At 53.7% G+C, this 51,559-nt stretch carries 43 protein-coding genes (1 of these 43 running past the window's edge); 26 read left to right on the top strand and 17 right to left on the bottom strand.

The window, feature by feature from the left end; genetic code table 11:
- On the bottom strand, positions 1-232 hold a 232-nt coding region (locus VV869_RS13865; RefSeq protein WP_337735499.1), incomplete at its 3' end, for a hypothetical protein.
- Positions 233-568: 336 nt separating this feature from the next.
- On the opposite strand from VV869_RS13865, the gene VV869_RS13860 reads away from it, so the two are divergent.
- The 4 genes from VV869_RS13860 to VV869_RS13845 all read left to right on the top strand — a co-directional run bounded on the left by VV869_RS13860 (position 569) and on the right by VV869_RS13845 (position 7,076).
- Positions 569-2,728: a thioredoxin domain-containing protein gene (locus VV869_RS13860; RefSeq protein ID WP_337735498.1), complete on the top strand. Its 2,160-nt coding sequence runs from the start codon at positions 569-571 to the stop codon at positions 2,726-2,728.
- Between the two features lie 69 nt (positions 2,729-2,797).
- Entirely contained in the window at positions 2,798-4,600 is a 1,803-nt protein-coding gene (locus tag VV869_RS13855) for a SagB/ThcOx family dehydrogenase (protein ID WP_337735497.1), read from the top strand.
- Positions 4,601-4,673: 73 nt separating this feature from the next.
- Entirely contained in the window at positions 4,674-5,528 is an 855-nt protein-coding gene (locus tag VV869_RS13850) for a GNAT family N-acetyltransferase (RefSeq protein ID WP_337735496.1), read from the top strand.
- Between the two features lie 408 nt (positions 5,529-5,936).
- Entirely contained in the window at positions 5,937-7,076 is a 1,140-nt protein-coding gene (locus VV869_RS13845) for an MFS transporter (RefSeq protein WP_443147317.1), read from the top strand.
- Positions 7,077-7,181: 105 nt separating this feature from the next.
- Here VV869_RS13845 and VV869_RS13840 read toward each other — a convergent pair whose 3' ends face one another.
- Positions 7,182-8,117, bottom strand: coding sequence for a DMT family transporter (locus VV869_RS13840; RefSeq protein WP_337735494.1), 936 nt, complete (start codon positions 8,115-8,117; stop codon positions 7,182-7,184).
- Between the two features lie 90 nt (positions 8,118-8,207).
- Here VV869_RS13840 and VV869_RS13835 point away from each other — a divergent pair, with 90 nt between their 5' ends.
- Positions 8,208-9,122, top strand: coding sequence for a LysR family transcriptional regulator (locus VV869_RS13835; RefSeq protein ID WP_337735493.1), 915 nt, complete (start codon positions 8,208-8,210; stop codon positions 9,120-9,122).
- On the opposite strand, the gene VV869_RS13830 is transcribed toward VV869_RS13835, so the two are convergent.
- On the bottom strand, positions 9,119-10,027 hold the full coding sequence (locus VV869_RS13830) for a LysR substrate-binding domain-containing protein (protein ID WP_337735492.1): 909 nt from the start codon (positions 10,025-10,027) through the stop codon (positions 9,119-9,121). The two genes, VV869_RS13835 and VV869_RS13830, sit on opposite strands and share 4 nt — an antisense overlap.
- A 162-nt stretch (positions 10,028-10,189) precedes the next feature.
- Between VV869_RS13830 and VV869_RS13825 the strand changes: the two genes are divergently transcribed.
- The 5 genes from VV869_RS13825 to VV869_RS13805 all read left to right on the top strand — a co-directional run bounded on the left by VV869_RS13825 (position 10,190) and on the right by VV869_RS13805 (position 14,811).
- The gene (locus VV869_RS13825) at positions 10,190-10,855 is read left to right on the top strand and encodes an FMN-dependent NADH-azoreductase (RefSeq protein ID WP_337735491.1); all 666 of its coding nucleotides are present in this window, start codon (positions 10,190-10,192) and stop codon (positions 10,853-10,855) included.
- A gap of 158 nt (positions 10,856-11,013) precedes the next feature.
- Positions 11,014-11,784, top strand: a complete 771-nt coding sequence (modA, locus tag VV869_RS13820; RefSeq protein WP_337735507.1) for a molybdate ABC transporter substrate-binding protein — start codon at positions 11,014-11,016, stop codon at positions 11,782-11,784.
- Positions 11,774-12,466, top strand: a complete 693-nt coding sequence (gene modB / locus VV869_RS13815) for a molybdate ABC transporter permease subunit (protein ID WP_337735490.1) — start codon at positions 11,774-11,776, stop codon at positions 12,464-12,466. Before modA ends, modB begins: the two co-directional genes overlap by 11 nt.
- Positions 12,460-13,539: a molybdenum ABC transporter ATP-binding protein ModC gene (gene modC, locus VV869_RS13810; RefSeq protein WP_337735489.1), complete on the top strand. Its 1,080-nt coding sequence runs from the start codon at positions 12,460-12,462 to the stop codon at positions 13,537-13,539. Before modB ends, modC begins: the two co-directional genes overlap by 7 nt.
- Before the next feature lie 615 nt (positions 13,540-14,154).
- A complete protein-coding gene (locus VV869_RS13805; protein WP_337735488.1) occupies positions 14,155-14,811 on the top strand; it encodes a CAP domain-containing protein in 657 nt (218 codons plus the stop codon).
- Positions 14,812-14,905: 94 nt separating this feature from the next.
- Here the strand turns inward: VV869_RS13805 and VV869_RS13800 are convergent, their stop codons facing one another.
- From VV869_RS13800 to malT, 5 genes are all read right to left on the bottom strand, one after another.
- Positions 14,906-15,757, bottom strand: a complete 852-nt coding sequence (locus VV869_RS13800; RefSeq protein WP_337735487.1) for an alpha/beta fold hydrolase — start codon at positions 15,755-15,757, stop codon at positions 14,906-14,908.
- Positions 15,758-15,818: 61 nt separating this feature from the next.
- Complete coding sequence (locus tag VV869_RS13795; protein ID WP_337735486.1) at positions 15,819-16,883, bottom strand: M14 family zinc carboxypeptidase; 1,065 nt, start codon at positions 16,881-16,883, stop codon at positions 15,819-15,821.
- A 189-nt stretch (positions 16,884-17,072) separates the two neighbouring features.
- Positions 17,073-17,357 carry a D-fructose-6-phosphate amidotransferase gene (locus tag VV869_RS13790; protein WP_337735485.1) on the bottom strand — a complete coding sequence of 95 codons (285 nt, stop codon included), beginning with the start codon at positions 17,355-17,357 and terminating at the stop codon, positions 17,073-17,075.
- A 151-nt stretch (positions 17,358-17,508) separates the two neighbouring features.
- A complete protein-coding gene (locus VV869_RS13785; RefSeq protein ID WP_337735484.1) occupies positions 17,509-18,186 on the bottom strand; it encodes a DUF4336 domain-containing protein in 678 nt (225 codons plus the stop codon).
- A 53-nt stretch (positions 18,187-18,239) separates the two neighbouring features.
- Positions 18,240-20,948, bottom strand: coding sequence for an HTH-type transcriptional regulator MalT (gene malT / locus VV869_RS13780; protein WP_337735483.1), 2,709 nt, complete (start codon positions 20,946-20,948; stop codon positions 18,240-18,242).
- A gap of 442 nt (positions 20,949-21,390) precedes the next feature.
- Here malT and VV869_RS13775 point away from each other — a divergent pair, with 442 nt between their 5' ends.
- The 4 genes from VV869_RS13775 (at position 21,391) to VV869_RS13760 (ending at position 30,169) form a co-directional block, all read left to right on the top strand.
- On the top strand, positions 21,391-23,850 hold the full coding sequence (locus tag VV869_RS13775) for a glycogen/starch/alpha-glucan phosphorylase (RefSeq protein ID WP_337735482.1): 2,460 nt from the start codon (positions 21,391-21,393) through the stop codon (positions 23,848-23,850).
- An 85-nt stretch (positions 23,851-23,935) separates the two neighbouring features.
- On the top strand, positions 23,936-26,116 hold the full coding sequence (gene malQ, locus VV869_RS13770) for a 4-alpha-glucanotransferase (RefSeq protein ID WP_337735481.1): 2,181 nt from the start codon (positions 23,936-23,938) through the stop codon (positions 26,114-26,116).
- A gap of 57 nt (positions 26,117-26,173) precedes the next feature.
- Positions 26,174-28,321 carry a 1,4-alpha-glucan branching protein GlgB gene (glgB, locus tag VV869_RS13765; protein ID WP_337735506.1) on the top strand — a complete coding sequence of 716 codons (2,148 nt, stop codon included), beginning with the start codon at positions 26,174-26,176 and terminating at the stop codon, positions 28,319-28,321.
- A 273-nt stretch (positions 28,322-28,594) separates the two neighbouring features.
- Positions 28,595-30,169, top strand: a complete 1,575-nt coding sequence (locus VV869_RS13760; RefSeq protein ID WP_337735480.1) for a methyl-accepting chemotaxis protein — start codon at positions 28,595-28,597, stop codon at positions 30,167-30,169.
- Positions 30,170-30,251: 82 nt separating this feature from the next.
- On the opposite strand, the gene VV869_RS13755 is transcribed toward VV869_RS13760, so the two are convergent.
- The 3 genes from VV869_RS13755 to VV869_RS13745 all read right to left on the bottom strand — a co-directional run bounded on the left by VV869_RS13755 (position 30,252) and on the right by VV869_RS13745 (position 33,893).
- On the bottom strand, positions 30,252-31,115 hold the full coding sequence (locus tag VV869_RS13755) for a lipase secretion chaperone (protein WP_337735479.1): 864 nt from the start codon (positions 31,113-31,115) through the stop codon (positions 30,252-30,254).
- Positions 31,115-32,056 carry an esterase/lipase family protein gene (locus tag VV869_RS13750; protein WP_337735478.1) on the bottom strand — a complete coding sequence of 314 codons (942 nt, stop codon included), beginning with the start codon at positions 32,054-32,056 and terminating at the stop codon, positions 31,115-31,117. Before VV869_RS13750 ends, VV869_RS13755 begins: the two co-directional genes overlap by 1 nt.
- A gap of 190 nt (positions 32,057-32,246) precedes the next feature.
- The gene (locus VV869_RS13745) at positions 32,247-33,893 is read right to left on the bottom strand and encodes an ABC-ATPase domain-containing protein (protein WP_337735477.1); all 1,647 of its coding nucleotides are present in this window, start codon (positions 33,891-33,893) and stop codon (positions 32,247-32,249) included.
- Between the two features lie 257 nt (positions 33,894-34,150).
- Between VV869_RS13745 and VV869_RS13740 the strand changes: the two genes are divergently transcribed.
- A complete protein-coding gene (locus tag VV869_RS13740; RefSeq protein ID WP_337735476.1) occupies positions 34,151-34,390 on the top strand; it encodes a hypothetical protein in 240 nt (79 codons plus the stop codon).
- A 188-nt stretch (positions 34,391-34,578) separates the two neighbouring features.
- On the opposite strand, the gene VV869_RS13735 is transcribed toward VV869_RS13740, so the two are convergent.
- The 3 genes from VV869_RS13735 to VV869_RS13725 are packed head-to-tail and all read right to left on the bottom strand — an operon-like array spanning position 34,579 to position 36,870.
- A complete protein-coding gene (locus VV869_RS13735; protein WP_337735475.1) occupies positions 34,579-35,922 on the bottom strand; it encodes an ATP-binding protein in 1,344 nt (447 codons plus the stop codon).
- The gene (locus VV869_RS13730) at positions 35,912-36,571 is read right to left on the bottom strand and encodes a response regulator transcription factor (protein WP_337735474.1); all 660 of its coding nucleotides are present in this window, start codon (positions 36,569-36,571) and stop codon (positions 35,912-35,914) included. Before VV869_RS13730 ends, VV869_RS13735 begins: the two co-directional genes overlap by 11 nt.
- Entirely contained in the window at positions 36,568-36,870 is a 303-nt protein-coding gene (locus VV869_RS13725; RefSeq protein ID WP_337735473.1) for a PepSY domain-containing protein, read from the bottom strand. Before VV869_RS13725 ends, VV869_RS13730 begins: the two co-directional genes overlap by 4 nt.
- Before the next feature lie 287 nt (positions 36,871-37,157).
- Here VV869_RS13725 and VV869_RS13720 point away from each other — a divergent pair, with 287 nt between their 5' ends.
- Positions 37,158-39,050, top strand: coding sequence for a methyl-accepting chemotaxis protein (locus tag VV869_RS13720; RefSeq protein WP_337735472.1), 1,893 nt, complete (start codon positions 37,158-37,160; stop codon positions 39,048-39,050).
- A 312-nt stretch (positions 39,051-39,362) separates the two neighbouring features.
- Here VV869_RS13720 and VV869_RS13715 read toward each other — a convergent pair whose 3' ends face one another.
- Positions 39,363-40,268 carry a DNA ligase gene (locus tag VV869_RS13715; RefSeq protein ID WP_337735471.1) on the bottom strand — a complete coding sequence of 302 codons (906 nt, stop codon included), beginning with the start codon at positions 40,266-40,268 and terminating at the stop codon, positions 39,363-39,365.
- 307 nt (positions 40,269-40,575) lie between these two features.
- Here VV869_RS13715 and VV869_RS13710 point away from each other — a divergent pair, with 307 nt between their 5' ends.
- The 3 genes from VV869_RS13710 (at position 40,576) to VV869_RS13700 (ending at position 42,891) form a co-directional block, all read left to right on the top strand.
- Positions 40,576-41,628, top strand: a complete 1,053-nt coding sequence (locus VV869_RS13710) for a PTS transporter subunit IIC (protein ID WP_337735470.1) — start codon at positions 40,576-40,578, stop codon at positions 41,626-41,628.
- 207 nt (positions 41,629-41,835) lie between these two features.
- Positions 41,836-42,498 (top strand): chromosome segregation ATPase, encoded by a 663-nt coding sequence (locus VV869_RS13705; protein ID WP_337735469.1) that lies wholly within the window; start codon positions 41,836-41,838, stop codon positions 42,496-42,498.
- Positions 42,499-42,576: 78 nt separating this feature from the next.
- A complete protein-coding gene (locus VV869_RS13700; RefSeq protein ID WP_337735468.1) occupies positions 42,577-42,891 on the top strand; it encodes a cupin domain-containing protein in 315 nt (104 codons plus the stop codon).
- A gap of 119 nt (positions 42,892-43,010) precedes the next feature.
- On the opposite strand, the gene VV869_RS13695 is transcribed toward VV869_RS13700, so the two are convergent.
- A complete protein-coding gene (locus tag VV869_RS13695; protein WP_337735467.1) occupies positions 43,011-44,507 on the bottom strand; it encodes an FAD-dependent oxidoreductase in 1,497 nt (498 codons plus the stop codon).
- Positions 44,508-44,729: 222 nt separating this feature from the next.
- Here VV869_RS13695 and VV869_RS13690 point away from each other — a divergent pair, with 222 nt between their 5' ends.
- From VV869_RS13690 to VV869_RS13675, 4 genes are all read left to right on the top strand, one after another.
- Positions 44,730-45,734 (top strand): response regulator, encoded by a 1,005-nt coding sequence (locus VV869_RS13690; protein ID WP_337735466.1) that lies wholly within the window; start codon positions 44,730-44,732, stop codon positions 45,732-45,734.
- A gap of 3 nt (positions 45,735-45,737) precedes the next feature.
- Entirely contained in the window at positions 45,738-46,181 is a 444-nt protein-coding gene (locus VV869_RS13685) for a PAS domain-containing protein (protein WP_337735465.1), read from the top strand.
- A gap of 231 nt (positions 46,182-46,412) precedes the next feature.
- Entirely contained in the window at positions 46,413-47,402 is a 990-nt protein-coding gene (locus tag VV869_RS13680; RefSeq protein WP_337735464.1) for an OmpA family protein, read from the top strand.
- Positions 47,403-47,828: 426 nt separating this feature from the next.
- Positions 47,829-49,070, top strand: coding sequence for an NRAMP family divalent metal transporter (locus VV869_RS13675; RefSeq protein ID WP_337735463.1), 1,242 nt, complete (start codon positions 47,829-47,831; stop codon positions 49,068-49,070).
- Positions 49,071-49,189: 119 nt separating this feature from the next.
- Here VV869_RS13675 and VV869_RS13670 read toward each other — a convergent pair whose 3' ends face one another.
- On the bottom strand, positions 49,190-49,987 hold the full coding sequence (locus tag VV869_RS13670) for a M48 family metallopeptidase (RefSeq protein WP_337735462.1): 798 nt from the start codon (positions 49,985-49,987) through the stop codon (positions 49,190-49,192).
- A gap of 140 nt (positions 49,988-50,127) precedes the next feature.
- Here VV869_RS13670 and VV869_RS13665 point away from each other — a divergent pair, with 140 nt between their 5' ends.
- From VV869_RS13665 to VV869_RS13655, 3 genes are all read left to right on the top strand, one after another.
- On the top strand, positions 50,128-50,577 hold the full coding sequence (locus VV869_RS13665; protein WP_337735461.1) for a hotdog fold thioesterase: 450 nt from the start codon (positions 50,128-50,130) through the stop codon (positions 50,575-50,577).
- A complete protein-coding gene (locus VV869_RS13660) occupies positions 50,574-50,810 on the top strand; it encodes a DUF3389 domain-containing protein (RefSeq protein WP_337735460.1) in 237 nt (78 codons plus the stop codon). The genes VV869_RS13665 and VV869_RS13660 overlap by 4 nt, the downstream gene beginning before the upstream one ends.
- Positions 50,811-51,012: 202 nt before the next feature.
- Positions 51,013-51,559, top strand: partial view of a phosphotransferase gene (locus VV869_RS13655; protein WP_337735459.1) — the 5' portion only. The gene runs 347 nt beyond the window's last position; 547 of the gene's 894 nt are visible here — the first part of the coding sequence; its start codon is at positions 51,013-51,015; its stop codon lies off the right edge, out of view.

Genomic DNA, 51,559 nt, shown 5'->3' with positions numbered 1-51,559 from the left:
CATAGTACTTTTTAGAACCATAGTACTTGGTGTAACTATTTTTCGACTTGTAGTCATGATACTTGCTGTCTTTGTGAACGTAGGTGTTGTAAGACTTTTTCGAGATGGAGCAACTGACTTTCACTTTAGAAGACATATAACCGGAACTGTGCACGCCATAGTAGCTATTGGCGTGCACACCTGTGGTCACAAGTGCAAGTGCTGCAAGAAGGCCAACTGTTTTTACATTCATTGTTTCAAATTCCTGATTATTTTTTCTAAAGGACACTCCTGTATGATTCTCTGGTCAATCCGTTTACCACGATATTATTTATAGGTACGCGCGAAAGTCTCCGCAAAAAATCAGGAGAAATATCCGTTCCAATCTTGAGACGTGTTTATTGTTTATCAGGAAGGGGTAGAAAAATGAGACAGCAGATCTGAAATGAACTTTGGGTCCTCGCAATTCATGCTGACGTGGTGTCTCCTGTTCGACAGGGGCCGTCTCAATACCTAGACTGATCATCAAGAGCCTGCTTTTGCCGCAGGCGAAATTCCGCATTGCTACGCGACCGACAGGCGCCGTTTTATGGCTACACATCCAGCTGATATCCCTAATGAAGAAATGCTGTCGCAACTGCCGGAAAACGGTGGTGGTTACTGGAACCGTCTGGTGTTCGAGCAAAGTCCGTATCTGTTGCAACATGCTGCGAACCCGGTGGACTGGTATCCCTGGAGCGAGGCTGCGTTTGAAAAAGCCAAGCGGGAAAACAAGCCGATCTTTCTGTCCATTGGCTACGCGACATGCCATTGGTGCCATGTGATGGCTCGGGAATCCTTTGAGGATGCTGAAGTCGCGGCGCTGCTGAACCGGGATTTTGTGGCGATCAAAGTGGATCGGGAAGAGCGTCCGGATATCGACCATCTCCATATGGCCGCCTGTCAGGCCATGACCGGCAGGGGCGGCTGGCCGCTGACCTGTTTTCTTACCCCCGACGGTCAGGTGTTTTACGCCACGACGTATGTACCGAAACTAGGAAGCGGCAACCTGCCGGGAATGATGACGTTGTTGCCGGGTGTCATGCACGCCTGGTTGACCCAGCCGGATGTTCTGCACAATGGCGCGATGCAGCTCAGCAACCGGCTCCGGGCAATGACGCAGCAGACGCCATCGGGAGCGCTTGCCAGTCACATTGAATCTCAGGCATTTGCGTGGTTTGAACAGAACTTCGATGCGCTGAATGGGGGATTTGGCCGGGCACCCAAGTTCCCGTCGCCGCATCAGTACCTATTCTTGCTCCGCTACTGGCATCGTCATGGCAAGCCGCAGGCATTCGCCATGGCCCGGAAATCCTTGCAGGCGATGCGCCTGGGCGGACTGTTTGACCATGTCGGATTCGGTTTTCACCGCTACAGTACGGATAACCGCTGGCTGCTGCCTCATTTTGAAAAGATGCTCTACGATCAAGCCATGTTGCTGCTGGCCTATAGTGAAGCGTATGCAGCCACCGGGGAGACGTTTTACCACCAGACCGCCGGCGAGATTGTCCAGTACCTGACGACTCGTATGCAGCATCCGGGCGGGGCATTCTACAGCGCCGAAGATGCTGATATCGAAGGGGAAGAAGGGAAGTTCTATGTGTGGCGATACGAGGAACTGAGCCGCATCCTGCCGTCGGACGAGCTGGAATGGTTTGCCCGACAGTTCCATGTTTTGCCGCAGGGGAATTACCTGGATGAAGCCACGGGCCGTCCGACCGGGGCGAACATCCTGTACCTCACGCGGCTTCCCCGCGAGCTGGCAACAATTGCCGGCGCCTCCTTGCCGGTGTGGCAGGATCGTTGGGCGGGGATCCGTCATCAGCTGGCCAGTCAGCGAATGCTGCGGGTGCCACCGCTGTGTGACGATAAAGTGCTGACGGACTGGAATGGCCTGATGATTGCCGCGTTGGCCCGAAGTGCCTGGTTGCGAGATGCCCCGGAAGATTTGCAGACTGCCCGCAAAGCATTCGACTTTGTCTTAAGTCATCTCAACGACGAAACGGATCAACTCAATAAACGGTACCGCAACGGCAAATCCGGATTACCGGGCTTGCTGGATGACTATGCCGCCATGATCGGTGCGGCTCTGGCGTTACATCAGGCAACCTTGGCATTCTCCTATTTGCGCCAGGCGTTGCGCTGGATGGCGGTGGCGATTAAAAAGTTCTGGGACCCCAGTCATGGCGGATTCTTCCTGACTGAATCGGATACTGAGTTGGCGGTGCGGGCCAAGGATGGTTACGACGGCGCTTCGCCGTCAGGCAATGCGTTGATGGCTCAGAATTTGGTGATGCTCTATCAATTGACCGGACAGCGCCGCTGGCGCAATTTCTTTGACAGCTTGGTGGGGGCTTTTGCTGACCAGGTGAATACGTATCCGGCTGGATTCACCATGTTGCTGAGTGCGCTGGATTGGATGAACCATCCCGGACCGAACCTGGTGCTGGCCGGTCCGGAGCCACTCGAAGCACTGATGGCGCCACTTCGGGGGCGGTATATACCCAATGCGGTCTGGCTTGGCGTAGATGCGGCACATCAGGCTGAACTCAGTCAGTTCGCGCCGTTTACTGGCCAGATGGATACCCGGGAGCCGGCTTTGTATGTTTGCCAGGGAGCGGCTTGTGAGCTGCCTGTAACCGGGCGGGCAAAGATTACCGCCCGGTTACAGGCCCTGGTAGCTGAGTGTCGTCAGGCGCCATCCGCATGAGTTCAGGGCCATGAGTCTCCGCATCATAAGTTTTAGTAGCGTGAGCTTCACTACCATGAGCTCATTGCCATGAGTTCAGGGCCGCATCGTCCTCAAGACAGCCAAGCGGATCCGCGTGCCGAATCGTATGAACCGGCATCCGATCCTGTCGCCACCGTCTTTGCTTATCATGAGCGTACCAAGCATCAGTTTGATCGTTACGCCAGGGCGCTGGGGTATTTAGACTGGGCGAACCAGCCGTGCCCGTTTCGCCGTTATTCAGGCACCCGGTTGATTCACTTGCCGCTGCCAGAGCAGGATCTTACGCCGGGCTACGACGCCTTTTTTGCCGGGCAGGCAATGACGCGACAGGCGGTTCATCCAACCTCGTTGTCCGCCTTCTTTTATTTTGCGCTGGCACTTTCCGCCTGGAAGCGTTATCAGCAGAATCGCTGGTCGCTGCGGGTGAATCCCTCGAGCGGAAATCTGCATCCCACCGAGTGTTATTTAATCGCGAATGCCTTACCCGGTTTCACTGATCTGCCGGGGGTTTATCATTACGCACCGTTGCAGCATCAGCTCGAGTGCCGGGCCACATTGACGACTGCGGACTGGCAGGCTTTGATGAAGGAGCTCGCGCCACAGGAGAGCGCTTTGCCGGACGGGACTTTCCTTGTCGCGCTCAGCTCGATTCACTGGCGCGAAGCCTGGAAATATGGTGAGCGGGCGTATCGGTACTGTCAGCACGACTGTGGTCATGCGCTGGCTGCACTGACGATCGCCGCCGGTCTGCAAGGCTGGCAGCTTCAACTGGTGGAAGGGATTTCGGATCGGGATCTGGCAACCCTGATGGGTCTGGATCGCATGCAAGATGGTTTTCACCCGGCAGAGGTGGAATCGCCGGATTTGCTCGCCGTAGTGACTCCAGTGGGGACGCGTATCCAATCAGGATGGTCGCCTTCACCGGGCATGATAAACACGATCGCCAATGCCGGCTGGCACGGGCAAGCCAATACACTCAGTGACGCACATCATCCCTGGCCCTGGATCGACAAGGTAGCGCAGGCGGCACTCAAACCAAAAACAGACTCAAACCTGGAAACAACAGCCTGCAATGAGTCGGACAAAATGGCTGGCGTTGATCACCCGCCGGAGGTCAGCCAGCACTCGGATCTCAAGTCGCAAACCGGCCACCCGCCATTTACGGCAGGGCAGATCATTCGTCAGCGCCGCAGCGCACTGGACATGGACGGCAGCACCCAGATCAGCCGCGCCATGTTTTACACCATCCTCAACAGTACTTTACCGCTTGAAAATCCCCGTTTGTTTTCCGCCTGTCGTTGGCCGCCCCGGGTCCATCTCGGACTCTTTGTACACCGTGTCGCGGGCTTGCCGCCCGGACTGTATGCGCTGCTCAGAGACGTGGCGGCGAACGTGCAACTGCGTGATGCGATGAATCCGGATTTTATCTGGCGAAAACCGACAGATTGCCCACAACACTTGCCGTTGTATTGTCTCTGTGAGGGAGATGCCCGGGAAGTGTCTGAGCTGCTCAGCTGCCATCAGAGTATCGCCAGTGGCGGCGTGTTCAGTTGCGCGATGCTGGCCGAATTCGAACAGCCGATTCGGACGCTGGGACCGTGGTGGTATCGGCGTTTGTTTTGGGAAACCGGGATGATCGGGCAGATGTTGTACCTGGAAGCTGAAGCCAGCGGGATCCGCGCCACCGGGATTGGGTGCTATTTTGATGATCCGGTTCATCAACTGTTCGGGATAAATGATCGCAGTTTTCAGAGTCTGTATCACTTCACCATGGGCGGCCCCGTCGAGGATACGCGTCTGGAAACCCGCGCAGCCTATGAGACCGATTGCTCGGATCAGGGCGAGCCCTGAACTCATCTGCTTTGTCTCTGCCAGACATGCGAGCATAATAAAGCAGACAGCAATCATAAAAATAAGGAATGTCATGATGGATAAAGCGCCGTTCGTGATCAGAACCATGACCCGAGAAGAGGTTGATCTTGCCATAGAGTGGGCCGCTCAGGAGGGATGGAATCCGGGACTTAATGATGCCGCCAATTATTACGCCGCTGATCCGAATGGTTTTTTGATGGGGTTGCTGGGGGATGAGCCGATCGCGACGATCTCGGCCATTCGTTACGATGCTTCATTTGGCTTTATCGGATTTTACATCGTGAAACCGGAATTCCGCGGCCAGGGCTACGGCATTCAAATCTGGAATACCGCGCTGGACTATCTCGAAGGCTGTAACATTGCGCTGGATGGGGTGGTGGCGCAACAGGACAATTACAAAAAATCTGGTTTTCAACTGGCTTACCGTAATATTCGCTATGAAGGCGCCGGTGGTGGTTTTGTTGAGCCCGATCCTTCGATTGTTCCTTTGTCTGCACACTCTCTTGCTCAAATCCAAACCTATGAGCAAGATTTTTTCCCCGCACCTCGTCCTCAGTTTCTGCAAACCTGGCTCACCCAGCCATCGGCGCAGGTGTATGGGATGCTCAAGGACGGACAACTGGGCGGATATGGCGTGATCCGCGCTTGTCGCTCGGGCTATAAAATAGGTCCCCTGTATGCCAATAGTCCGACCATCGCCGAGCAGTTGTTCCGGGCGTTGAAAGCGACGGTGAGTGAGCACGATGCGATTTATCTCGACGTCCCTGAAGTCAATGCGGAGGCTGTGGCGATGGCAGAATGCGAACAAATGACGGTTTCTTTTGAAACCGCGCGGATGTATACCCAAAGTGAGCCGGAACTGCCACTCCATCGTATTTTTGGCGTGACTTCTTTTGAGATCGGATAAAGGTTGAGAGTAGGCGTTGTCTGTGGGGGGCCGGCATCCGTCGATTTTCCAATTGACTTTGAACTCATCACAATATATTTTCCGCGCCGAGATCGAACATAAAGACGCTTGACCATGATTTATATTGTCCTGAAGCGCTTCGTCAGAAGGCTTCGCTCCGTGCAGTTCCACGATGAAGTGTTGCTCGGAGCCTGAATGACTGAATCTTCATCAGATACTGAGATGCGTGAAAAGCGCAGGTCATGTTGTATCTGATGAATGAGCAAGTGCTGGCCGGTGATGATGCTTCGTCACCGGCCTTTTTGTATCCAAAATTCGATACATTTTTCTTGAATCACAAGAATAAGGGCCAGTCATTGCGACCGGCCCTTTTTTATGTTTGAACACAGTGAGTTACCTATGATTTCAATGTTTACCTCGACATTGCTCTTTTTGATTGCGTTTCTGGTGGGTGCCGATGAGCTGTTACTGGGCCCCATTCTCGCGCCGATTGGTCTTGATTTGGAGGTGAAGCCGGAGCGGGTCACGCTCTTTATTACCGCATACAGTTTGGCAATTGCGCTGGCTGCACCTTATTTTGGCCGCTGGTCTGACCGCATTGGGCGGATGAAAATTATCGTCCCGGCGTGTGTCCTTTTCGGGATAGCCTCAATCGCAACCGGACTGGTGGAAGACTTTGAGTGGGCTTTAGTCACCCGGGTGGTGACCGGTTTGGCCAGCGCCGGGATGTTGCCGATTGCGTTTGCACTGGCCGGCGATCAGCCCGGCAAACAGGCGATGAAGCAGATTGTACTGGTGCAGGCAGGTCTGACCCTCGGGATGATTGCGAGCCCCGGGATTGGGGCCTTGCTGACTGAGTGGTATTCGTGGCGGGTTGCGTTTATCGCATTAGGCGCAGCGGCCTTGCTGGTTGCGCTGGCACTGGTGTTCACCGCGAAAGTGCACTTCGCAACGCGGCCGGTGAGCCGCGAGCCCGGTTCCTCCTTCAATCCGTTGCAAATACCGGGTGCCGTAGGAGCCCTGATGGCGATGGGCTTTGGTCTTGGTGGTGGCATCGGGGTGTTTAACCTGATCGGTCAGCGGCTGCGTGATGCTGCGGGTCTCGAAATTGCCTCGGTCGGGATGGTGTATGCCTCTCTCGGCGTGGTCAGCGTGCTGGGTAACCTGGCGCTGTCGCGGGTAATGCGACGTGCCGGCAGTGGCCGGGTCGTGATGCGGGGAGCCTTGGTGGTTTGTCTGTGCTGTAGCCTGTGGGTGTTCACCGGTGATGACCTGACTTTTCTCGCGGTGGCGCCGATGTTGGCGTTCTGGTCTTTGGCCGGCGGCGTCGGCTCACCGGCGTTGCAGAACCATATCGCGCAGCTTTCTGAAACGGATCGCGGCGCACTGATGGCCATGGGGATGAGCATGATGCACCTGGGCGTGGCCTTGTGGTCTGGCTCTGCGGGATTGGTGTATTCACTCGGGGCGCCATGGGTAGCTGGGCTGGCTGCGATTTTGTTCGGTGTTGCGATTTTCGCATTGCGTCCAGTCGGCAAGACCAGGTAGACCGCCCTGGTGCGTACCATGCTGCGATACCATTTCCACGGATGAACTTTTGTGGTTCAGTCATCCGGATCTGAATGAACGGGCACGCGGGTGCCCGTTTTACGTTTATTCGGGTTGATGTTTCAGGCGAATTGCTGCGATCTTTTGCTTGAGTTTCAGTTTGATCACCGGATAAGCGTTGCCGGTGATCACCCCGCATCCCACCAGAACAATCCCGGCAGTCTGAGTCCACTCAATTCTCCCTCCATTGACCATGCTGATCAACACTGTAAATACCGGCATCAGGTTAAACAGGGAAGTCACCCGATCCGGCCCCAGATCCCGGGCCCCTTTCATCCAGAAGTAATAGGCAATCAGCGTGCCGCCAAGCCCCATGTAAATCAGAAGCGCGGCATCCTGAGTGGTCAGCGCCTGGAAGGCTCGGATGGGGGTGTCGACGAGACAGACGATCACTGACATTTGCAACATGCCCAGACTGAGCATCCAGCGCAATTGCTGGCTGAGTGGGATGTGCGGGACCCAGCGTTTGGCTAGGATGGTGTACAAACAACCGCTGATGAGGGCGATCAGCATGAGTAAATCGCCGGGGTTGAAGGCCAGTGAGGTGAACTGACCCTGGGTGATGACCAGCAGCACACCGCCAAAACTGATCAGCGCCCCTAGGATGTGAAACCGGTAAATGCGGGTGTGCAGCAGGATTGCCGAAAGCAAGATACCGGCCAGTGGCATGTTGGCAGCCACAATGGCGGCATTGACCGGCGAGGTATATTGCATCGCACTGAAAATCGCGAAATTTTGGATCAGCACCCCAACCAGCGAAATGAAAAACAGTGCTCCTTTGTCCCGGAGGGACAGGACCGACTCCGGCTCGGCGCGCCACGCCCTGAGCCCCAGCAGCAGCAGGGCTGCCACAGAAAAACGTAAGGTCGCGCCCATCAGCGGTGAGATGACGTCGCTGATGGCTTGAATGGCATTGAAATTACTGGCCCAGAAAAAAATCGCAAGGACGACCCCGAGCCAGGTAAAGGCATGATTTGGCATGATGAACCTCAGGTTTGAAACAGGAAGCCAAAGCATATAAATTGCAATAGTGATTGTTAATTGACAGTTTTAAGAGGGTTTATCTCAAAAATGAAAGGTCATTCCCTGGACGATCTGCACCTGTTCGTGCAAGCAACCCAGTTTGAGAGCCTGACTCAGGCGGCAGACCGGCTCAATATTTCGCTCGCCACCTTGAGCCGGCGGATGAAACGGCTGGAGTCTCAGCTCAATTGCCGGTTGCTGAACCGAAGTGCCCATCACTTTTCGTTAACGCGGGATGGCGCTCGTTATCGTCAGCTGTGTGAGCCCTTCATTCATGGTCTGGAGAGCGTGCAATCGCGGATTGAAGACGATCGCCTGGGATTGTCCGGCAAGATAAAGATCTCGGCACCGATCAATATGACGCAGGTTTGGCTCAAGCATTGTATTTATGCGTTCGCCGAAAAACACCCGGATATCCATATCGAGCTGGATGTGCAAAATGAAAAAATTGATTTGCTCTCCAGGCAGGTGGACATCACCTTCCGGATTGGCGATCGGATTGAGTCTGACTGGATCGCCCGCAAACTTTGGCATCTGCCGTTTAAGTTATGTGCCTCGACCGTGTATCTGGAGCAATATGCGCCGATCACCCATCCGTCTGAACTGGCCCAGCATCGTCTGTTGACGATCACCGCCGATGCTAACTGGGCGATGCAACATCAAACTACGGGCGAGACATTCCAGTTGGATCAAGGGTTTTGTTTCACCTCCAATGATGTACTGCTGGTGCGGGATGCGGCCAGCCAGGGGCTGGGGATCGCCTGGATGCCACCTTATTACTTCGATTCACACTCGGATGATGTGCATCATTTGGTCCCGGTACTACCAGACTGGAAAGGGCACGACCGGGAAGTCTATCTGATGTACCGGGACCGGGAAAATCGTCCCGCGAGAATCGAGGCTTTCATCCACCATGTGTTGGCCTGGAAGACGGATCATTACAGACATTTAGAGATGAACTAAGCATTTTCGCTGAGTTTGCCGTTCAGCCACGCTGTATATTGGTTTGCTGCCGGATGGGCCCGGCTCCGTTCCGGGGTGATCAGGTAATACTCCAGACCGGGGAGCGTTGGGGCAGTAGCGCTCATTGCTGGCTCATGCGGCATTGGGACCAGCCAGCCGTTGGCCAGCGGGGTTTCGATCAGTAACGGGCTGACCAAAGCGATGCCCTGACTGGCAAGGGCGGCCTGGATGATTTGGTTTTCTTCATCGAACTCGCGAATGGTGATGGGATGCTTGGGGAACAGATTTTGAAGTTTCCGTTCATCATACACCGGGGGAAGCGCCGGATTTTTCCACCGGGTGCCCATGACGGTGGCTGGCATGGCCTCTGGCGAGGCGATACTTTGCCAGTACGCCGGTGTTGCATAGCACTGGAGGGATTCACGAAACAGCAGCGATGCCGTGGGATCATGTTCCGGCATAAGCCCATAGCGGATGACCAGATCCACCTGATGCGGGCTGGTCATATCCACCGGCTGATCATCGGCTTTAACCCGGACATCAAGGTTTGGGTGTAAGCTGCGGAACTCGGCCAGATGCGGGACCAACCACATCGCGGCAAAGGCGGTTGTGGTCCCGATGGTCAGGGGAACGTCGCGACAAGTGATCTCATTGATGGTGTCGGAGAGGGCCCGCAGCATTTGGTGGGCGATCCGGGCCAGTTGTTCACCATCCGGGGTTAATACGACGGCGCGGGTTTGGCGCTCGAATAGTTTGACCTGAAGCCTCTCTTCCAGTGTGCGGATCTGGTGAGATACAGCCGTAGGCGACACATGCAGCTCCTGGGCCGCCGCTTTAAAACTCAGTAATCTCGCAGCAGCCTCAAAGGTCCTGATACTCCTGAGCGGCGGCAATTGACCAAACATAGTGTTCCTTATAGATGAGATTTTCTCACCTGTCTGAAGATTAATCCCTTTTGTCAAAATGTACTGCGTTGAAGAGAATGACCCTGTTCAGCACATTTTGTTACGACCAATCTGATTCAGTCGTTTTGACTTTGAATCAGGTTGGAATAAGGAGATTATCATATGAAAAAGCTACTTGTTATCGATTCCAGTGCCCGCCGGACGGATCATTCTATTGCCGGATACAATTCAATTTCGAAACAACTCGGTACCTTATTTATCGATGAATGGATGAAGAAAAATCATCAGGATAGGGTTGTCTGTCGGGATGTCGGCGCGGCGCCGCCAGCGTTTATCTCGCAAGATTGGATTGCTGCCGTGTTTACCCCGGAAGTGCAACGCAGCGCGGCACAGCATCAATTACTGACCCTTTCCGATACCCTGATTGCCGAGGTTGAAGCCGCTGATGTGATCATCATGACCGCGCCGATGTATAACTACGGCATGCCGGCGGCATTGAAAGCCTGGTTTGATCAGGTGATCCGCATCAATAAAACGTTCACCTTTGATCGGAGCCGCGGTGACAACCCGCTTGAGCCTATTTTTCAGGGGAAGACCCTGGTGCTCCTGACTTCTGCGGGTGAGTTCGGGTTTGAGCCCGGCGGCAGCCGGGCGCACATGAACCATCTGGGCACTCACATTGAGGTGCTCAGCAAATATCTCGGGGTGAATGCGTTTTACGAAGTCCGTTCTGAGTATCAGGAGTTCGGCGATGCTCGTCACGAGCAATCGCTGGCTTCAGCCCGGGAAGCTGTGATTGAGCTGGCAGGCCGCTTGCGCGATTGCTAAGCGACCTCAGCTCCGATCTTTGCTGAGCGATCTGAAGTTACAACTGGATGAACGCTTAAGAGCAGCTACCCAAGATCAGCTAGGACTCCCTATCGATATGTAGTAATGTATATAGCGCTATTTTTATTGATAAAGAATTCAGGAGTCAGGTTGTGAAAATGTTGAGATCCGGGTTGTTTGCATGTTGTGCTGTATTGGCGGCGGGAAGCGCCTCGGCGGCAGAAAAAGTCACGGTGTTTGCGGCAGCCTCGCTGACCAATGCGATGAAGGAGGTGGCAGCGCTGTATGAGCAACAAACAGGGACCGGCTCGACGTTGTCGTTCGCTTCATCTTCAGCGCTGGCCCGACAGATTGCTCAGGGCGCACCAGCGGATATTTATCTCTCCGCCAATGAAAAGTGGATGAACTATGTCGCGCAGCAAGAAGCCATTGAACCTCAGAGCCGCAAAACACTGCTGACCAATCGTCTGGTGATGGTGGCGCCGACAGGGTATCCGGCGGATCAGATTGAAGTCACGGCCTCCTGGGATCTCACCGCCGCGCTGCAAGGAACGCGCTTGGCGACCGGCGATCCGAACCATGTCCCGGCGGGGATGTATGCCCAGCAATCGCTGGAGAACCTGGGCCTCTGGCAGCAGGCGATGCCTTTGCTGGCGCGGGCCAATAATGTCCGCTCGGCGTTGTTGCTGGTGGAGCGTCAGGAGGCCCTGCTGGGGATCGTGTATAAAACCGACGCACTGGTGTCGGAGAAGGTGAAGATTGTTGCGGAGCTCCCGGCATCGAGTCATACCCCAATATCTTATCCGGCAGCGCTGGTGAAGGGGCAGGCCGATGATGCGGTGAGGGCTTACTATGATTTTCTGCAATCGGATCAGGCTCGGGTTATTTTTGAGAAATACGGCTTTGGGGTAGCAGAGCGTGCTCTCTGACTATGAATGGCAGGCGCTGCTGCTGAGCTTGAAGGTCTCCGGTGTTGCGGTCATGGTCAGTCTGCCGTTCGGGATTGGATTTGCCTGGCTGTTGGCCCGACGACAGTTCTTCGGCAAGGCCTTTCTGGATGGGCTGATCCACCTGCCGTTGGTCCTGCCGCCGGTGGTGATCGGCTATTTGCTGCTGATTGTGCTGGGACGACAGGGTGTGGTGGGGCAATGGCTTTACAACTGGTTTGGCATCACGTTCAGTTTCAGTTGGCGGGGCGCTGCACTGGCGGTGGCCGTGGTGGCGTTTCCTTTGATGGTCCGTTCAATCCGGCTGGCGCTGGAAAGTGTTGATACGAAGCTGGAACAGGCCGCCCGCACCCTGGGTGCGGGACCGCTCAAAGTCTTCTTGACCATTACATTGCCGCTGACGCTGCCTGGTATTTTTACCGGCACGATTCTGGCGTTTGCCCGGGCGTTGGGAGAGTTTGGTGCGACCATTACCTTTGTCTCCAACATTCCCGGCGAGACCCAGACCATTCCGCTGGCCATGTATTCATTTATTGAAACCCCTGGCGCGGAAAGTGAAGCGGCTCGCTTGTGCGTGATTGCCATCGGGATTGCACTGATCTCTCTGCTCGTTTCTGAGTGGCTGTCCAGATTGGCGCGTAACCGGTTGGAGGCTGCATGCTGACGCTTGATATTCAAAAGCAACTGGGCAGTCTGGCACTGGACGTGAATCTGGAACTTCCGATGCAGGGGATCACGGCGATTTTCGGCCGTTCCGGCACCGGAAAAACGTCGCTGATCAATGTGATCAGCGGGCTGAGTCAGCCTGATCGTGGTCGCATCCAACTGGGCGATCATGTGTTATGCGACAGTGAGCGTGGTGTGTCGCTGCCGCCGGAAAAACGCCGTATTGGCTATGTGTTTCAGGATGCCCGACTGTTTCCGCACTACACGGTGGCCGGGAATCTCACCTATGGCTGCCGGCAGTTTGATCAGGCCCATTTTGATGATGTCGTTCAATTACTGGGGATCGAGCACTTGCTGAAGCGCTATCCGGCGTCGTTATCGGGCGGTGAAAAGCAGCGGGTGGCGATTGGCCGCGCACTGTTGAGCCGACCGGACATGCTGCTGATGGATGAGCCGTTGGCCTCGCTGGATTTACCGCGTAAGCAAGAGCTGATGCCTTATCTGGAATCGCTGGCAAAGCAAGTCAAAATTCCGATTTTGTATGTGACCCACAGTCTGGATGAGATCCTGCGTCTGGCCGAACATATGGTGATGTTGAATCAGGGCAAAGTCGTGATTGCCGGTCATGTGAACAGTGTCTGGGGCTCGGCTGAAATGCGCCCCTGGTTGCCGGCCCGGGAGCAGAGTTCATTGATCAGTGCTCGGGTGAGTCATCATCACCCCAGATACGCCCTGACACAGGTGGAACTCGATCCGCATGCCAGTCTCTGGGTCGGACGTCTCAACCGGGCGCGCGGCGAATGGGTCCGGGTTCGGATCCATGCCAATGATGTGTCCCTGACCAAGGTTCAGCCAAGCCAAACCAGTATTCGCAACATTCTCAAGGCCAGCATCGATAAAGTACTGCCTGCGGATCAGGATCAGCATGTTGCGGTGCGACTTCGGGTAGGAGAAGCACGGATTTGGGCCAATCTGACGTTGTGGGCGGCTGAAGACTTGCAGTTGGCCATTGGCGATGACGTGTTTGCCCAAATTAAAGGGGTGAGCGTTACCCAGGATGACTTGGCATAACCTCGCTTGGACGCCGATCTCACACCGTTGATTAAACATCGAGTGACAAAGTACAGGAGATAAGCCGGATGATTTCATCCGGCTTTTTGTTATCTGCGTGCCCGTTTTGCAACAATCTCGCAACAAGTTAATATCAGCGCACTATAAAAATTTGCCATAAATAAGGACGACAAAAAAATAATTACTGTGACTTTTTTGTGAGCCGGAAAGTTATATATTCTTAATTCTCGCCATTAGTCGATTCGTTGCGTTTGATTACGTGTCTAACGGCCATGGAATATATGTCTGGTTTAGCTTCGCTGATTGTCTGCCGGGCTATACATGAAAAGAAGTATAGTCCTGTGAATTTATCCTTTTGTTTTGTTAGGTTTTAAAGTTGGATTTGTTCAAAAAACACACAGGAAATGTTTGTCAAAAGTCTGTCAGAATGGATAAAAAGTAACCGTTGCATATTGATGTGTTCAGCCTCCGGTCAGTATATTGTTTCGCACATTAAGGTTATACGAGCATTTGCTCAGCTAAAAATATTGCTTTCATAATAGACTTTTTTGCGAATCAAATAGCATCTAAGTGTATTTTGAAAACACAAATTCAACATATTAACTGGATGTACCCATGCGAACACTAGCACTCTTAATTCTTTCTTCGTTATTAGTTACAGGTTGTGGCGGCTCAGGTGGCGGCTCCGGCGAAAGCGCGACATCTAGCGGGAATACCGGTAATGGTTCAGCCATCTCAGGCGACAACGGTTTTGACAACAGCTCAAACACTTCGGGCAGCGGGTCAACAGCAGGGAATAGCGACAGCACAGGCAATAGCGGCAGTACCGACAGTGGTGACAGTGCTTCAAATGGTGATTTCGCAGAACAAATGCTGGCGGCAGTGAATGCGGCCCGTGCCGAGGCCCGTGATTGTGGTGGTCAGATCATGCCGGCGGTGCCTGCACTGACTTGGGATTACTCGCTGGAGCAAGCCGCGTTTGTTCACTCAAGCAACATGGCGAACTATAACTTCTTCAGCCATACGGGCATCAATGGCGATTCGCCAAGTGATCGTGTGACGGATCAGGGTTACAGCTGGTCAGCAACCGGTGAAAACATTGCCGCGGGTCAGAAGTCAATTGCAGAAGTGATGGATGGCTGGCTGAAGAGCCCGGGCCACTGTAAGAACATCATGGGTGCGAACTTCACGCAAATGGGTGCCGCTTCCGTGACCAACTCCAGTGCGCAATACGGTATTTACTGGACTCAGGTGTTTGCCCGTCCACGTTAATTTGCTGTGTATCACGCAAAATGAAAGAAGATCGCCGTCAGTCTGCTTGGGCTTGCGGCGATTTTTTTATTGCTGGTTTTTTATGACTGGTTTTTTATTTCTGATCATACGCCACGGGTGTGTCGGTCTGTGCCTGGCAAGTGCGGTCAAAATGGCGAATTTGATCCAGGAGCCAATGCGGATCATCAAGCGGCAAGTCATGACCTGCGCAAGGGTGCAACACCAGCGGAACTTGCCAGCGGGTCGCCAACACCTGACTGCAACTCACATCGACCAACTGGTCCTGTCGGGAGGCAATCAGCAAGGTGGGCCTGGTCGGTGAGAGCCGGGCGTTAAAGCGGGCGGCAGCCGACAGCTGTAACAGGGCGTTTGAACGACTAACCGGGAATTCCTCGCGCCAGTGGATCCACTGTTCGAGCTCCGCCTGGTGCTGCTCTGGGAAGTTCGAGGTCAGTTGCATGATGGTGGCTTCCTGAACTGCCGGTGGGCTGAACAGGGCACGGCCGAACCGGGGCAGTTGTCGCCAGTTTAAACGACGATAAAAAGGCGAATAAGGTCGAACACTGGTGTTGATCAACACCGCCGAATGGATTTCATTCGGGTAACCTGTCATCCATTCCAGTGCAATCATCCCCCCCATGGATATTGCAATCAGATCAATCTCATCCGTCTCATCCGTCTCATCCATCATCGTGTCGTGCAGGTGTAGCTGACCGCGCAGGTCATTGACCATGGCCCGGATACTGCCGGGGGACTGAGCCTGATAGCGTGCCCCGTTTCCTGCCAGATCCAGACAAATGACCTGGCGCTGCGGATAGTGCTGGCACAGCAGGGTGTAAAACGCGCCCCAGTGGCGTTGCTCCCGCAGCAGCCCCCGTAACAAAACCAGCGGACGAGGTGAGGCAGGGCGGAAGGTCGTTGAAGCGGGGGGCGGGCGGTTGTCCATGGCGGCGTCCTATAATTGCGATGGATTGAGCTTTCAGGCTTGGAATTTACAGGCTTTAAATTTACAGGCTTAGACTGGGCGGCGATGCGTCGGGATACCACAAGGCTCTGGCGGTGTCTGCATGACGCTGGCTGCTATCCCCCTGATACCATGACTGATAAGCATAGGTAGCATTGATTAAAAACTCCATCAGCGTCAGATGGGTCCGCAACACCCGCTGGATACGATGCGGCTTCATGGGATGGAAAAGCCCCAGCCGGTCAATGAGCTGGAGCGGGTTTTTACGCACCCAGCGCCAGGAACCCATTTCCAGGGTGATCGGCAGCAGATGAGTTCCGTTGGCTTCGGAGCGATCATACAGGTAGTCCCATAAATCCCCGTGGCAGGTGTAATGCAGGGCCTGGGGCTCAAAAATATAGTTTTGGTGCGGATAAGCGTTGAAAAACAGTTCTTTGAGGTGATAAACGTCGCCGATTTTTCGCATTGGCTGGGTCCGGCTTTTGGCATAGGGGAACCATAGCCGGTCTTTGCTGCCGAAACCGGAATGGCAATCCAGCGCCAGGGTCAGCGGGCGGTGCGCTGTTTCCAGACTGATCAAATCAACCAGAGCTTGGGCTTCGGCTTCCATTGCATGCCCGATATCCCCGCGATACCAGGGCAGATGTTTACTCAGCCGGTGACCGCCCACCAACCAGGCGGTCGACTCCTGGCTGTCGAGGGGCGCATTTCGCATCAAATCGACATGGTTGCCGTTGGAGCGGTAGCGTTTGGCCATCCCTACCGGGTTGAGCAGCGGCAGGAACACCAGCCGAATGGCCTGGAGTTTCAGCTGCAGGGCGCTATCCCAGTGCAGGCGCTGGCACAGGCTGTTCATGAAAGAGATCACGACTTGCGAACCGATGCGTTCCAGCCCGTGAACCCCACCGACAATCACCAGCCCCGGCACCTCTGGATCAGGATTTCCGAGACTCACGGCGTAGAGCGGAATGGGGTGAGAATCAAGGCTGACGGTGGTGAGCTGGCGGGTTTCGACGGGCACCGTGCGAATATGAGGAAGCTGGTGTTTGATCAGCGCTTCCAACTGGCCAAGTTCGGGCAGGCGGGCGTAGAGCATGGATGCGTGCAAATTCAGCCTCCCGAGGCGTATCCTTTGGGTTTCCTCCACCTGTGCCGGGGAGGAGAGCGTGACGTCCTTTGAATGATTTTAGGATGCGGGCAGAGTTTGACGCGAATATTTCAGCCAGGTAACAGTTTTATCTCCGGCGCTGGCTCTGTGGGGAGAGAGCTGCGCCGGGCGGATGGTGGGTTGCGCAGGTTAACTCATATTACGATTGGCCTTGATAGCGGCTTCTAATAAATATTGTTGTACGCCGATGACCCATTGCGGCCGGTTGATATAGCGGCTGATCAGGTAAAAAGGGATCAGAAACACAAAGAGTGGCACGGATTCATGGAAAAACGTCGAGGCGATCGCATCCTCATGCGAAAAATGGGTGAGGATTGCCAGAACGCCAAAGATACTGCCGAGTGTGACCAAAATTGCAGACAGGATCATGGTTATCCCCAGCAGATCCCGTAAGTAAAGTTTGGACGCAGTCATGATGATTCCCTCAAAAAATAACGTTCAGTCCGTAAATCATACGCCCAAATGCAATGTGATATGTGACATGTATCACACGCAAATAAACGCTAGGGAGGGAAAAAATTAATTTGTTGATTTAAAACAAATGATGACGATTTAACGGGGGGCGCTACAGCGCCCATTTGAACGCCTGGTGAAAATGAGCCTTGCCGTTGCTCCCAATCAGCTGGCCGTGGGAAAGGATAATGCGGTCAAAGGGCCAGGTCAGCACTTCCTGTAAGGATTGACGTAAGCGGGTTTTGTCTTTGAAAGTGATTCGCCAGTACAGCGGCATCGCCGGAGACTTAAAACAGCCGTTCAGCAGTGCCAGCCCGATGGTGAGCGGGTGGGTTGAATTGCCGAGCCAGGCGAGGGTATCGCCGACAATCAGGGTTTGGGATTGCGGATCGCAAAACAGAACTTCTTCCATTTTATCGCTGCCGCGCAACAGGGTTTGATACAACTGGTGGCGCCATAGCTCTGGGGTGGAGGCGCCGAGGGCATCGTCAAAAACCAGGTCCGTGCGCTTGTTTTGCAGCCCGGGGGGCGCGAAAAAATAGGCGTTCGGGTAGGCCAGCCACCACTCCGACAGAAACAGATGATGGTTCATATTGGGGCTGACAATCGCGTGGACCTGACCGAGTTGAGATAACTCCAGCTGAAGCTTGGTGGTCAGCTGCACCGGGGAGTGGATAAAGAGTTTATTGTCGTTTAGCCGGATCACGGTCATTCGGGCACCAACAGGAATGCCGTTCACTTTGAACGGCATATCCTGGTACCAGATCCGGTTGTTGCTCCATTCGTTCATCGGTCATCCTTAACCTGTTTCTGCGTCTGATCCGTCGACTTGGCCCTGTGCGATCAGAACCCCATCAGTTTCAGCAGATGTTCTGCCGTCTCGATTGCCTGCTGGCGATTGGCGATGTTCAGCTTCTGATAAAGGTTTCGGATATGAGTTTTGATCGTTGTTGAGGCAACATCAAGCTCAGACGCAATTTGTTCATTACTATAACCAGTGTAGATCAGTCCCAGGACCTGCCATTCCCGTTGCGTCAGCGGGCTGGTTCGGATCAGCTCCGGAACATCCGGCAGGTTCAGCAGCTTCTCGACGAAGTTCTCGTCAAAGTGCACCGAGCGGTTGCGCTCTTTGCTGGTCATTTCGCGCAGGAGCTGACGGGCCCGGTGAAGTTCCAGTTCACTCAGGCGCTTGCTGTCGACCAGCTCTTGCAACAGGTCACTGATCTCCCCACCGTCACATAGAAAGATCCCGACCATGCCGGTGCTGTTGGTCAGGACCAGGGCTTCATGCAGATGGGCCAGGGCTTGTGCCCGATCATTCTGGCGCTTGCTCAGGACGGCCTGCACCACCAGGTTGCGGTTCTTGTCAGTGATCAGATTGTGCTTATCACAGCTGTCCAGCAACATGTTGAGGATCCGCTGTGCGCGATCCAGTTCACCAACATTCACGCATGCACGCGCGATGTTGCGCCATTGCAATTGCTGGAAGTGGTTACAGGCGGCTTCCGGCTCTTCGGCTTTCTCCAGCCAGGACTGGATGCTGTCGATATCGCCTTTCAGCTGCCAGTAGAACAGGTTGGCCAGGTCGGTATTGGCGCGCCAGTCGATGTGGTACACCGAGCGATCCATCATGCTGTTACATAAGTCCAGGTACCGGGCAGCTTTGTCCTGCTCGCCGCGGGTGACGGCAATCCGGGCCAGCATCGAATAGGCGTGCAATGACTTGGTTTCATCAAAAGGCGCCAGGACATCCAGGCTCTTCTGTGCGGCTTCCTCGGCCTCGTCGAGACGGTTCCAGCACCACAGAATTTGCGCCCGCAGGCGGAGCAGGAATTCATGCAGCGGTACTTGTTGCAAGTGCTGCTCTTTCACCAGCTTGAATGCCTGATCCAGGAGTTCAAACGCGGACTGGACATACCCCTGAGCCAGCAGAATTTCACTCTGCTGCAGAATCGCCCACAGCGCCTGGTGATAAACATGATACTGCCGGGCCATCTTCTCGGTCTGTTGCATCATCGGCAGGGCGCGGCTGAGGTTGCCGAGGCAGTGGTGTACTTCACCGACCACGGAGGTGGCGACAATCCGGCTGCGGTAGGTGGTAGAGGGCAGCTGGCCGAGGGCCTGCTCGGAGAGTACCAGCGCATCTTCCGGTTTGCTCTGATTAATGGCGACCTGGGCACGCAGTGCATTGAACTCGCCTTGCAGGGCCTCGTCGAGCACTACATTGTGTTTCTGCATCTGGGCTTCGGCTTCGGCAATCAATTCACCGACATCATTGTACCGGTGCTGGCTCTGCATCAGCCACAGGCGCAGCAGGGCAAGGCGAGGGGTGCTGAACACCTGCTCCTGGTCGAGCAGGGCAATGCTGTCTTCGAGGAGATTCAGCTCGCCATGGTGGAACATCTCCCAGCCAAACTCCGTTAGAATATGCACGCTGAGCTCTTTATCTTCGATCTTCAGCGCATGGAGCAGGGCTTGCTGGGGAGAATTCTGTTTCAGCCAGGCTTTAGCGGCCAGGGAATGCAGTTCGGCGCGCTGCTGCGGAATTTGCGAGTAACGCTGGTGACGCAGAAACTCGGCAAACAGGTTGTGGAAGCGGTACCAGTTGTTATCGCCTTCCAGCGTATTGAGGAACAGGCCGAAGCGGTTGAGGGATTCCAGCATCGCCAGAGCGTCGGTACGGCCGGTCAGCTCTTGGACCAGTTCCGCATTGAACATATCCAGCACGGAGCATTGCAGCAGGAATTGCTGGGTTTCCCGATCCAGTTGATCGAACACTTCTTCGGCCAGGTAATCCCACAGGTGGCCGCGGTTAAAGCTGGCCATGGACACCGCCGACTCCACCAGATTGTTCGGTTTTTGCTGGGCATGGAGCGCAATCAGCTGTAAGGCCGACGGCCAGCCTTCGACTTGCTCGCGCAGGGTGGTCAGCACATCGGACTCCACGCTGGTGGTCACCCGTTTGTCAAAAAAGCGCCGGGTTTCCTCTTCATCAAACGCCAGCAGCTGGTTATCCACCTCAATGAGCTGATCGCGGACCCGCAGGTTTGCCGTGCCCAGCGGCGGCAGAGTACGGCTGGTGACCACTAAAGTCAGATTGTCCGGCATGCTTTTCAGGAAAAAGCGCATGCCGTCATGAATATCATCATTGTTGATGACGTGATAGTCATCGAGTACCAGATAGGTTTGTTGGTGGTATTCGCTGAGTTCACCGAAGAGTTCACTGAACAGGGTCGAAAGGCAGGCAAACTGGCGGCGCTCGGCCATTGCCTGGGTTTTCAGGCAGGCATTGCCGGTTGCTTTGTTGATGGCCTGAAGCAGGTAATTGGCGAACCGGAAGGTTTCGTTGTCATTTTCATCGATACTGAACCAACCGGTGTGCGAATGTTCACTCAGCCATTGTGCTGCCATGGTTGTTTTACCGTAGCCGGCCGGAGAGCGAAATAACACAAGACGATAAAAAGGTGCCTGTTCAAGAGTCTCCAGCAAACGAGGACGCAAAATCGCATTATGAAGGCGTGCTGGACGGGTTAGTTTAGAAGGTATCCACATAGTCTTGTTGTCTTTGTAAGGTTTCAGGAATGAGCAATCGTAATTCGGGCTTTCTGGTTCTTTTTATTGTGTGATCAGCCAACTTATCAATATTTGATCTACGCCATAACTTTACCCGGCTTCATGTTTAATTCAGCAATTGTGTATGCTCTCATCCCTAAAATTATGAGAGTCATCACATATATTGAATATTTCACCAAAGGTTAAGACCTCTGTTGCGCATCTGATTTAAGCTGGGTTTGTGAATCATGTTGCATTTGGTTTTCTTCGGCAGACGCCCTCCGCCTCGAAACTTTGCAGGACATCACAGAAAGGGAGGGTTCGGATGAACTACGCCCCTGCCACTCCTCCCTCATCCCCCGTTCTGCGGGAGGATGTTTTTAGGGGGGAACGAAGGCAACATGGACATCAGTTGGAATTCATCCTAGAGCGAGATTGAGCCATGTCTATGAATGGTCAGACAAAAAAATTCGATAAGGCAGCATTCAAAGCAGCTGTCGAGAAACACCTTTCCACCACCTATGCCCATACTGCCGAGACGGCGACAACCCGGAGCTGGTATCTGGCGATGGGCCGTGCCCTGGCAGAAATCAGTACCGGCAGCCTGCTGGCGACAGAACAGAAGTTGGCCGCAGAAAAAGCCCGCAGCGTGAACTACCTGTCACTTGAGTTTCTGATCGGCCGCCTGACCGGCAATAACCTGATCAGCATGGGTCTGTATGAGAACGTGGCCGAAGCGATGGAAGAGCTGGGTCAGAACCTGACGGATCTGCTGGAAGAAGAGCGTGATCCGGCGCTGGGTAACGGTGGTTTGGGACGTCTGGCGGCTTGTTTCATGGACTCACTGGCTGCTCAGGAATATCCGGCAGTGGGTTACGGCCTGCACTACGAGTACGGCTTGTTCCGCCAGTCGTTTGTTGACGGCCGCCAGGTGGAAGCACCGGATGCATGGCGTGGTCTGGAAGGCTACCCGTGGGAAGTGCTGCGTCCTGAGCTGTCGCAAACCGTGAGCTTGTATGGTCATGTGGAGACTTACACGGACGAGCAAGGCAACGCCTGCCGTCGTTGGGTACCGGGGATGACGGTTGAAGGTGTGGCCTGGGATCTGCCGATTGTCGGCTACGGGAATGACAGTGTTTATCCGCTGCGCCTATGGGAGTGCCGCTCCAATGCACCGTTTAACCTGGCGCGTTTCAATGATGGTGACTATGTGGGGAGTCAATATCCGGCTCTGGAAGCCGGGAACGTCACTAAAGTGCTGTATCCGAACGATAATCATGATCAGGGTAAAGCGCTGCGCCTGATGCAGCAGTATTTCCACTGCGCTTGTTCGGTAGCGGATATCCTTCGCCGTCATATCGGTGCAGGGAACACCATTGAAGATCTGGCCAAGCTGGAAACGATTCAGCTGAACGATACTCACCCGACTATCGCGATTCCGGAACTGATGCGTATTCTGATCGATGAATACAAACTGGGTTGGGATGCCGCGTGGGCGATTTCCTCGAAGACGTTTGCCTATACGAACCATACCCTGCTGCCGGAAGCACTGGAGACTTGGAGCGAGTCGCTGATTGCTGAGATGCTGCCGCGTCACATGGAAATCATCTTCGAAATCAACCATCGTTTCATGAAGCTGGTTGAACAAACCTGGCCGGGCAACAACGAAGTTAAGCGCAAGCTGTCAATTATTCAGGAAGGCCCGCAGCGCATGGTGCGTATGGCAAACCTGTGTGTGGTCAGCACCTATGCAGTGAACGGGGTCGCTGCGCTGCACTCTGATCTGGTGAAACGTGATCTGTTCCCTGAGTTCAACGAACTGTTCCCGGGCCGCCTGACCAACGTCACCAACGGTGTCACACCGCGTCGCTGGATTAAATACTGTAACCCGGGCCTGTCTGCGCTGATCAGCGAGAAAGTGGGTGAAGACTGGCCGCTGAAGCTGGAAAAAGTAGCTGATCTGGCCGAATTTGCCGACGATGAAGCGTTCCAGAAACGTTACATGGCCGTGAAGAAAGAGAACAAGCAGCGACTGGCTGACTGGGTGAAAGAGAACATGGATATCGACCTCGATACCAATGCGATCTTTGATATCCAAATCAAGCGTTTGCATGAATACAAGCGTCAGCACCTGAACCTGCTGCACATTCTGTCGCTGTATCACCGCCTGATCAACGATCCGACGTTTGACATGCACCCGCGCGTGTTCTTCTTCGGTGCCAAGGCTGCGCCGGGCTACGCGCTGGCAAAAGACATCATCTTTGCCATTAATAAAGTGGCAGAGAAGGTGAACCACGATCCGCGTTTGAAGGGCAAACTGAAAGTCGTCTTTATCCCGGATTACCGCGTCAGTCTGGCAGAAATCCTGTTCCCGGCAGCCGATGTTTCCGAGCAGATTTCAACCGCCGGTAAAGAAGCATCCGGTACCGGAAACATGAAGTTTGCGATGAATGGTGCCCTGACCATAGGCACCATGGACGGCGCGAACGTTGAAATGCGTGAAGAAGTCGGTGACGACAATATCTTTATCTTCGGCCTGTTGGTCGACGAAGTACAAAAACTAAAACAAGAGGGCTACGACCCTTACCGCTACTACCATGCAGATAGCCTGCTTCGTGCGGCGCTGGATGTCTTGGAGACTGATGAGTTCACCCCTGGGTATCCGGGCCAGCTGGCTGCGATTCGCCAGAATCTGCTGGATGGTGGCGACCCTTACCTGGTGCTGGCTGACTTTGCGGATTACGTGAAAACACACGAGAAGATTGATGCGGAGTACCGCGATCAGAAAACGTGGGCACGTAAAGCCATCCTCAATACAGCCCTGATGAGCAAGTTCAGCTCAGACCGGAGTATCCGCGATTATGCGAATAACATCTGGAAACTGGCACCGGTGAGCCGTTAAGCCACGCAGTGGTGATGACGTCTGAATAGATATCAGCAATGACCCTAACATCGTAGCGGCCGCAAGGCCGCTATCGGAGAGAACGATGAAAGACGAACAAGTATTAAAACAAGTAGCTGACATGGTTGGTATTGCCGATAGTTATGTCAGTGCCTGGGGAGATGAAGCCAAGGTCGACCCTGAAACGATCCGTCGTTTGCTGGACGCTTTGGGTTACGACACGAAAAGTGATGAAGCGCTTCTGGAATCCGCCAACAAGAAACTGCGCCCGGATGTGCTGGCGCCGGTGAAGGTGGTTCGCAGTGGTGAGCCGATGCACATTACGATGCACCTTGGCCTGAGTGCCCGCATTAGCGATTTCAGCTGGCGCCTGGAAACTGAACAGGGCGAAGTGATGGAAGGCTGGCTGCAATCTCAGCTGATCAGTGATGATCGTGCCGAGGGCGGCCCGTTGGTTTTTGCCCTGCCGAATGAACTGGCCTGGGGCTATCACAAGCTGGAAGTGTACCGTAAACGTCGTAAATCTCCGTTTGAAATGACTTTGATCGTCACCCCTCAGTCTTGTTACAAGCAAGAAGCCTTGCGCAATGACAAGAAACTCTGGGGCACCAGCGTTCAGCTGTATTCTATTCGGACCAACCATAACTGGGGCATTGGTGATTTTGGCGACCTGAAGCAACTGGTGGCCGATGTTGCTGCGCGCGGTGGTGATTTTGTCGGCCTGAACCCGATTCATTCGCTGTTCCCGGCGAACCCGGAAGGCGCCAGCCCGTACAGCCCGTCATCACGCCGTTGGCTGAACCTGATGTATATCGATGTTAGCTCCGTACCGGAATTCGGCCAGAGTGATGCGGCACAGCAACTGGTCGGAAGTCAGGCATTTCAGCAGCGCCTGACCGAAGCACGTGATGCGAACTGGGTGAACTACAGTGAAGTGTCGTGCCTGAAAATGGCGGTGCTGCCGATGCTGTTTGAGACCTTCTGCGAGCGCCATCTGGCCCAGAAAACGGCCCGTGCACAGCAGTTCCTCGATTTCGTTGAGCTGGGCGGAGAGAGCCTGTTACACCAGGCGGCCTTCGATGCCCTGCATGCATACCTGAAGCAAGATGATGACAACGTCTGGGGCTGGCCGGTATTCCCTGAGGCTTATCGTCACTTCGATAACCCGGCGGTCCAGACCTTTATTAAGCAACACGGCAAAGAAGTTCAACTGTATATGTATCTGCAGTGGCTTGCCGACACGCAACTGGCTGAGGTCAATGAGCTGGCTGAAGAGAAAGGGATGGTCATCGGCTTGTATCGTGATCTGGCTGTTGGTGTGTGTGATTCCGGTGCTGAAACCTGGGCGGATCACGGCGCGCTGTGTCAGGATGTCAGTGTTGGAGCGCCACCGGATATTCTGGGGCCGCTGGGCCAGAACTGGGGCCTGCCGCCACTGAACCCGGAAGTGCTGAAAGAAACAGCATACGAGCCGTATGTGCAGTTGCTGCGTGCCAATATGCGCAGTTGCGGTGCCTTGCGAATTGACCACGTGTTAGGCCTGCTGCGCCTGTGGTGGATCCCGAAAGGTGAGGGCGCGAAAAACGGGGCGTACATCTACTACCCGGTCGACGATATGATGGCGATTTTGGCACTGGAAAGTCACCGTCACCAGTGTACGGTGATCGGGGAAGACCTCGGGACCGTTCCGGATGAGATTGTCGATAAGTTGGCGACCGCGGGTATCCATTCGTACAAAGTCTTCTTCTTCGAGACCGCGGAAGATGGCGGCTTCTATTCGCCGGCGCATTATCCGCAGCAGTCGATGGCGGCGCTTTGTACCCATGATATGCCAACCTTGCGTGGGTTCTGGCACTGTGACGATTTGAAAATGGGTCAGGAACTGGGGCTTTACCCGGATGAAGCACAGTTGCAAGGCTTGTTCGATGGTCGTGCTGAGAGCAAACAAAAAATCCTTGATAGTTTGACATGGCATGGTTATCTTCCAGAAGGCGTTGGGCATAATGCTGCATATGTCCCGATGGACCGCTACTTGAGTGAAGGCATGCAACTTCACCTTGCCGCAGGTGGCAGTGCGCTGCTGAGCTTGCAGCTGGAAGACTGGCTGGAAATGGATCAGCCGGTGAATATCCCGGGAACCGTAGACGAGTACCCGAACTGGCGTCGGAAGTTGTCAGCCACGTTGGATGATATTTTCACCCGCGAGCACATTATTGACCTGACTCGACGCTTGACTGAAACACGAGCCAAAGCCACCCACCAATAGTCAACCAGGAGTGACGTGTTGGACACCATGACAGTGACCCGCAAGAATAAGGAATACATGCAGCTCGAAAGAGCTGCATTTTCAGATCCGTTCTCTTTTTTAGGCCCGCAATACCAATCAGATGACCTCGCACTTCGGGTTTGGATCCCCGGGGCAGACAGTGTGGTTGCCGTCACTGCGGACGGTGAGCGATTCCCGATGATCCGCGAAGCAGACAGCGGATTTGCCTTGGCGGATGAAGTTGATTTCACCACCGCCTTGTATCAGTTGGAGATCTGCTGGCCGGACAGTCGCCAGACGATTTATGATCCGTATCAGTTCCATCATCTGTTGCCAGCAGGTGAAGCCCTGACGACGCCTTCGCTGATGCATAGCGAGATGGGCGCACAGTTGGTCACCCTCAACCGGGGAGGGCAACCGGTTACCGGGGTCCGCTTCCTGTTGTTTGCGCCCAACGCTTCCGCGGTGAGTGTTGTGGGTCACTTTAATGGCTGGGATGGCCGTCGTCATCCGTTGCAAAAGCTGGATCAGGGTTTGTGGGGGCTGTTTATCCCGGGCCTGTCGGAAGGCGAACTGTATAAGTTCGAGCTCAAAGACAGTCAGGGCAAAGGGCTACCGCACAAGGCCGACCCTTGGGGTTACCATGGTGAGCAGTATCCGTCTTTTGCCTCGGTTGTCTATGATCAGTCCCGCTATCAATGGCGTGATCAGTCATGGCAATCCCGTCCGGTCACGGCCAAACACCAGCAAGCGCTGTCATTTTACGAATTGCATGCGGGCTCCTGGCGCACCAAAGAGAATGGCGATTTCCTTAATTACCGGGAACTGGCCGATGAGCTGATCCCGTATCTGACGGATATGGGCTACACCCATGTAGAGCTGATGCCGATTTCCGAGCACCCGTTCTATGGTTCCTGGGGTTATCAGCCAATTGGTTTATTTGCGCCGACCAGCCGGTATGGCTCGCCGGATGACTTTAAATACTTTGTCGACCAGTGTCACCAGGCCGGGATCGGAGTGGTGCTGGACTGGGTGCCGGCGCATTTCCCGTCAGACGATCATGGCCTGGCGAACTTTGATGGCACAGCCCTGTTTAATGACCCGGATCCGCGCCGTGGTTGGCATCAGGACTGGCAGAGTTATATCTATGATTACGGCCGCGAACATGTCCGTCGTTTCCTGGTCTCGAATGCCTTGTTCTGGTTTGAGCACTATCACATCGATGGTCTGCGGGTAGATGCGGTTGCATCCATGCTCTATCTGGATTATTCCCGAGAGCACGACCAGTGGATCCCGAATCACGAAGGCGGCAACGTCAATTTTGATGCCGTGAGTCTATTGCGCTGGATGAATGAGGAAGTGTACCGCCTGTATCCGAATGCAATGACCATCGCAGAAGAATCGACGGCCTATCCCGGGGTCTCCAAGCCCACGGATCTGGACGGACTGGGCTTCGGTTTTAAGTGGAATATGGGGTGGATGCACGACAGCCTCTCCTATCTGAAAGAAGAGCCGGTTCATCGCAAGTATCATCACAATACAATCACGTTCCCGATGGTCTATGCCTTCAGTGAAAACTATGTATTGTCGCTCTCTCATGACGAAGTAGTGTACGGCAAGGGCTCTCTGCTCAATAAAATGCCGGGTGATGAATGGCAGCAAACCGCCAACCTGCGTGCGTTTATGGGTTATATGTACGGTCAGCCAGGCAAGAAGCTCAACTTTATGGGAGCTGAAATTGCGCAAAGTGCCGAGTGGGCCCATGAAGGTCAGCTGGAGTGGCACTGGCTGCAATATCCGCGCCATCACGGGATGCAGGCACTCGTTCGCGACTTGAACCATTTATACACCCAAACCCCGGCACTATATGAGCAAGATTGTTCTCCGGCCGGGTTTGAGTGGCGAGTTCAGGATGATGCCGAGCAAAGTGTCCTGGCGCATGAGCGTTTTGCCCTGAACGGGGACAAAGTCCTGGTGGTGTCAAACTTTACCCCGGTACCGCGGCAGGGATATACCCTGGGCGTTCCGGCTGAAGGCGAGTATGAGCTGCTGCTTAATACGGATGATTCGCTGTACTGGGGGAGCCAGGCACCGGTGAATGCGCGGGTGATCACCCGTTCAGAGCCGCATCATGGGCAACCTTATTCTGTTTCATTCGATTTGCCGCCACTGGCGACCCTTTTCTTTGCTTTCAGGGCAAAGTAGGCCGTTGTTAGCATAAGTTAATCAAATTGATAAAAATGACTTAAGCCCGTGATCACTATCGCGGGCTTCGTCGTTTTATTAGGCTGACGATAGGTGCAACTTATGGTGTTGTATGTTTTTGTTTGCTCTGGTGTTGTTTTTTTGACTTTAAGTGTCAAATTTATCTCACATCAAAGTATTGCAGTGGAATGAATGTCACAATCATGCCGTAAATTTGTTTAAGTAAAGTTACTGTTCTGTACTCAACACCGCAAATAAAGACAAGAGACAAGAATGACAATAACAACAAAACGAGATTCAGCGTTCAATGGAGGCAAAGCTGTTGATTTTTCGGAAGCGGTTGATTTGATTTCAACCACAGATCCGAAGAGCTATGTGACTTATGCCAACCAGAGCTTTTGCGACGTAGCCGGTTACACCGAAGAAGAGTTGGTTGGTCAGCCACATAACATGGTTCGGCATCAAGACATGCCGAAAACTGCCTTTGGCCAGCTGTGGCATTATGCTCAAGCGGGCAAAAGCTGGATGGGGGTGGTGAAAAACCGATGTAAAAATGGCGATTATTATTGGGTATCCGCGTTTGTGACGCCGATCACCGATGAGAAAGGTCAGATTCTCGAGTATCAATCGGTCCGAAGCCGTCCGAGCCATGAAGAGGTAAGTCGGGCGGCGAAAGCTTATGCGAGTTTGGATCAGGGAGGCGGCAGAAAATTCCGTTTTCGTCAGGGCATGTTGATCAATGCCTTGCTGGGATCGGCGCTGACCGGCTCGCTATTGCCGATCTTTATCGACGTTCCTGTCATGTACTCTGCACTGCTGTCCTTGATTCTTCTGGCAGGGTTTGCGTTGAGCTTGCAGGCAAGTGCTCGGTTGAACACCATTCGCCAGCATGCACAGAATGCGTACGATAACCCGCTGATGGAGCCGATTTATACCGGTAAGCTGGATGATTTCTCGCCGATAGAATTAGCGCTGCGGATGCGTAAATCTGAGCTCCGGGCCATAGTCGGCCGGGCCAGCGAAACATCGGGTGACATTTTGCTGTCGGCTGAAGATGAGTTTGCCAATGCGCAACAAATCAAAACCAATCTGGCTCGCCAGACTCAAGCGACGGAGGATGTGAGCGTGGCGATGGGGCAGATGGCTTCGTCGATCCGTGAAGTGGCTGAAAGTGCGGCTCAGGCGTCAAACCTGACGACTCAGGCACAGGAAATGGCGATCAGCGGGCAAACCAGCGTGGAAACAACCATGGATTCAGTTCAGTCCCTGTATCGGGAACTGGATAACTCGAAAACGGTGATCAACGCGCTGTCGGACAGCAGCCGTCAGATTGAGGGGATCCTGGACGTGATCGGTTCGATCGCCGATCAGACCAATTTACTGGCGCTGAATGCTGCCATTGAGGCTGCCCGCGCCGGGGAAGCCGGACGCGGTTTTGCCGTCGTCGCCGATGAAGTCCGCTCTCTGGCTCAGAAAACCCAGTCCTCGACCAGCGAGATCCATCAGATGATCAATCGGCTGCAACAAACAGCCGGCCAGGCAGTCGAGGCCGTTGAGCGCGGGAGTGAGTTATCCGAGCACTGTCGCCAGCAGGCCAATGAAACCGGTGAGCGACTGAAGGAAATCAATGCGATGCTGGATCAGGTGACAGACAGCAGCCACCAGATTGCATCGGCTGTGGAAGAGCAGGCCGGCGTCAGCGATGAAATTGCGCACAATGTGGAGCAGATCAGCAACCTGTCCGTGGCGACGGCTGAAACCAGTGATCGTTCGGTGGAGAGTACGCGGATGTTGGTTGAGCGGTTGGAGGCGTTGCAACGCCTGATGGTGCAATTCAAACGCGCCTGATGCCGCCAAATTATGACGTGGTTTACTGAGGACGATTGGCTTTTGCCAATCGTCCTTTTTCCTCTTTCTTTCTTTTTACTTTTTAGTTCAGTTGGTGTTGAGGCTGGTTTTGCATTGATTCTAATGCGATCACCCTGCGGTGCTGATGCGCAGGAAAGCTGGCTTCCCGAAGTTGACGGATTTCCGACGCTTGTTCCTGAGCCGTGAAACCGGGATCGGCGAGGATCGTGTCGCGACGAGCAAGATACTGCTGAAAGGTCTCCTGAAAGTGCTGACGTTTTTGTGTGAGCTGGGTGAGTCGCTGAGTCGCCTCTGGTCCGACTAAAGCTTGTTGTTGCAGGTAGCGATCTTGCGAAGGAAGCGTATAGGTTTGCTGGAGTTGACTGAGCAGCGTCGCATTGCGGTAGCTTTTCTGCAGATCCGGCGGCAGACGGCTCAGCTCCTGTTGCCATAGGGTTTGATAATCCGCGTCACTGGTGGCCTGGCGTTTGAGGGCTAGCTGAGTCAGCGCCAGTTGCCTGAGCTGATTTTCTTCTGAAAATAACTGGGTCTGCTGCTCGGCAGTAAAGAATTGTTGTTGCAAGGTCAGTAACTGCTCATGCAACACTTGCAGCGCTTCAGGCGTCAGATTGTCGACATCCGGGGGATTCAGGGTTTGCAGGGCAGCTTTGTAATCCACAAATTGCTGGAACAAGGCTTCGTCAAGCTGGTGAGATGTGGCCTGAGTCTGATTATAACTTTCCAGGTGATCACTGATCGCGGGCAGGTTGATTTCACCGAGCCCTGACAGGAAATATTCGAAGGTATCCCGCGATGTTTCGCGATCAACCTGGGTATCCAGCTGCGAAGCAGCCAGAATAGGGGACTCATCGGAGAATCGGTTGTCAGTGACCGCACCGGCGGTCACTACCACACCAAGTACCGCAAGTACGGTCTTTTTCATCATTACAATCCTTGTAACTGTAAACGATTCGCGTGCTGACGATAGAGGGTCGTCGGTGCGGTTTCAAACAGGTGGGTCGCACCCAGCAGGCCGTTGATCTCGTCTAAGTGGTTCATCTTGTAATCGTTGCGGATCACTTTGCCGAGATGGGTGCTGCACTGGCCGACCAGACCGTCATTGGGCTCGTTAAAGGCCAGTCCCAGCACCATCATGGCGCCATCCGTCGGATCCAGTGCGTTGGTAAAGTTGCTGACACCGGTCCAGGAGTAGTAATACACCCCGTTGTCAGCCACAAAATCTCCTTCACCGCAGGCGGTTTGCGGCACCCCTTCCGGATATTTTTGGTTGAAGGCCAGTGAGCCTTCGGTAGTCAGGGCTGCCAGGGACGCCAGCGGATCCTGAGGCAGCTCGCTACCGCCGGACAGTAGGTTGATGAGTGACACCAGACCTTCGGCTAAGGTCACCGCAAAGTTTTCCGGTAAAGAGCCCGGTGCGACTTGCCCGCGGACAATGTCAGCGATGCGTGAGCCTTTGTGGACCCCGCCGACACTGGTCACGGACGCAACCAGTTCAGGGGCAACCGAGGCGACATAGCGTGCGGTCGGCCCGCCATGGCTGTGGCCGATCAGGTTCACCTTCTCGGCACCGCTGACGGCAAGCACTTCTTCCACTTGCGCCAGCAGCTGTTCGCCGCGCAGTTCGGTACTGTTGGTGGCGGATACCTGGGCAACATAAACGGTTGCCCCGCTTTTGCTCAGCGCTTGCGGAATGCCGTAGAAGTAGTCAATACCGGCAAGGGTATCAAAGCCAAACAAGCCATGAACCAGGACGATGGGATACTTTGTTTCGGTATAGCCTTTCTGGTCGAGGTTACTCGCTGAAGTCCCGGCAAAACCGGTCAGCGGCAGCAGACAGAAAAGCAGTAGGGTGATGATACGTTTCAAAGTTTACTCTCCTTGTTAGACCTCCGATGAGTAAGATCTAGCCTAGTTCGTTTCGGTTGGAACGGACCGATAAATCACTGAATTGTGATCTGGTGCCAATTCACCGTCGGATTTTCAACAGGTATAAAAAAGCGGCCCCTTGAGGACCGCCTTGAGTAAATTGTGTCGTGCAAGCTTTGAAGCGCTGGACTTACTTGAATTCAGCGGCGCGCATCCGGTTGAGCACGGCCATCACTTCAATCACCCGGGGTTTGGCCAGATCACCATGTTTCGGCATCATCTGGAACCAGTTTTGATCCAGCAGTTTCGCGAAGGCTTTGCTTGGCGTATTTTCCCAGCCTTTTTGCTGCGCCAGCAGGAACCACAGCCAACCGACCGTATGCAGCTGACTGGCATCCGCGACTTGCTCCAGTGCTTGCAGGTCGATAAATTCGCGGCCGAAGCGCAGGGAGTTCTTACTTTTCACCTGGATGCGGAACTTGCCGTCTTCCAGCATGGTTTGCAATGCCGAGCGGTTCAGTTTGCGGGTGCGCGGCAGGCGTAGCTCAGTCGAGCCTTCCAGTTGACGGCGGGTCGGGTGAGAGGCAACGACTTCACGCGCTTTGTCGGTCACATCAATGGCTTCGTAGTTGTGCATCTGGATGACCGTGTCGGCGACATCCAGATAATCCCCGGAACCGCCCATGACCAGCAGCACAGACACATCCAGCTGGTCGCGGATCAGGGAAATTCGATCGACGAGCGGGGTGATCGGCTCATCGCATTTGGCGATCAGCGCCTGCATCCGTTCGTCACGGATCATGAAGTTGGACGCTGAAGTATCTTCGTCAATCAGCAGGGTTTTCGCGCCGGCTTCCAGAGATTCCTGCAACCAGGAGGCCTGAGAGGTCGAGCCCGATGCGTTTTGCGTGCTGAAGGTTGCTGTATCTTTGCCCATCGGCAGGTTACTGATGTATGGCGTCAGGTCGACCTGATGCACACAACGGCCATCCTCGGCACGGATTTTGGTCGCAGAATCGTCGGTGACAATATACTCGCGGCCATCCCCGGGAACGTGATCATATACCGAGCTTTCAATGGCATTCAGCAGGGTCGATTTACCGTGGAAACCACCGCCGACAATCATGGTAATGCCTTTCGGGATCCCCATGCCGCGAACTTTGCCTTTATGCGGCGCTTCAAGTTCAATTGCCAGTTTTTCCGGGCTGACAAACGGGATGGCGTCAGGCAGCGGCAGTTCACTGTTTCCGGCAAGGCGCGGCAGCACGGACTCATCCGCGACAAACGCTACCAGATTGTTCTCCTGGAGCTGGCGACGCAGCGCGACCTGATCTTCAACCGTTTCACAATGGCGCTTCAGTTCATCCATCGGTAGTTCACGCGCAATTGTTGCGCGGCGGATGATCTTCGGCATCGTGAAGGTCAGCAGGTTCAGGGTTTTCTTGGCAATGATGGTGCGACCATCGGAAGGCAAATCAATGCGGAAGCGAAGCTCAATGCCTTCGTCGTCAAATACTACCGCGGTGCGATCCAGGATGGTTTGCCCCGGACGATCGATCTGAATTTCATTCACCTGCTGGGCAAGATCGGCAAACTGGCGGGCAATGAAATCACGGGCAGCGCGCTGGTAATCGGCAGACTGCTCTTTCAGCCAGGCCAGATCGGTCAGGGACCATTGGCGGCGAGCGCGGACTCGGGAAGCCGGCGCAAATGGATCGGCCTGGGTCGTATCGATGAAAAAGTCGAAGTCAACGAAATGATATTCCCCGCGTAAGCTGGAATAGCTGCGGTAGTTATGACGGTCAATTTTTTGTAGTTTGGCTTCGAGTAATTGCATATCGCCTCGATATCGTTCGTTGATAATTCCGGGGGGCGGATTTTACACGAAAGGATTGTTAATCGGTATCTTTATCTCCTTTCGTTCCTGAAGCATAGCGGTTTTGACCCGTGAAACCAGTTTCTCAATCCGGTTCTCAACCCGGTCGCTCATCCGGAGAGGGGCAGTTGCTTGGTTTCCACTTTGGTCTAATTGTGAATTGGCGGGAAGGCGCTAAGTTGGTAGCTAGACGGAACACAGCAGGGAAGGGAGAAGTCATGCTGGAAACCTCATTGAAAATTGCAGAAATTATTTTGATCGCTTCCGGCTTATTGCTGATCACCAAAAGTGTTTTCCAGTACGGCACACGAACCCGGGACTGGTCCGGGGTTGTCAAAATGTTCTACAAGCGCGTCAGCATGAATGTTGCAGAATATAAAGCTTATCGCCTGGGGGTCAGTGCCTTCGTCCTGGGTGTCCTGGTTCGGATTGTGAATCTGACTCTCTGGCCTTTTTAAGCCTGTTTTGCTGCCAGTGTCAGGGCTGGCTTATTCGCATTTGCATGACAGGGTGACACGGAAGACGCCACCCAAGAGGCTATCCGGCAGAAACTATCTGACAGAAGCAATCTGGCAATTCAAGTCGATAGGGTGTTTTGTGAAGAAATGGCGACCCCCACTTTTCCCGACGCGCATTGAGTCGTGCGTCATGACTCAGTTCGTGGACGGGGAAGCACCAGTACCGCTTTGATGCCGCCGAGCGCACTTCGATCTAAGGTCAGCGATCCGCGATAGCTGTGTGCGAGTTCATTGACGATGCTCAATCCCAATCCACTCCCCGGCGTTGTTTCATCGAGGCGGGTTCCGCGTTGTAAAACCGTGTGATAATCCTCGCAGTCCATCCCGGGCCCGTCATCCTCAATGGTAATACTGACGGTGTGCGCGTTGCGTGCAGTCTGGTGGACGCGGATCAGGTGACTGGCCCACTTATAGCTATTTTCAATCAGGTTGCCCACCATTTCATCGAGATCGCGCGTTTCAACTGCGACAACCAATTCGCTGTCGAGTTCGTTCACCAGCGTGATGCCCCGATCGGCGTATACTTTGTTCATCGCCATGGCAATGGCATCCACCCGAACGGCAGGGGCACTCCTGGCCGCTAAGACGTTAGCAGCTCCGGCCATCCGGGCCCGGCCGAGATGGTAATCAATGTGCTGCCGTAGCTGCGTCAGCGCCGGGGTGAGTTGTTGTTGGTCTGCCGGGTCGAGGTTGGCCACTTCGTTGGTCAGGATCGCAATCGGCGTTTTCAGCGCATGGGAGAGGTTTCCGGCATGATTGCGGGCGCGCTCCAGCAGCTCCTGATAGTGAAAAAGCAGCGCATTGAGATCGTCAATCACAGGTTTGACCTCAATCGGGTAGGTCCCGGTCAGCTCCGTGGCTTCGCCATCCCGTACATGTTTGAGATTTTGCCGCAAGGTACGCAGGGGAAGTAGTGACCAACTGATCTGGAGCCAGATTAACACCAGGATTCCGGCGGCCATGGTCAGCAGGATCAACCACAGCCCCTGGGTCAGTTGCTGTAAGGTCGTATTGAGCTTGGCTTGGTCTGAAGCCACCATTAAGGTGACGGGCGCGTCACTTTCCGGTAACAGGATTGTGCGCTGGACGACCAGCAGGGATTGCTGTTTCGGGCCGGTATAACCGTTCTGCTCATCCCCGGCGATCCGTGCGTCCCACAGCGACCGGGAGCGGAACTGCTGGTCATTCACCTGAATGGTCCAGTAGAGCCCGCTGTATGGCGAGCGGAATCGCGGATTGGACAGCTTTTCCGGCAGGCTCACCCGACCGTCAGCACCGAATTCAACCCGCGCGGTGAGTTCATCGACATACAAAGCGAGCTGCTGCTGTTCCTGATCAATTAGGTAGCGCTTGATAAAGTTCGGCACCAGGTAACCGGCGGCCAGCGTAATGGTAATCAGCCACACAGCGGCTGCCAGCAGCAGACGACTGCGCAGGCTGGGCAGTCGTCGGGTCAATATCTTATTCGGCATTGATCCGGTACCCGAGCCCCCGTACCGTCTGAATGACTTGGCTGTTGATTTTTCTACGGATCCGACCGATGAAGACCTCAATCGTATTGGAGTCCCGGTCAAAGTCTTGCTTATAGATATGCTCAACCAGCTCGGTGCGTGAAATTACCTTATTGACGTGGTGCATCATGTAAGACAGCACTTTAAATTCCAGTGCTGTGAGTTCAACCACTTCACCCCGATAAAGTACTTTTGAAGTTCGGGTATCCAGGCTGATCCCATTGGCCTGAATCACGGGGGAGGCATTTCCTGAGGAGCGCCGAAGCTGGGCTCGCAAACGGGCCACGAGTTCCACCATTTGAAATGGTTTGGTCAGGTAGTCATCGGCCCCGGCGTTGAGACCTTCAACCCGTTGAGTGAGTTCATCACGGGCACTGAGGATCACTACCGGGCAACTGACGTTTTCATCCCGGATCCCTTTCAGCACGGTCAGGCCATCCAGTTTAGGCAGGCCTAAATCCAGGACAATGGCATCCCAGGGTTCGGAAGTAGCACGGTAGAGGGCATCGATGCCGTCTGTTGACAGTTCGGCAACCCAGCCGGTCTGCTCCAGCCCATGCACGATTTGTTCGCCCAGTGTCAGTTCGTCTTCGACAACCAGTATTTTCATTCAGCTACCTTGATGATGTTTTCCAGATGACGGCCTTTGATTTCAATCATAGTCAGCGATGACGCATCATATTTCACTTTAATGATGTTGTTTTCGGGATCGATTAACTTGAGCTCATACACCCATTGGTCATCGTCTTGCTCAAGCTCGACTTTGATGATTCGCCCGTTGAGTTGCTGGCTGACCACGAGTTGCAGGGCGGTGTAGGGTTGAACCCGTCCCTGTTGCACCGCTTCGATGACTTCGTCCTGATCTTCTGAGATGTCCACAGACGGCGCGGCGAGCCCGCCAGGCGACATCAGAAGTGCCCAGAGCAGGAAACATTGAATCAGCAGTGGCCGTACGAATTGATTGATAAGCATATTATGAGTGTAAGGCTGTGTTGATGAACCAAAAATGAATAAAGGCTGTACTGGCGTATTACTTTAACGTTTTTGCAAGATAATGGCGTGTAAAGGATAAAAACTCAAATGATCGGTCGGGATTCAGTGATCTTATACTCATCCTTAAGGGTTATCGGTAGCATATTATTCTGCGTGCATATATATTCAGTATCAAAATCAAGTAGTTCTTAGTGGGATATTCTATGCGTTTAAGCCTCAAAATGAAGCTTGTTTTGTCAAGCGTGTCATTGATCTTTATTACAATTCTGGTGTTTGGCGGCATTGCTTACCAGACGCTCAAAGAACAGGCCTGGCTGGCGATTGAAAGCGAAGGCTTACGAACGGCACAAGCGTATAGTCAGGGTGTGGACGACTGGTTTCACGGACGTCAGCTGGCCGTGGAAGCGACCGTGAACGCGATTGAGCGGGATCCGAATCTGGACATTGTGGGCCATTTGAAGCAAACCCTGACCTCTGGCGGATTTGGCCTGGCTTACTTTGGGACCCGGGAAGGGGTGATGCACCGTCATGACCCGTCATTAAATCAGGCCGGTTATGATCCACGCAGTCGTGGCTGGTACAAAGAAGCGTCTGCTGCCGGAAAGCAAATTACCACCATGCCGTATGTCAGCCATACCATGCAAACCCTGGTTGTGACTCTGGCTGAGCCGGTGTATGTGAAGGGTGAGATGCTGGGTGTGGTCGGTGCGAACCTGGCACTGGATAAGCTGGTGAAAGACATTTTGGATATTCAGGTGTCGGGGGATGGCTATGCCATGTTGCTTGATTTGAATAGTGATCGGGTCGTGGCTCACCCAAACAAGGCGATGCAGATGAAGTCGCTGGCTGAGCTTGGTCGGGGCATGAATGTTCAGGATCTCAAACAAGCGGCGGCATCAGAGCACTTGCTGTTTACCCAGCTTGATGGCCGGGACAAGGCCGTTGTGGTGAATGTGATTCCGAAGACTGGATGGGCAATTACCCTGGTCATGGACAAAAAAACGCTTGAAGCGCCCCTGCAATCTTTGCTGATACAGGAGATCTTGATCGGCTTACTGATCCTGGTCACCGTTTCTCTCTTCACAGCCTGGTTGGTGGCTAAACTGCTTCAGGGACTGGATCGCGTTTCGTCTGCACTGTCGGATATTGCCGATGGCGATGGGGACCTGACCGTTCGTATTGCGGTTCATTCTGATGATGAAGTCGGCCGTCTGGCTGAGAATTTCAACCATTTCGTGTCCCGTCTGCACACCATGGCGGTGAATTTGCGCGATATTACCCTGCAGCTGAATCAATCCGCGGCGGAAACCGCAGGTGCTGCGGCTGAGCGAAGTGAGCGAATTCGCCGCCAGCAGGATGAGATCACCATGGTGGCAACGGCGGTTACCGAGATGGCCAGCGCGACCCATGAAATTGCGGGCAATGCCGATAACACGGCCAAGACGGCTGAAAATGCGGTGGCGATGTCTGAAGAAGGCCATGCCCAGGTCAGCCAGAGCCAGGCGTCGATTGGAAACCTGGCGCAGGAAGTGAACAGTGCCGTGAGGATCATCGAAGATCTGAATGAGCATGCGTTGAAGATCAGCTCCATTCTGGCCACGATCCGGGCTATTGCCGAGCAGACCAACCTGTTGGCTCTGAATGCGGCGATTGAAGCGGCACGTGCCGGGGAACAGGGCCGGGGCTTTGCCGTGGTTGCTGATGAGGTTCGGGTTTTGTCGCAGCGCACCCATACCTCGACGGAAGAAATCCAGGGTATGATTGAAACACTGCAATCGACCACCAAACAGGCGGTAATGGTGATGTCGGACAGCCATCATCTGGCCGAGACCAGTGTTCAGGATGTTGATGCTGCAGGCACCAGCATCAACAGCATTGCACGTGAGATCAACGTGATTAGCGACATGGCGACCCAAATTGCGTCGGCGGCCGAGGAGCAGTCGAGCGTAACGGCTGAGATCAGCCGCAACACCGAAGGGGTACAGGAAGTTGCCAACCAGCTGGCGCAGGAAGCGCAGGAAGCGGCCAGTCAGGCGGATGGACTGAAGCGTCTGGCCGATAAACTGGAGCTCGAAGTGAAGCGATACAAGTTGTAAGCGTGGACTGAGACATCTGCTGATGACATGAAATACGGAGCCGCTCAACAGAGCGGCTTTTATTTTTTTATCGAAGACAGAACGGAAAGTCTTCAATCTAATACCAATCGTAGTAAATAACTGGTCATTCTAGCTTGTTAAAATGTTCGATAACTGCGTTAGAATTTTTGATTGTAGAGTAACTACTTATCGAAAAATTCTGCCTTGTTCTCAAACATTTTTCCTACGCTATTTCTGAGCACTTACTTACTGTGATTGGTATAACATCTAAAATTCAGCTTCGTTCCAACCCCAGCCCAAACAAGGTAAAGCCTAGCTTTCCGGGGAGTGTCGCTGGCGAAGATAACGGGCGAAGCGGGGGAGTCCATGGCTGGTATAGCCGCTATAGCGATACTGAATGGTACTGCCGAGCGGGGGCGGATTTTCCCGGTCGGCATCACTAAATCCGGAGCCGATCTTAAATTTTTGATTCTCTGCGGTCAGCACCCAAACTGAACCCATCAGCCCACTGTATTTTCCCTGACCTTCCTCGTAACCCACGACAATGGCCTCGGCATCCTGAAAGTGTTTCAGCTTCAACAGCTGATTTGAACGCCCCGACTGATAACGGTTGTGCTGGTGTTGTAGGATCAGGCCTTCTCCCTGACTGGCGGTGAGAGTGTCCAATGCTGACTCCAATTCATCCAGGCTGGTATAGCGTCGTTGCGATACGAGTTGGATAAACGGGCGATCAATTCGGATGATGTGTTCGGTCAGTTGGCGCAACCGCTCCTCGAAGGGGTCGTTGGCATCGGGCAAGTCAAAAGCCATGAAATGAATTTGTTGCCACCGGACAGCATCAGGCTGTTGATCGAGCACGGTTGTCGTCACGTGCTGAAATTGGTGGCGACCGGCCCAGAGTTCGCCGTCCAGGGCAATGTTCCGGGGGAAAGCTGCCAGAAACCATTCGGGGGCATGAATTGGATTTCCGGTGCGGGTCACCAGTTTGGCTCCGGTCCAGCGGGCACGAATGCCATCGAGTTTTTCACTGACATAATATGCGCTAATGTCATCCGCTAGTCCGCTTGCGTGTCTCAGTTGATCCGGTTCGAGGGTTGCGGGTTTCATCAACACCGGGGCATCTGCTGCCTGAAGATGAAACGGGGAAATCATCAGCGAGATGCTAGCTGCTAACCGGGTTAAGCCGGAGCGAAGGAAAATCCGGGTCGTATGTGTCATACGGGCCGCCTATGAAAGTCGTTCTGATCGAACTGACGTTATGGGGCAGATGAGGTTCGGTAAACGGCTTTCCGTGCCGTCACGCAAAAATTGCGGTATCAGACGAAAAGTTGCCGTAATTCCGGCAAAACCGACCCTGTTGGTTGCGAGCAGCGTTCCAGGATCGCTTGTTAAATTTTGGTCGAAAAAGCCAAGGAATAACGACTTGATAACTTTGTTGAATATGGCTGAAGTTGGCGGGCTCGGGTAAAATCAGCGGCTTTGATGATTTAGCCCGTCGACCCTCTTGATACAGTGACGTATAACCATGCAATTAGCGCAAACCTCTGTGGGTGATTTCCTCCGTCGAAAACAGATCGACATTTCAGCACGAACCTATCTGGTACAAGCCATGAGCTTTATGGCGCTGGGCCTGTTTTCTTCGCTTTTAATCGGATCGATTCTGAATACCCTCGGGACGAAATTCGGTATTCCATTGTTTTCCGAGACCTTGTGGCCCATCGCCAGGCAGATGACCGGTCCGGCGATTGGTGTGGCCGTGGCGTATGCCCTGAAAGCGCCGCCGCTGGTGCTGTTTTCAGCCACCACGGCGGGGGCTGCCGGTGCGGCGCTGGGCGGTCCGGTCGGGGCGTTTATCGCGACGGTTGCGGCAACAGAATGCGGCAAGCTGGTCGCCAATGAAACCAAAGTGGATATTTTGCTGACCCCGGCTGTGACGGTCATCGTCGGAGTGGGCGTCGGCACCTTGGTCGGCCCGTCGGTCGCAGCGTTAATGACCGCTGTGGGTGATCTCATCATGTCGGCGACACAGTTGCAGCCGTTGCTCATGGGGGCGGTAGTCGCTGTGCTGATGGGCATGGCGCTGACGCTGCCCATCAGTAGCGCGGCGATTGCCATTATGCTGAGTCTGAATGGCCTGGCCGCCGGTGCTGCAACTGTGGGTTGTTGCGCGCAGATGGTCGGGTTTGCCGTGATGAGCTTCCGGGAAAACCGCTGGGGCGGCGTCGTTGCCCAGGGGCTGGGAACGTCCATGCTGCAAATGCCGAACATCATCAATAACTATAAAATCTGGCTGCCGCCGATCATGGCCTCAGCAATTCTGGGCCCAATTGCAACCGTCATGTTTGCTATGGAAAATACCCCACTGGGCGCGGGGATGGGCACCGCCGGGTTGGTCGGGCAGATCCAATCTTTCATTGCCCTGGATGGTGCCGGTTGGCAGAGCCTTGATATTTATGGGGCGATCTTGTTGCTGCACTTCATTTTGCCGGCCCTGCTGACTTGGGGGATTGCGGAGGTGATGCGTAAGGCCGGTTGGATCAAGCCGGGGGACCTGACGTTGCATCTCAACTCGAAGTAATTTGATTGGTACCAGGAAGGGGCAGGGTTCTGCCCCTTTTGTATACCAGCAGCGGTTCAATTTTGATAATTTGATAAAAAGCTGACATAACCCGGATATCTAGCTGATATTATTCGCCTATTAACAGAGTCAGCGTGGCCGGGCTTGTATGGGGCCTCTGTCGCGACCTGATTTGGAAAGGGATGATTATTGGTGGGTGTTACGGGTATGACGTCATCTTGGAAAGCTTCATTGCTGGCTGGGTTTATTCTCGGCGGTGTTCTTGCATCTGCGGTTTGGCATCGGTCGCCGGGACCAACGCTGGAAGAGTATGAGCAACTGCAACAGAAAAATGCTGATTTGATCACGAAGCAGCAGCAGTTGGAAGCGCGCTTTGAGACTTATCAAACAGAGCAAGCGCTGGAAGTTGAACAGTTAAATGAGCAACTGACACAAGCCAAAGTGGATCTAGAGAAGCAGAAAGCCGTTTATGAACAGCAGTTCTTATCGCTGAAACAGCAGCAGAAGAAGCTGGCGGTCACCAAGAAGCAGCTGGATACACAAGTGGTCGAACTCAAGTCGACGACTGAGAAGCAGCAAGCGGTTCTGAGCGACTCAAAAGCTTTATATCAGCAGCAGTTATTGCTGCAAAAACAAGTCGCTCAGGCTGAAGCCGATGTGAATAAAGCCAAGCGGGTGGCGGATGAATTCAAACAAGCCTGTGACGAGTTTAAGTCCGGTTCGGGGTGGAACTGGGTGTCTCAGGCGGATTGTGACAAGTTCAATGCCAAACTCCGGGCGGTGTCTGAGCAAGAGGCTCAGCTGACGGCATTGCAAAGCGAGTTGGATGCGCTCAATCAAAAGATTGAAGTCAGCTTACCCAAGAAGTAAGCTCAAGTATCATATCAAACGGATAAGGCGAAGCTCAGGCTTCGCCTTTTTTGAGGTCTTTTCCGGAGTGAAGTCACGATGAATCTACTACGCAATATCCCCGCATCATTACCGGCTGAAGTTTTTGAAGATATCGTGAATACCCCGACGGTTCGGATTGAACGGATCCTTTCCCGGGGTCATACAACGCCGGAGACGGATTGGTATGATCAGGATGAACATGAATGGGTGCTGGTGGTGAAAGGAGAGGCAAAAATTTTGTTTGAAGCCGATAACCGGGAAGTCCATTTACAGGAAGGGGATTACCTGAATATTCCGGCCCATACCCGCCACCAGATCTCCTGGACGCAACCGGGCGCGGATACGATTTGGCTGGCGGTGTTCTATCACTGATCGTGCTGCGCTCGTTCGACGACAGGCCAGCGCCGCATCAGCGGCTCTGGCTCTCCCGGTTCAGCCAAGCTGTTCTTGCTTGGGATAACATGTGATGCAACGTGTGGTTTCAGGTGCTCTTATGGGGTTTGATACAAGCGTGCCATCGCTGTCGGGAAGTTTCTCTCTTCCGCGAGTTGCTCCGCTTTGCGGATGACTTCGACGGGATCCAGGCCGGTCATCATCGGCAGCTGTTGCTCTAATGGCAAATCAAGCCCGACAGGAGCGGGAATGAGCTGCTCCTCAATCAGTTGTTTGACCACTTGGTTTGCTGCCGAGAGTGCAGACGAAGCTTTGACAATTTCTGCCCGGGCGTAACGTTGACCGGCAAATGACAGGTCGGCTGCGCGCAGGGACGGGTCATCTCCCGGGATCTGCTGGGCGCCGAATAATGGGTTCCCGCCAACAGTTGCTGTGTGGTATGCCGGTACAAACTGGGCCATATGGCGAATGGCGCGGGACGTCCGGGTGTGAATTTCATCGGGTTGCCAGCCTTCGCGAAGCTTGCGGTTAAATCGCGCTTCCAGCATGGGTTGTGCGCTAGAACGGCTGTTTCGCGCCAGGCCATCTTTGAACAGGGTAATGTCAGGCGTCATGCCGTGTAGCTGAAAGTAGCCATCCGGGTATGGGGTCAGCTGCGCCATCCCATTGGGAGTCCCGCGCTCTCCGTGAAAAATCACTTCCGGCCAAACCCCTTCGCAATCGGCCCAGTGGGTAATGTAGGCGGCTTTAAACTCGACCATACGGTCGCGCGGCAATTGCGCCATGTCATCGATGGTCCCGGTTTTGAAACCACAGGCATTGATCAGATAATCGACCTCTGTGGTGTGTGTGCGGTGATCCCCACTTTGCGGGTCGTATTGCTGAAAGGCAACAGACCAGCGCTGGGTATGGCGATCCTGTTGGATATCGGTCACTTGCGCTTGCGTATGAACCCGGCAACCCGGCAGTTGTTCGGCAGCCAGCGCCGCGGTGGCCGCCAGGCGGAACACACTCAGGCCGTATTCCTGAACCAGCACCAGCGGGAACTTGAACGAATCAAACTCCAGGTTTTTGGCGACGGGGATCATCCAGTCGTCCAGAGAGGTCGGGGTTTTCGGGAGTGGCGCGAGGGCCAGTTGTTCCAAAGCCTCACGACTGTAGAGCTTGTAATAATGCTGCGGGTCGCCCAGCACTTCGTTGGCCGGGTCGTCTGCAACCAATGTCTGGTAGGTTTGTTGTAGCCGTTGAAGCCTTGGCAGCAGAGCTTCCGGATCCCCAGGATCGCGTAGTGGGACGGCAATGACAGTCGGACGGATGTTGGCAGCGTGCGGGAAGATTCGGAGCGTGTCGATCGATTCGTGAAGCAGGGTCAGGCACTGTTGTTCAGAGATTTCACGGTACAAGTTGCCGCCTGCGTGGAGGTGACAAATCGGCGGACCGTTCACCAGGCTGGCACCGGCTTCGAATAGCTCGACCTCAACGCCCAGTTCTGCCAGGCGAAGGGCAATCGTCGAACCCGCGATACCGCCACCGACAACACCGATCTTGAAAGGCTGCTGAGGGTCAGTGTTGTGGGAACCGTAAACATTCATCATCTGCTGAAAGTCGCTTTTGTCATACCTTGAGAATGGTTCCCATTTTACTGTGCATTGATCACGTTTTAAATACTTGCTGAAGCAGGTGAACAAAAATCGACTAATCAACACACATTTACATTGTAAATGTGTGTTTCCTAACTGCTATCATCACAGCTGAGATATCTCTACAAAGCATAATTATTATTAGATACGCGCTTTGGCACAGCCTAAGGATCTTGTATGACGACTTCAATTTTAATTTGTGACGACTCGGCACTGGCGCGAAAGCAGATGGCCCGGGCGTTACCTGCCTCCCTTGAGGCAACAGTGACCTTCGCGGTGAATGGGTTGGAGGCGTTGCGCTGTCTCGAAGCACAGCAGTTCGATCTGATGTTCCTGGATTTGACGATGCCGGAACTGGACGGGTATCAGACGCTGGAAGCGATGCAGCAACGGGGGATTGAGATCCCGGTGATCGTCGTCTCGGGCGACATTCAGCCTCAGGCCCAGGCAAGGGTCCAGGCCCTGGGCGCAAAAGCTTTTCTGAAAAAGCCGGTGGATAAAAGCCTGCTGAAGGCGCATCTGAAGGAATACCTCGCCGCTGAGCCTCCCGGACTGGACACCGTGATCCAGCGGGTGTCGACACCGGCATTGAAGCGTCGGGATATTTACCTGGAAGTGGCAAACGTCGCGATTGGTCGCGCAGCGGATGCCTTGGCACGCCACTTCAATGTGTTCGTTAATCTGCCGCTGCCGAACGTGAATGTTTTCGAAGTCAGTGAGTTACAGATGACTTTGCGTCATTTGGCCAGCAACGCCCAGATGTCAGGTGTCTGTCAGGGATTCAGCGGTGAGGGCATTGCCGGGGAAGCCTTGGTGCTGCTGAGTGATTCGAGCATGAAAGATCTCACCGCCATGATGAACTATCCGGTTGAAGACGAAGGCGACTGTGAGCTTGAGTTGCTGATGGACGTCAGCAACTTAATGGTCGGCTCCTTTTTAAAAGGGCTGGGACAGCAGGCGGAAGTTAAGTTCCTGCAGAGTCACCCGGTGTTACTGGGCCAGCATCGGCCAATTGAGGAAATGATTTCGTTAACCGAAGGCAACTGGCGCAGAACCATGACGTTTGAGGTGAGTTACGGCCTCGAAGGCACACAGATCAAGTGCGATATGCTGCTGATGTTTGTCGATGAATCATTGCCCCTGCTTGATAACAAGCTGTCATACCTGATGGATGAGGACTAAACCATGTATTCGTTACCTGCAGAATTTGAACAGTTTCACTGGATGGTCGACATGGTGCAGCATGTGGATGTCGGGCTGGTGGTGTTGGATAAAAACTATACCGTCCATGTCTGGAATGGCTTTATGACCCACCATAGTGGAATACAGCCCCATCAGGCGATTGGCAAGAATCTGTTCAGTTTGTTTCCTGAAATTCCGGTGTTCTGGTTTAAAACCAAGTCGAAACCGGTGTTTGAACTGGGTTGCCGTAGTTTCGTGATTTGGCGTCAGCGTCCTTATTTGTTTAAGTGCCGTAATGTCCGGCCAATCACCCAGCAGGCTCCGTTCATGTATCAGAACGTGACCCTGAACCCGATGACGTCGCCGAAAGGTGAGGTGGACTATTTGTTCATGGCCGTTGAAGATGCGACGGCGGAGGCCATGGCGGAGGGGAGTCATTTGCGGTAAAGCGCAAAAAAGTACCAGTCCCAAACTGGAGAAAACCTTGAGTAAGTTTGACGTTTGAGCCTTTTGTCAGCGATCCATGACGGTTCTTAACATTGAGAAACCTCGGTTCATATTCTGATTTTAAAAGGTTTTTCTCCATTTCAGATGTGCTGTTTGCTTGTCAATTGGTTGTTTTCGTTCTAAACCATAGTGGGTAGTGGTACGAAAATAACTAAGTAGGGATGTCTGAATATGACAAAAACGTTCAAATTAATTCCCCTTGCATTATTGGTATCGGGAGCAGTTCATGCGGCTACGGAGAACCCATGGTATGCCGGCGCGCGTATCGGTGGGACGAACTACGACAACTTTGACAAAGCACTGGATGGAGAAGAAAGCAATTTCGGAAAGGATGACTGGGGTGGCGGTGTATTCCTCGGCTATCAGCAGAACTCCTGGCTGAGCTGGGAAGGTGGCTATACCTATTTAGGTCAGGCTGACTACAACAATGGCGGTGGTGGCGTGGAAGTCCAGGGTATAGATTTGGTGGGTAAATTTACCTGGACGGTATCACCGGTCGTTGACCTGTACGGCAAGCTGGGTGGTTATATCTTTGATCTCGACAACAGTGTTATAAATCAGGATGACCAAGGCGTATCGGCAACCGCTGGGGTTGGTGCGGAATATTTCTTCAATGACAGTTTATCCACCCGATTAGAGTACCAGTATTACCACCAGGTTGGAGGCAGTGATCCTGGCGAGACAGACATCCATTTCTACGGTGTTAGCCTGGTCTATCACTGGGGGGCTCCGGTACCGGTCGCGGTGATCGAACCAGAGCCGATGCCGGAGCCTATGCCTGAGCCGGCGCCGATGGTGACCAAGGTCCCGGCGATCAGTGTCAACTTACCGTTCGCGTTTGACAGTAAGTCTATCTCGCCCAAAGATATCGAGTTGATGAAGCCGATTGCGCAGCGTTTGACGGAATATCCGGATTCAAAACTGTACGTGGTCGGCCATACCGATTCCCGGGGTACAGAGGCGTACAATGCGAAATTGTCTGAAGAGCGGGCTGCGGCGGTTGCCACGTATCTGAAAGGTCATTTCGGGCTGACGCAGGATCGGATTGTGGTCCAGGGTAAAGGCGAAAGCGAGCCGATTGCACCGAATAACACCGAAGCCGGTCAGGCGAAGAACCGCCGGGTTGAGGTCTATACGCCGGGGTTTGAGTTAAGAAATTAATTCACAAGGCGTGCTTGAGCGGGAGCCTGAGCTGCTGTGAGTAGTGGTGAAGCCGTGTCATACGGCTTTACGCCGTCAGTTCAGGCCGGAACTACGGGCCTGCTCTCATGAAATGTAAATCCGAGTGTCTTCAGGCACTCGGATTTTTTATGGACGTGTTTCTGAGTATCTCTTGGGAGCACACTGGGGGCCCCCTTGAGGGAAGCGTGAGCGGGTAAGAAATTGACCCGCTATCACGGTGAAGACTTTGTTGCCTGATAAATAAATCATTAAAAGTGTGATTTAGGCTAGACAATCGGTTGCGTAATCGATATCATCTCGCCCCGAAAAATGATGTTGGTTAATCCACGACCTCAATAAACAACTGATCCTGTCAGTTGTCTTTCTTTTTTTATAAAAGAGGGAGACATAAAAAGGATCAGAATCATGTCATCAGCGACTTCTTCGGTTGAATCTTCAGCCTACGCCGGTTCACACACTGCAACCTGGCAAACCAAAGCAATACTCAGCGTAGCATTTCTGATGGCGACCACTTCGGTCGGCCCGGGCTTTTTGACGCAAACCGCCGTGTTTACGAACATGTATCAGATTGATATGGCATTTCCCGTGTTTGCCTCGATCTTTATCACCTTCGGGATTGTCATGAATCTGTGGCGGATTGTCGGGGTTTCCGGTCTGCGCATTCAGGATATCGCGAACCGTGTTGCGCCCGGATTGGGCTATCCGATCGGCATTCTGCTCGCGCTGGGTGCGGTGGCGTTCAACTTTGGCAACGTCAGTGGTTCCGCACTGGGATTGCAAGTGCTGACCGGTGTCGATACCGGCTGGGGCGCTTTGTTTACCGGGCTGATTGGCAGCTTGTTGTTCGTGATCCATAACGCCTCAAAGCGTATGGATCAGATGGCTCGCTACCTGGGGCTGTTCATGATTGTCTTGATTGCCTACGTCGCGATGACCAGCTTACCCCCCCTGATGCCGACGGTTATTGCGGCGGTTGCCCCATCCGATTTCGGGAATCTGTTGCTACCGACCCTGACCATTGTGGGTGGTGCGGTGGGCGGATACTACACCGGTGCTCAGCGACTGGTCGATATCGGTCTGAAAGGGGAGGCCAATGTCGGGGATATCAAGCGCGCCGCGTGGGCGGGGATTTCTATTGCCGTGATCATCCGTGTGCTGCTGTTTATGGCGATTCTGGGTGTGTTGGTGACCGGGGTGACACTGGACGCGAAAAACCCGGCAGCGGATGCATTTCGCCACGGCGCCGGTGAACTGGGATACTACATTTTTGGCCTGGTGTTATTTGTGGCTTCGATTACCTCCGTGGTCGGAAACTCCTACATGGCGGTGTCTTTGGTGAAAACGCTGTTTCCGGCAGTTGCTCGCAACGAAAAAGCCTGGTGTGTCGGTTTTATTCTGGTGACCAGTTTGGGGACTGTCTTTATGAATATGCCGATCCTGCTCCTGATGCTTGCAGGGTTAGTGAACAGCATTATTCTGCCAATTGTGCTGGGAACGGTGCTGGTGGCAACAAAACGGAAAGACATTGTGGGCGACTATCGCCACCCAATGGCGCTGACGGTGCTGGGCAGTGCGATTGTGCTGGTGATGGGCGCTGCAAGTGTCACCAATATCAGCAACTTCGTTGGTAAGTTCTTCGGCGCGTAATGCAGCTGCTGCATGGTGTGCTCACCAAACTGCATCGTGACATTCAAAAAGAACAAAAATCAGGAACACGGTCAGGCCGTGTTCCTTTTTTTTGTTCATCAATTTCATAAATCACGGCTTCATCGCGCCGGGCGCTGACAATTGGGGCGCGGGACGTTATAACTGGCCAAACGGCCGATTTCTGCTTTGAGATCAGCAATGCGGGAAGCATGGGAAGGGTGAGTCGACAGAATTTCCGGTGGTTGTCCCCGGCCAGATGCGGCCGCCATATTCTGCCACAGCGTGATGCTCTCATTGGGGTTAAAGCCGGCTTCCGTCATCAGGTGTAAACCAATGATGTCTGATTCGGACTCCTGAGCCCGGTCGTAGGGCATCAAAAATCCGTACTGAACTCCCAGGCCCAGCCCGGCCATCGCGAGATCATGATACTGAGTGCCACTGATCGCCTGGCTTGAAATCTGCAAACCGACATTCGCCAGCTGGCTGCGGGAGAGACGTTCATTGCTGTGCTGTGCCAGTACGTGGCCAATCTCATGGCCAATCACGGTTGCTAGCTGATCCTGCGTGGTAGCGACGTTGAGCAACCCGGTATAGACCCCGATTTTGCCGCCCGGCAGGGCAAAGGCATTCACCTGATCGCTATCAAACACCACCACTTCCCACTGACCGGGTTGGCTGCTGCCCAGCTTGGACGTAATTGCCTGGGTCACACACTGAACATAACGATTGGTGGCTGGATCCTGATTGATGGTTTCCTGCTGTTTAATCTCCTCAAACGAGCGTGCACCCAGTTGGGACATGTCCTGGTTGGAAAAAAGTAACACCTGCTGTCGGCCTGTGGGTGAGCTGGCACAGCTCATGAGAACCGCAGTGGCGGTACAGATGACAGCAGTGCGTATTGTGATCAGTAAATGCATGGTTCCGGCTCCTTCTATTCAATTATAGAAATAGCGAACACTTTGCTCACCTGTTCGGGGCGTGATCGGTAGTGGTTCGCTGGGCTGAGTGGTAACCTGTTGCGGTTTCAACACATTCTTCAATGATTGTAGGTATCAATATGTCGATATGGAAAAAGCAGTTTTCGCTGGAAAGCCTGAATCAGACGTCTATCAATACGCTGGTGGAGCACCTGGCGATTGAATATTGTGATTTTGATGAAGAGAGCCTGAGCGCTGTCATGCCGGTCGATGCCCGGACCCATCAGCCGTTGGGGATGTTACATGGCGGGGCTTCGGTGGTGCTGGCGGAAACGCTGGGCTCTCTGGCGGCCAATATGTGCGTGGCTGAGGGGAAATACTGCGTCGGGCTGGATATCAATGCAAACCATATTCGGGCGGTTCGCAGCGGGATTGTCAAAGGCACGGCAAAACCGGTTCATCTGGGCGCCACGACACAGGTGTGGCAAATCGAGATTGTCGATGAACGGGACCGACTGGTGTGTACCAGCAGGCTGACGATGGCGGTACTGAATCACAAGAAGAAACCACAGGAGGCAGAGATACAATGAATGTGACTTTTTCTCAGGGGCGAATCATTGCGAATCAGCGTGAATTGGTGATTCGTCTGGAAGGACCGGCCCGGATCACGTTACAGGCAATGGCCGATGATATTCGATTGATTGGCGGCGCGAATGTGGTTACAGCATCGGGGAGCGGTGTGAACTGGTCTGTTTGCCTGGATGATGAGGTGCAATTGGCTGAGCTGGCGGAAGCGACCGGAATTGCTGTGGAATCCCGTTAAATTTTCACAAGCCAATACAATTTTTTGCGAGAAGTGGCCCAGAAATTACAATTTTGTCTCAAATTTGTCTCAAACGTCTGGTAGCCCTGAATGAAATATAGGAGTCTCATTGTAACGAATAATTATAAGCATATGCGTTATTAGAATATATGTGTGGAAGGGATGCTAGCCCGGAGTTACAGGGCATCACATGGGAGTGATTATGTTGAACCCACAGCTGAAGCAGGTCGCACAGCACACTTATCAATGCCTGTTTGGTTGTCAACCCGAGCTCTGTAGTTTTCAGGAGTCATTTTACGGCTGGGTGGTGTTCCTGGCTTCTCCGAAAGGCAAGGTGGTTGTAAAATTTTCTAAAGAGATCGGGCGGCTGGCCAAAGAGGTGCGTGCCTTATCGCGTTTATCGAAAGTGATGGACTGCCAGATCCCCCGGATCTTGTTTTTTGGTCGGGAGGCCGGGCACGATTACCTGATGTTGGAATGGCTCGAAGGTGTACCGGCGCATATGTTACCGGATGATCCCAAGATGATCGAAGCCTTTCGTGAGCATTACACCGACTTGCTGCTGTCGTTGCATGAGCATCGGGAAGAATTGGGGTTTGAGCTGGCTGAAGATCAATACGAGTCGTGTCTGATCCGGGCGTTTGAAGCCTGGATGCAGCCTGTGTACCGTTATGTTCTCAGTGACGGCTCCCCTTATTCTGCCCGATTGAAAGATCAGCTTGCTCATATCTGGGCGCGGCGGGCAGAGA

This window comes from Photobacterium sp. MCCC 1A19761 (genome assembly GCF_037389125.1).
GTDB lineage: Bacteria > Pseudomonadota > Gammaproteobacteria > Enterobacterales > Vibrionaceae > Photobacterium.
This window is presented reverse-complemented; position numbering and strand designations above follow the sequence as displayed.

What these genes read in the sequence shown, in the direction of transcription:
- VV869_RS13790 (WP_337735485.1), bottom strand. Translation starts at nt 17,357, where the DNA reads ATGACTGCGTCCAAACTTTACTTACGGGATCTGCTGGGGATAACCATG.
- modC (WP_337735489.1), top strand. Translation starts at nt 12,460, where the DNA reads ATGCTGACGCTTGATATTCAAAAGCAACTGGGCAGTCTGGCACTGGAC.
- malQ (WP_337735481.1), top strand. Translation starts at nt 23,936, where the DNA reads ATGAAAGACGAACAAGTATTAAAACAAGTAGCTGACATGGTTGGTATT.
- VV869_RS13800 (WP_337735487.1), bottom strand. Translation starts at nt 15,757, where the DNA reads ATGGACAACCGCCCGCCCCCCGCTTCAACGACCTTCCGCCCTGCCTCA.
- modA (WP_337735507.1), top strand. Translation starts at nt 11,014, where the DNA reads ATGTTGAGATCCGGGTTGTTTGCATGTTGTGCTGTATTGGCGGCGGGA.
- VV869_RS13775 (WP_337735482.1), top strand. Translation starts at nt 21,391, where the DNA reads ATGTCTATGAATGGTCAGACAAAAAAATTCGATAAGGCAGCATTCAAA.
- VV869_RS13805 (WP_337735488.1), top strand. Translation starts at nt 14,155, where the DNA reads ATGCGAACACTAGCACTCTTAATTCTTTCTTCGTTATTAGTTACAGGT.
- VV869_RS13760 (WP_337735480.1), top strand. Translation starts at nt 28,595, where the DNA reads ATGACAATAACAACAAAACGAGATTCAGCGTTCAATGGAGGCAAAGCT.
- VV869_RS13785 (WP_337735484.1), bottom strand. Translation starts at nt 18,186, where the DNA reads ATGAACGAATGGAGCAACAACCGGATCTGGTACCAGGATATGCCGTTC.
- glgB (WP_337735506.1), top strand. Translation starts at nt 26,174, where the DNA reads ATGCAGCTCGAAAGAGCTGCATTTTCAGATCCGTTCTCTTTTTTAGGC.
- VV869_RS13660 (WP_337735460.1), top strand. Translation starts at nt 50,574, where the DNA reads ATGAATGTGACTTTTTCTCAGGGGCGAATCATTGCGAATCAGCGTGAA.
- malT (WP_337735483.1), bottom strand. Translation starts at nt 20,948, where the DNA reads ATGTGGATACCTTCTAAACTAACCCGTCCAGCACGCCTTCATAATGCG.
- VV869_RS13720 (WP_337735472.1), top strand. Translation starts at nt 37,158, where the DNA reads ATGCGTTTAAGCCTCAAAATGAAGCTTGTTTTGTCAAGCGTGTCATTG.
- VV869_RS13685 (WP_337735465.1), top strand. Translation starts at nt 45,738, where the DNA reads ATGTATTCGTTACCTGCAGAATTTGAACAGTTTCACTGGATGGTCGAC.
- VV869_RS13730 (WP_337735474.1), bottom strand. Translation starts at nt 36,571, where the DNA reads ATGAAAATACTGGTTGTCGAAGACGAACTGACACTGGGCGAACAAATC.
- VV869_RS13735 (WP_337735475.1), bottom strand. Translation starts at nt 35,922, where the DNA reads ATGCCGAATAAGATATTGACCCGACGACTGCCCAGCCTGCGCAGTCGT.
- VV869_RS13675 (WP_337735463.1), top strand. Translation starts at nt 47,829, where the DNA reads ATGTCATCAGCGACTTCTTCGGTTGAATCTTCAGCCTACGCCGGTTCA.
- VV869_RS13855 (WP_337735497.1), top strand. Translation starts at nt 2,798, where the DNA reads ATGAGTTCAGGGCCGCATCGTCCTCAAGACAGCCAAGCGGATCCGCGT.
- VV869_RS13840 (WP_337735494.1), bottom strand. Translation starts at nt 8,117, where the DNA reads ATGCCAAATCATGCCTTTACCTGGCTCGGGGTCGTCCTTGCGATTTTT.
- VV869_RS13710 (WP_337735470.1), top strand. Translation starts at nt 40,576, where the DNA reads ATGCAATTAGCGCAAACCTCTGTGGGTGATTTCCTCCGTCGAAAACAG.
- VV869_RS13755 (WP_337735479.1), bottom strand. Translation starts at nt 31,115, where the DNA reads ATGATGAAAAAGACCGTACTTGCGGTACTTGGTGTGGTAGTGACCGCC.
- VV869_RS13700 (WP_337735468.1), top strand. Translation starts at nt 42,577, where the DNA reads ATGAATCTACTACGCAATATCCCCGCATCATTACCGGCTGAAGTTTTT.
- VV869_RS13860 (WP_337735498.1), top strand. Translation starts at nt 569, where the DNA reads ATGGCTACACATCCAGCTGATATCCCTAATGAAGAAATGCTGTCGCAA.
- VV869_RS13740 (WP_337735476.1), top strand. Translation starts at nt 34,151, where the DNA reads ATGCTGGAAACCTCATTGAAAATTGCAGAAATTATTTTGATCGCTTCC.
- VV869_RS13725 (WP_337735473.1), bottom strand. Translation starts at nt 36,870, where the DNA reads ATGTCGCCTGGCGGGCTCGCCGCGCCGTCTGTGGACATCTCAGAAGAT.
- VV869_RS13705 (WP_337735469.1), top strand. Translation starts at nt 41,836, where the DNA reads ATGACGTCATCTTGGAAAGCTTCATTGCTGGCTGGGTTTATTCTCGGC.
- VV869_RS13745 (WP_337735477.1), bottom strand. Translation starts at nt 33,893, where the DNA reads ATGCAATTACTCGAAGCCAAACTACAAAAAATTGACCGTCATAACTAC.
- VV869_RS13835 (WP_337735493.1), top strand. Translation starts at nt 8,208, where the DNA reads ATGAAAGGTCATTCCCTGGACGATCTGCACCTGTTCGTGCAAGCAACC.
- VV869_RS13695 (WP_337735467.1), bottom strand. Translation starts at nt 44,507, where the DNA reads ATGATGAATGTTTACGGTTCCCACAACACTGACCCTCAGCAGCCTTTC.
- VV869_RS13825 (WP_337735491.1), top strand. Translation starts at nt 10,190, where the DNA reads ATGAAAAAGCTACTTGTTATCGATTCCAGTGCCCGCCGGACGGATCAT.
- VV869_RS13680 (WP_337735464.1), top strand. Translation starts at nt 46,413, where the DNA reads ATGACAAAAACGTTCAAATTAATTCCCCTTGCATTATTGGTATCGGGA.
- VV869_RS13845 (WP_443147317.1), top strand. Translation starts at nt 5,937, where the DNA reads ATGTTTACCTCGACATTGCTCTTTTTGATTGCGTTTCTGGTGGGTGCC.
- VV869_RS13690 (WP_337735466.1), top strand. Translation starts at nt 44,730, where the DNA reads ATGACGACTTCAATTTTAATTTGTGACGACTCGGCACTGGCGCGAAAG.
- VV869_RS13670 (WP_337735462.1), bottom strand. Translation starts at nt 49,987, where the DNA reads ATGCATTTACTGATCACAATACGCACTGCTGTCATCTGTACCGCCACT.
- VV869_RS13830 (WP_337735492.1), bottom strand. Translation starts at nt 10,027, where the DNA reads ATGTTTGGTCAATTGCCGCCGCTCAGGAGTATCAGGACCTTTGAGGCT.
- VV869_RS13665 (WP_337735461.1), top strand. Translation starts at nt 50,128, where the DNA reads ATGTCGATATGGAAAAAGCAGTTTTCGCTGGAAAGCCTGAATCAGACG.
- VV869_RS13715 (WP_337735471.1), bottom strand. Translation starts at nt 40,268, where the DNA reads ATGACACATACGACCCGGATTTTCCTTCGCTCCGGCTTAACCCGGTTA.
- VV869_RS13850 (WP_337735496.1), top strand. Translation starts at nt 4,674, where the DNA reads ATGATGGATAAAGCGCCGTTCGTGATCAGAACCATGACCCGAGAAGAG.